At 58.9% G+C, this 56,567-nt stretch carries 55 protein-coding genes (2 of these 55 only partly in view); 25 read left to right on the top strand and 30 right to left on the bottom strand.

The window, feature by feature from the left end; all coding sequences use genetic code 11:
* The 3 genes from pyrB to ACTG1K_RS04065 form a co-directional block, all read left to right on the top strand.
* Positions 1-385, top strand: partial view of an aspartate carbamoyltransferase gene (gene pyrB / locus ACTG1K_RS04075; RefSeq protein ID WP_440004849.1) — the 3' end only. It extends 536 nt beyond the left edge of the window; only the last 385 of its 921 coding nucleotides appear in the window; the start codon falls outside the window, past its left edge; it ends in the stop codon at positions 383-385.
* A 15-nt stretch (positions 386-400) separates the two neighbouring features.
* Positions 401-865 carry an aspartate carbamoyltransferase regulatory subunit gene (gene pyrI / locus ACTG1K_RS04070; protein ID WP_005339730.1) on the top strand — a complete coding sequence of 155 codons (465 nt, stop codon included), beginning with the start codon at positions 401-403 and terminating at the stop codon, positions 863-865.
* A gap of 200 nt (positions 866-1,065) precedes the next feature.
* Positions 1,066-1,557, top strand: a complete 492-nt coding sequence (locus ACTG1K_RS04065) for an arginine repressor (RefSeq protein ID WP_005339728.1) — start codon at positions 1,066-1,068, stop codon at positions 1,555-1,557.
* A 131-nt stretch (positions 1,558-1,688) separates the two neighbouring features.
* Here the strand turns inward: ACTG1K_RS04065 and ACTG1K_RS04060 are convergent, their stop codons facing one another.
* From ACTG1K_RS04060 to arcA, 4 genes are all read right to left on the bottom strand, one after another.
* Positions 1,689-3,095 carry a YfcC family protein gene (locus ACTG1K_RS04060; RefSeq protein ID WP_005339725.1) on the bottom strand — a complete coding sequence of 469 codons (1,407 nt, stop codon included), beginning with the start codon at positions 3,093-3,095 and terminating at the stop codon, positions 1,689-1,691.
* Between the two features lie 123 nt (positions 3,096-3,218).
* Positions 3,219-4,223 carry an ornithine carbamoyltransferase gene (gene argF / locus ACTG1K_RS04055; RefSeq protein ID WP_005339721.1) on the bottom strand — a complete coding sequence of 335 codons (1,005 nt, stop codon included), beginning with the start codon at positions 4,221-4,223 and terminating at the stop codon, positions 3,219-3,221.
* Positions 4,224-4,302: 79 nt separating this feature from the next.
* The gene (arcC, locus tag ACTG1K_RS04050) at positions 4,303-5,229 is read right to left on the bottom strand and encodes a carbamate kinase (RefSeq protein ID WP_005339719.1); all 927 of its coding nucleotides are present in this window, start codon (positions 5,227-5,229) and stop codon (positions 4,303-4,305) included.
* Between the two features lie 62 nt (positions 5,230-5,291).
* Positions 5,292-6,512: an arginine deiminase gene (gene arcA, locus ACTG1K_RS04045; RefSeq protein WP_005339718.1), complete on the bottom strand. Its 1,221-nt coding sequence runs from the start codon at positions 6,510-6,512 to the stop codon at positions 5,292-5,294.
* 747 nt (positions 6,513-7,259) lie between these two features.
* Here arcA and ACTG1K_RS04040 point away from each other — a divergent pair.
* The 3 genes from ACTG1K_RS04040 to ACTG1K_RS04030 all read left to right on the top strand — a co-directional run bounded on the left by ACTG1K_RS04040 (position 7,260) and on the right by ACTG1K_RS04030 (position 8,551).
* Positions 7,260-7,436 (top strand): hypothetical protein, encoded by a 177-nt coding sequence (locus ACTG1K_RS04040; RefSeq protein WP_005339717.1) that lies wholly within the window; start codon positions 7,260-7,262, stop codon positions 7,434-7,436.
* A 97-nt stretch (positions 7,437-7,533) separates the two neighbouring features.
* Entirely contained in the window at positions 7,534-8,181 is a 648-nt protein-coding gene (locus ACTG1K_RS04035; protein ID WP_005339716.1) for an AAA family ATPase, read from the top strand.
* A gap of 1 nt (position 8,182) precedes the next feature.
* A complete protein-coding gene (locus ACTG1K_RS04030) occupies positions 8,183-8,551 on the top strand; it encodes a hypothetical protein (protein ID WP_005339715.1) in 369 nt (122 codons plus the stop codon).
* A gap of 737 nt (positions 8,552-9,288) precedes the next feature.
* Here ACTG1K_RS04030 and hemN read toward each other — a convergent pair.
* From hemN to ACTG1K_RS04010, 4 genes are all read right to left on the bottom strand, one after another.
* A complete protein-coding gene (gene hemN / locus ACTG1K_RS04025; RefSeq protein WP_440004848.1) occupies positions 9,289-10,662 on the bottom strand; it encodes an oxygen-independent coproporphyrinogen III oxidase in 1,374 nt (457 codons plus the stop codon).
* 31 nt (positions 10,663-10,693) lie between these two features.
* The gene (locus tag ACTG1K_RS04020) at positions 10,694-11,134 is read right to left on the bottom strand and encodes a DUF2489 domain-containing protein (RefSeq protein ID WP_193860892.1); all 441 of its coding nucleotides are present in this window, start codon (positions 11,132-11,134) and stop codon (positions 10,694-10,696) included.
* Between the two features lie 11 nt (positions 11,135-11,145).
* A complete protein-coding gene (gene yihI / locus ACTG1K_RS04015; RefSeq protein WP_118854380.1) occupies positions 11,146-11,733 on the bottom strand; it encodes a Der GTPase-activating protein YihI in 588 nt (195 codons plus the stop codon).
* An 835-nt stretch (positions 11,734-12,568) separates the two neighbouring features.
* Positions 12,569-13,186, bottom strand: a complete 618-nt coding sequence (locus ACTG1K_RS04010; protein ID WP_005339710.1) for a c-type cytochrome — start codon at positions 13,184-13,186, stop codon at positions 12,569-12,571.
* Between the two features lie 142 nt (positions 13,187-13,328).
* On the opposite strand from ACTG1K_RS04010, the gene yihA reads away from it, so the two are divergent.
* On the top strand, positions 13,329-13,985 hold the full coding sequence (gene yihA, locus ACTG1K_RS04005) for a ribosome biogenesis GTP-binding protein YihA/YsxC (protein WP_026034975.1): 657 nt from the start codon (positions 13,329-13,331) through the stop codon (positions 13,983-13,985).
* Positions 13,986-14,780: 795 nt separating this feature from the next.
* Here yihA and ACTG1K_RS04000 read toward each other — a convergent pair.
* The 9 genes from ACTG1K_RS04000 to ACTG1K_RS03960 all read right to left on the bottom strand — a co-directional run bounded on the left by ACTG1K_RS04000 (position 14,781) and on the right by ACTG1K_RS03960 (position 21,545).
* Positions 14,781-15,041, bottom strand: a complete 261-nt coding sequence (locus ACTG1K_RS04000) for a DUF1488 domain-containing protein (protein WP_302246803.1) — start codon at positions 15,039-15,041, stop codon at positions 14,781-14,783.
* On the bottom strand, positions 15,038-15,859 hold the full coding sequence (gene aroE, locus ACTG1K_RS03995) for a shikimate dehydrogenase (protein ID WP_440004847.1): 822 nt from the start codon (positions 15,857-15,859) through the stop codon (positions 15,038-15,040). The genes ACTG1K_RS04000 and aroE overlap by 4 nt, the downstream gene beginning before the upstream one ends.
* Positions 15,860-15,962: 103 nt before the next feature.
* The gene (gene hemF / locus ACTG1K_RS03990) at positions 15,963-16,871 is read right to left on the bottom strand and encodes an oxygen-dependent coproporphyrinogen oxidase (protein WP_335862994.1); all 909 of its coding nucleotides are present in this window, start codon (positions 16,869-16,871) and stop codon (positions 15,963-15,965) included.
* Between the two features lie 112 nt (positions 16,872-16,983).
* Complete coding sequence (locus ACTG1K_RS03985; RefSeq protein ID WP_005356244.1) at positions 16,984-17,544, bottom strand: Sua5/YciO/YrdC/YwlC family protein; 561 nt, start codon at positions 17,542-17,544, stop codon at positions 16,984-16,986.
* A gap of 135 nt (positions 17,545-17,679) precedes the next feature.
* Entirely contained in the window at positions 17,680-18,183 is a 504-nt protein-coding gene (gene purE / locus ACTG1K_RS03980; RefSeq protein WP_005339704.1) for a 5-(carboxyamino)imidazole ribonucleotide mutase, read from the bottom strand.
* A gap of 74 nt (positions 18,184-18,257) precedes the next feature.
* Positions 18,258-18,815, bottom strand: a complete 558-nt coding sequence (locus tag ACTG1K_RS03975) for a DNA topoisomerase family protein (RefSeq protein WP_181223191.1) — start codon at positions 18,813-18,815, stop codon at positions 18,258-18,260.
* A 55-nt stretch (positions 18,816-18,870) separates the two neighbouring features.
* Positions 18,871-19,344 (bottom strand): DUF494 family protein, encoded by a 474-nt coding sequence (locus ACTG1K_RS03970; RefSeq protein ID WP_005339699.1) that lies wholly within the window; start codon positions 19,342-19,344, stop codon positions 18,871-18,873.
* Positions 19,337-20,452, bottom strand: a complete 1,116-nt coding sequence (dprA, locus tag ACTG1K_RS03965; RefSeq protein ID WP_440004846.1) for a DNA-processing protein DprA — start codon at positions 20,450-20,452, stop codon at positions 19,337-19,339. Before dprA ends, ACTG1K_RS03970 begins: the two co-directional genes overlap by 8 nt.
* A 1-nt stretch (position 20,453) precedes the next feature.
* The gene (locus ACTG1K_RS03960) at positions 20,454-21,545 is read right to left on the bottom strand and encodes a LysM peptidoglycan-binding domain-containing protein (protein ID WP_005339696.1); all 1,092 of its coding nucleotides are present in this window, start codon (positions 21,543-21,545) and stop codon (positions 20,454-20,456) included.
* Between the two features lie 108 nt (positions 21,546-21,653).
* On the opposite strand from ACTG1K_RS03960, the gene def reads away from it, so the two are divergent.
* The 5 genes from def to ACTG1K_RS03935 all read left to right on the top strand — a co-directional run bounded on the left by def (position 21,654) and on the right by ACTG1K_RS03935 (position 27,479).
* Positions 21,654-22,166: a peptide deformylase gene (gene def, locus ACTG1K_RS03955; RefSeq protein ID WP_005357510.1), complete on the top strand. Its 513-nt coding sequence runs from the start codon at positions 21,654-21,656 to the stop codon at positions 22,164-22,166.
* 12 nt (positions 22,167-22,178) lie between these two features.
* Positions 22,179-23,123 carry a methionyl-tRNA formyltransferase gene (fmt, locus tag ACTG1K_RS03950; protein WP_164537344.1) on the top strand — a complete coding sequence of 315 codons (945 nt, stop codon included), beginning with the start codon at positions 22,179-22,181 and terminating at the stop codon, positions 23,121-23,123.
* Positions 23,124-23,183: 60 nt separating this feature from the next.
* Positions 23,184-24,476: a 16S rRNA (cytosine(967)-C(5))-methyltransferase RsmB gene (gene rsmB / locus ACTG1K_RS03945; RefSeq protein WP_005356215.1), complete on the top strand. Its 1,293-nt coding sequence runs from the start codon at positions 23,184-23,186 to the stop codon at positions 24,474-24,476.
* Between the two features lie 87 nt (positions 24,477-24,563).
* Positions 24,564-25,940: a Trk system potassium transporter TrkA gene (gene trkA, locus ACTG1K_RS03940; protein ID WP_005339689.1), complete on the top strand. Its 1,377-nt coding sequence runs from the start codon at positions 24,564-24,566 to the stop codon at positions 25,938-25,940.
* Positions 25,941-26,036: 96 nt separating this feature from the next.
* Positions 26,037-27,479: a TrkH family potassium uptake protein gene (locus ACTG1K_RS03935; RefSeq protein WP_440004845.1), complete on the top strand. Its 1,443-nt coding sequence runs from the start codon at positions 26,037-26,039 to the stop codon at positions 27,477-27,479.
* 250 nt (positions 27,480-27,729) lie between these two features.
* On the opposite strand, the gene typA is transcribed toward ACTG1K_RS03935, so the two are convergent.
* Positions 27,730-29,541: a translational GTPase TypA gene (gene typA, locus ACTG1K_RS03930; RefSeq protein ID WP_058056236.1), complete on the bottom strand. Its 1,812-nt coding sequence runs from the start codon at positions 29,539-29,541 to the stop codon at positions 27,730-27,732.
* A 351-nt stretch (positions 29,542-29,892) separates the two neighbouring features.
* Here typA and glnA point away from each other — a divergent pair, with 351 nt between their 5' ends.
* The 5 genes from glnA to add all read left to right on the top strand — a co-directional run bounded on the left by glnA (position 29,893) and on the right by add (position 35,709).
* Positions 29,893-31,302, top strand: a complete 1,410-nt coding sequence (gene glnA, locus ACTG1K_RS03925) for a glutamate--ammonia ligase (protein WP_005339672.1) — start codon at positions 29,893-29,895, stop codon at positions 31,300-31,302.
* A gap of 115 nt (positions 31,303-31,417) precedes the next feature.
* The gene (locus tag ACTG1K_RS03920; protein ID WP_005339670.1) at positions 31,418-31,996 is read left to right on the top strand and encodes a DUF4124 domain-containing protein; all 579 of its coding nucleotides are present in this window, start codon (positions 31,418-31,420) and stop codon (positions 31,994-31,996) included.
* Between the two features lie 86 nt (positions 31,997-32,082).
* Positions 32,083-33,138, top strand: a complete 1,056-nt coding sequence (gene glnL, locus ACTG1K_RS03915; protein WP_019445772.1) for a nitrogen regulation protein NR(II) — start codon at positions 32,083-32,085, stop codon at positions 33,136-33,138.
* 9 nt (positions 33,139-33,147) lie between these two features.
* A complete protein-coding gene (gene glnG / locus ACTG1K_RS03910; RefSeq protein WP_005339666.1) occupies positions 33,148-34,566 on the top strand; it encodes a nitrogen regulation protein NR(I) in 1,419 nt (472 codons plus the stop codon).
* Positions 34,567-34,707: 141 nt separating this feature from the next.
* Complete coding sequence (add, locus tag ACTG1K_RS03905) at positions 34,708-35,709, top strand: adenosine deaminase (protein WP_440004844.1); 1,002 nt, start codon at positions 34,708-34,710, stop codon at positions 35,707-35,709.
* A 151-nt stretch (positions 35,710-35,860) separates the two neighbouring features.
* Here add and rmuC read toward each other — a convergent pair whose 3' ends face one another.
* On the bottom strand, positions 35,861-37,201 hold the full coding sequence (gene rmuC, locus ACTG1K_RS03900) for a DNA recombination protein RmuC (RefSeq protein ID WP_421296476.1): 1,341 nt from the start codon (positions 37,199-37,201) through the stop codon (positions 35,861-35,863).
* The gene (locus ACTG1K_RS03895) at positions 37,198-37,413 is read right to left on the bottom strand and encodes a hypothetical protein (RefSeq protein WP_005339659.1); all 216 of its coding nucleotides are present in this window, start codon (positions 37,411-37,413) and stop codon (positions 37,198-37,200) included. The genes rmuC and ACTG1K_RS03895 overlap by 4 nt, the downstream gene beginning before the upstream one ends.
* Before the next feature lie 140 nt (positions 37,414-37,553).
* On the opposite strand from ACTG1K_RS03895, the gene ACTG1K_RS03890 reads away from it, so the two are divergent.
* Entirely contained in the window at positions 37,554-38,075 is a 522-nt protein-coding gene (locus tag ACTG1K_RS03890) for a ferredoxin-type protein NapF (RefSeq protein ID WP_005339657.1), read from the top strand.
* Between the two features lie 71 nt (positions 38,076-38,146).
* Here ACTG1K_RS03890 and ACTG1K_RS03885 read toward each other — a convergent pair whose 3' ends face one another.
* The 6 genes from ACTG1K_RS03885 to ACTG1K_RS03860 all read right to left on the bottom strand — a co-directional run bounded on the left by ACTG1K_RS03885 (position 38,147) and on the right by ACTG1K_RS03860 (position 44,766).
* Positions 38,147-38,599 carry an Rrf2 family transcriptional regulator gene (locus ACTG1K_RS03885; RefSeq protein ID WP_005339654.1) on the bottom strand — a complete coding sequence of 151 codons (453 nt, stop codon included), beginning with the start codon at positions 38,597-38,599 and terminating at the stop codon, positions 38,147-38,149.
* 345 nt (positions 38,600-38,944) lie between these two features.
* Complete coding sequence (locus tag ACTG1K_RS03880; RefSeq protein ID WP_042079777.1) at positions 38,945-39,784, bottom strand: PfkB family carbohydrate kinase; 840 nt, start codon at positions 39,782-39,784, stop codon at positions 38,945-38,947.
* Positions 39,785-39,890: 106 nt separating this feature from the next.
* Positions 39,891-40,862, bottom strand: a complete 972-nt coding sequence (locus tag ACTG1K_RS03875; protein ID WP_033135376.1) for a LysR substrate-binding domain-containing protein — start codon at positions 40,860-40,862, stop codon at positions 39,891-39,893.
* Between the two features lie 183 nt (positions 40,863-41,045).
* A complete protein-coding gene (locus ACTG1K_RS03870; protein WP_069527013.1) occupies positions 41,046-41,774 on the bottom strand; it encodes a glutamine amidotransferase-related protein in 729 nt (242 codons plus the stop codon).
* 83 nt (positions 41,775-41,857) lie between these two features.
* Positions 41,858-43,354, bottom strand: coding sequence for a CoA-acylating methylmalonate-semialdehyde dehydrogenase (locus tag ACTG1K_RS03865; protein WP_257686831.1), 1,497 nt, complete (start codon positions 43,352-43,354; stop codon positions 41,858-41,860).
* An 80-nt stretch (positions 43,355-43,434) separates the two neighbouring features.
* Positions 43,435-44,766: an aspartate aminotransferase family protein gene (locus ACTG1K_RS03860; RefSeq protein ID WP_124242137.1), complete on the bottom strand. Its 1,332-nt coding sequence runs from the start codon at positions 44,764-44,766 to the stop codon at positions 43,435-43,437.
* Positions 44,767-44,952: 186 nt separating this feature from the next.
* On the opposite strand from ACTG1K_RS03860, the gene ACTG1K_RS03855 reads away from it, so the two are divergent.
* The 6 genes from ACTG1K_RS03855 (at position 44,953) to ACTG1K_RS03830 (ending at position 51,467) form a co-directional block, all read left to right on the top strand.
* Positions 44,953-45,495 carry a cupin domain-containing protein gene (locus ACTG1K_RS03855; protein WP_005339643.1) on the top strand — a complete coding sequence of 181 codons (543 nt, stop codon included), beginning with the start codon at positions 44,953-44,955 and terminating at the stop codon, positions 45,493-45,495.
* A 124-nt stretch (positions 45,496-45,619) separates the two neighbouring features.
* Positions 45,620-47,116, top strand: a complete 1,497-nt coding sequence (locus tag ACTG1K_RS03850) for an aldehyde dehydrogenase (RefSeq protein ID WP_069555595.1) — start codon at positions 45,620-45,622, stop codon at positions 47,114-47,116.
* A gap of 126 nt (positions 47,117-47,242) precedes the next feature.
* Positions 47,243-47,413: a hypothetical protein gene (locus tag ACTG1K_RS03845; RefSeq protein ID WP_005341999.1), complete on the top strand. Its 171-nt coding sequence runs from the start codon at positions 47,243-47,245 to the stop codon at positions 47,411-47,413.
* Positions 47,414-47,538: 125 nt separating this feature from the next.
* A complete protein-coding gene (gene rarD, locus ACTG1K_RS03840) occupies positions 47,539-48,435 on the top strand; it encodes an EamA family transporter RarD (RefSeq protein ID WP_042079771.1) in 897 nt (298 codons plus the stop codon).
* Between the two features lie 180 nt (positions 48,436-48,615).
* Positions 48,616-50,235, top strand: coding sequence for a methyl-accepting chemotaxis protein (locus ACTG1K_RS03835; protein ID WP_440004843.1), 1,620 nt, complete (start codon positions 48,616-48,618; stop codon positions 50,233-50,235).
* Positions 50,236-50,357: 122 nt separating this feature from the next.
* Positions 50,358-51,467: a YeeE/YedE thiosulfate transporter family protein gene (locus ACTG1K_RS03830; protein WP_440004842.1), complete on the top strand. Its 1,110-nt coding sequence runs from the start codon at positions 50,358-50,360 to the stop codon at positions 51,465-51,467.
* Positions 51,468-51,546: 79 nt separating this feature from the next.
* Here the strand turns inward: ACTG1K_RS03830 and ompA are convergent, their stop codons facing one another.
* On the bottom strand, positions 51,547-52,653 hold the full coding sequence (gene ompA, locus ACTG1K_RS03825) for a porin OmpA (RefSeq protein ID WP_425855696.1): 1,107 nt from the start codon (positions 52,651-52,653) through the stop codon (positions 51,547-51,549).
* Positions 52,654-52,778: 125 nt separating this feature from the next.
* Positions 52,779-53,345: a TetR/AcrR family transcriptional regulator gene (locus tag ACTG1K_RS03820; protein ID WP_425855694.1), complete on the bottom strand. Its 567-nt coding sequence runs from the start codon at positions 53,343-53,345 to the stop codon at positions 52,779-52,781.
* A 76-nt stretch (positions 53,346-53,421) separates the two neighbouring features.
* On the opposite strand from ACTG1K_RS03820, the gene ACTG1K_RS03815 reads away from it, so the two are divergent.
* On the top strand, positions 53,422-53,874 hold the full coding sequence (locus tag ACTG1K_RS03815) for an HPP family protein (RefSeq protein WP_425855778.1): 453 nt from the start codon (positions 53,422-53,424) through the stop codon (positions 53,872-53,874).
* A 43-nt stretch (positions 53,875-53,917) separates the two neighbouring features.
* Here the strand turns inward: ACTG1K_RS03815 and ilvA are convergent, their stop codons facing one another.
* Both ilvA and ilvD read right to left on the bottom strand, forming a co-directional pair.
* Positions 53,918-55,438: a threonine ammonia-lyase, biosynthetic gene (gene ilvA / locus ACTG1K_RS03810; protein ID WP_440004841.1), complete on the bottom strand. Its 1,521-nt coding sequence runs from the start codon at positions 55,436-55,438 to the stop codon at positions 53,918-53,920.
* A gap of 3 nt (positions 55,439-55,441) precedes the next feature.
* A protein-coding gene (gene ilvD / locus ACTG1K_RS03805) for a dihydroxy-acid dehydratase (RefSeq protein ID WP_440004840.1) crosses the window boundary here: on the bottom strand, positions 55,442-56,567 show its 3' portion. 716 nt of this gene lie beyond the right edge of the window; 1,126 of the gene's 1,842 nt are visible here — the last part of the coding sequence; its start codon lies off the right edge, out of view; it ends in the stop codon at positions 55,442-55,444.

Here is a 56,567-nt window from a genome sequence, read left to right as displayed (position 1 = left end):
CTGCCGCTTCTTCTTCATCTCCCCGGAAGCGCTGGCAATGCCGGACTACATCTGCGAAGAGCTGGAAGAGAAGGGTATCCAGTTCAGCGTCCACCAGACCATGGAAGAGGTGATGCCGGAGCTGGACATTCTCTACATGACCCGCGTCCAGAAAGAGCGCTTCGACGAGACTGAATACAAGCACATGGCTGCCAAGTTCATTCTGGAGCTGGCGACTCTGGAAGGGGCCAAGCCCACCATGAAGATCCTGCATCCCCTGCCCCGCGTCGACGAGATCGATGTAGCGGTCGACAAGACTCCCCACGCTTGCTACTTCCAGCAGGCGGAGAACGGGGTCTATGCACGCCAGGCGCTGCTGGCACTGGTACTGAACGAAACTGTCTGAGCTTAGGGGAATATAATGTCTGACAAGAACCAACTGCAAGTCGAAGCCATCCGTCACGGCTCCGTCATCGATCACATCCCCGCTGGCCAGGGCATCAAGATCCTCAAGCTGTTCCAGCTGGTCGAAACCCAAGAGCGGATCACCGTCGGCTTCAACCTGAAATCCGGCGCGCTGGGCAAGAAGGATCTCATCAAGATTGAGAACACCCGCCTGACCGAGCAACAAGCCAACCAGCTGGCACTGTTCGCCCCGAAAGCGACCGTCAACATCATCGAAGACTTCAATGTGGTGAAGAAGCACCAGCTGGAGCTGCCGGAGTTCATCGCCGGGGTGTTCCACTGCCCCAACTCCAACTGCATCTCCCACAACGAGCCGGTGGACAGCTACTTCCGGGTGCGCGAAGTGAAAGGCGTGGTACGGATGAAGTGCAAATATTGCGAGAAGTCCTTCACTCAGGACATCGTCAGCGAGCGTTACTGATATCTGATTGGGCCCCGCGGGGCCCATTTTTGAACCCTGTCACATCACCGAATTTCCAGTCAGCTATAATTTGCCATCGCAAGATGGTAATGCCCGCTCATTCCCTGCATATAGATGGATTATCAGTGTTTTTGCCTGATAACTGACTGCTATGGCAGATATCGCGCGTTTACCTCCGGTCATCATCAAAGGAATTCGCCGTGGTCAAAACCCTCAGTCGTCCCGTTGCCCAAGAGCCCGATCTGGCCCAGCTGGATGCCTGTCGCCAGATCATCGGTCAGCACTGCTACAGCACCCAGGAAGAGATCCGTCGCGAGCTGTCGGAGCGCGGCTTTGCCGACATCAGCCAGTCCACCATCTCCCGCCTGCTGCGCCGTCTCGGCGTGGCCAAGGCGCAGAATGCCAACGGCAAGAAGGTCTACACCCTGGTCGATGAGCAGCTGGAACCCGCTGGAAGCACCCGCTCGATCCACGACATGGTGCGCGAAGTGGTACACAACCAGCAGATGGTGCTGATCCACACCACTCCGGGGGCCGCCACCGTGGTGGCTCGCCTGCTGGATCGCAACGCCAATCCCGAGATCATGGGCGCCGTCGCAGGCAATGACGTGGTGCTGGTCGCGCCGCGCCATATCAGCCGTACCCGTCAGGCCCATGCCGCCGTGGTGCGCACACTGGCGCAGGCCCGCTAACCCCTTCCATCGAATGCATCGAGGCGACCTGCGGGTCGCCTTTTTGTTGCCTGCTACTTTGTGCCCATCACTTCTTGCGCCCATAAAAAACGGGAGCCCACAGGCTCCCGTTTCATCTTGCTTGTTATCCCTCAGGAAAGCACGGCCCCCAGGCTCAGGCAGACCACGATCAGCACGGTCAGGATACCGAGCAGCGGAGCCACCCACTTCAGCCAGCGCACATAAGGCACCTTGGCGATGGCCAGACCGCCCATGACCACGGCGGAGGTCGGGGTCACCAGGTTCACCAGACCGGAGGCAGACTGGTAAGCAGTCACCACCAGATCGCGGCCCACGTTGGCGAAGTCGGCCAGCGGCGCCATGATCGGCATGGTCAGTACGGCCAGACCGGAGGAGGACGGCACCAAGAAGGAAAGCACCACTTCCAGCACGAACATCACGTTGATAAAGACGATGGTGGAGAGGCCGGTCACGATCCCTTCTGCACTGTGCAAAATGGTGTGAGTGATCATGCCGTTATCCATTACCACCACGATACCGCGGGCGATACCGATGATCAGCGCCACACCCAGCAGGTCGCGAGCACCGTCGATAAAGTTGGAGGTCAACTCCTCCTCGCTCATGCGGGAGATGAGACCAACAATGATGGCGGCAGCCAGGAACACGCCGGAGATCTGCGCCATCCACCAGCCCAGCACGGCCACACCGTAGATCATCACGGCGAAGGCGGCGACGAAGATACCCAGTACGATTTTACGGGTCAGGGTGAACTCCAGCATCTGGTCGCTCTTGTTGCCAAGGAAGTGGGCACGGTTCTCTTCCCACTTGTCAGCCACCAGAGATTTGCTCGGATCGCTGCGCACCATCTTGGCGTAACGCATGACGTAGGCGACGCAGAGCAGCCAACCAGCGACCAGCATGGCGACGCGCAGCCAGATACCGTCGGTGAAGGAGATACCGGCCGCGTTGGCGGCAATCACGGTGGCAAACGGGTTGATGGTGGAACCGAGAGTACCGATACCGGCACCCAGCAATACGGTTGCCGCGGCGACCACAGGGTCGAAGCGGGCGGCCATCATCACCGGCACCAGCAGGGTGTAGAAAGGCAGCGACTCTTCGGCCATCCCGTAGATGGTGCCCCCTGCGGCGAACAGCGCCATCAGGATCGGGATCATCCACTCTTCCCGGCCGCGCAGGCGGTCGGTCACACGTTCAATACCGGCATCGATGGCACCTGTCTTGGTCACAATGCCAAGAAAACCACCGATGATCAGGATAAAGAGGGAGACGTCGATGGCGCCTGCCTCATAGGTGTCGTGGTTGTAGAGGCCATCGATAGGTGCCAGCAGCACGTCGACGATCCCCTGGGGATTCCCCTCCACCAGTTTGTAGGTACCCGCCACCGGCACTTCTTTGCCGAGGGCTTCGTTCATGGTCATCTCATATTTGCCGGCCGGCACTATCCAGCTCAGGGCGGCCACCAGGGCGATCAGCACAAACAGTATCGTGTAGGCTGACGGGAACTTGAATTTGGTCATGGTCCAGCTTCCTTCTGTGGGTGTGGTATCCATGCAGGCTGCGGGTTGTAGGGTTAGAGGTATTATGCCGCTGTCACATGGTCGAAAAGCCGGGGGTCGCCCCCCGGCACCACTACTGCGACCTTAGTCGCCCAGCGTAGCAACCATCACTGCCTTGATGGTGTGCATCCGGTTTTCGGCCTCGTCGAACACGATGCTGTGCTCGGATTCGAACACGTCCTCGGTCACTTCCAGGCCTTTCATGCCATATTTGTCAGCCACTTCCTTGCCCATGGTGGTCTCGTCGTTGTGGAACGCCGGCAGGCAGTGCATGAACTTCACATCCGGGTTCTTGGTGGCATTGATGACATCCATGTTGACCTGATACGGAGTCATCAGTTTGACGCGCTGATCCCAGGCTTCTTTCGCTTCACCCATGGATACCCAGACGTCGGTGTAGAGGAAGTCCGCACCCAGCACGCCCTCTTTCACATCTTCGGTCAGGGTGATGCGTGCGCCGGTCTCTTCGGCGATCAGGCGGCACTTGGCAACCAGCTCCTCTTCCGGCCAGAAGGCTTTCGGTGCGACCAGACGGATGTCCATGCCCATTTTGGCGGCGCCGACCATCAGGGAGTTACCCATGTTGTTGCGGGCATCACCCAGGTAGGCAAACTTGATTTGATCCAGACGCTTGCCCTTGCCGTGCTCCAGCATGGTCATGAAGTCAGCCAGGATCTGGGTCGGGTGAAATTCGTTTGTCAGGCCGTTCCAGACCGGAACACCGGCGTAGGCGCCCAACTCTTCCACGATCTCCTGACCGTAGCCGCGGTATTCGATACCGTCATACATGCGACCCAGTACACGAGCGGTGTCCTTCATGGACTCCTTGTGACCGATTTGGGAACCGCTTGGGCCAAGGTAGGAGACTTGCGCGCCCTGGTCGAAGGCCGCCACTTCAAATGCACAACGGGTACGGGTGGAGGTCTTCTCGAAAATCAGGGCGATGTTTTTACCGACCAGATGCTTGCGCTCGTAGCCACCGTATTTGGCTTTTTTCAGGTCGATGGCCAGGTCGATCATGTATTGGATTTCGCGCGGGGTGAAGTCCAGCAGTTTCAGGAAGTTACGGTTACGCAGATTAAAAGCCATGATGAGTTCTCTCTATATATGTTTCAGACCAGTTCGGGCAGTAGTGTTGACTACGCATTCTCAGTACAGATATCGGTAATTACGCATGTACGGTGCGGGTGGCGACGATATTGGTGCCGGCTTCACCCTTGAGGATGGCAAGACCATCTTCCAGCGAGCCGATGCCAACCATGCCACCGGTCGCTTTGACAAATTCACAGGAGGCTTCGACTTTCGGTCCCATGGAACCTGCGTCGAACTTGACCCCGGCCAGCTCGTCCGGGCTGGTGACTCGCAGCGGACGCTGGGTCGGCTTGCCCCAATCCAGATAGACGGCATCGGCATCGGTCAGGATCAGCAGGGCGTCGGCCTTGATCTGCTTGGCCAGATAGGCGGCAGACATGTCCTTGTCGATGACGGCTTCGATACCGGTCAGGCTCTGGCCATCCCAGGTCACAGGGATACCGCCACCACCGGTACAGATGATGAGGTGGCCCTGGGCAATCAGGGTTTCGATGGCGTCGCCTTCCACGATGCGCTGGGGCAGCGGGGATGGCACTACACGGCGGAAGAACTTGCCGTCAGCCTTGACCACCCAGTGCTTCTCTTCTGCCAGGGTGCGGGCTTCAGCCTCTTCGTAGACGGGGCCGATAAATTTGGTCGGGTTGGCGAATGCCGGATCCTTGGGATCGACCTGCACCTGAGTCAGCAGCGCGGTGACGTTGCGGCTCGGCATCAGGTTCTTCAGTTCCTGGATCAGCATGTAGCCGATCATGCCCTGGGACTCGGCACCCAGCACATCCAGCGGATAGGGGGATACCTTGGTGTAGGCGCTATTCTGCAGGGCCAGCAGGCCGACTTGCGGGCCGTTGCCATGCACCAGCACCACGTTGTACTCCTGAGCGATCAGGGCGATGGTCTTGGCGGCGGTGGCGATGTTCTTGCGCTGGATATCCGCTTCCAGTGGCTCACCACGACGGAGCAGTGCATTGCCACCCAGAGCGACGACGACAGTTGGTTTTTTCATAGTGGTTAATCTCGAGTTTGGTTCTGTGTGGCGCCAGCTTCTGCCGGCGCCACGCCGTCTCATCAGATGCTGTCGCGTTCCATCGGGCAGCTCATGCAGCGGGCGCCGCCGCGGCCACGGCCCAGTTCATCACCCGGGATGGAGAGAACTGTGATACCGGCTTTGTCATACTTCTCGTTGGTGTAGGTATTGCGCTCGTAACCCACCACCACGCCTGGACGTACGGTCAGCACGTTGTTGGCGTCGTTCCACTGCTCGCGTTCTGCTTCGAAGCTGTCACCGCCAGTGGTGATGATCTTCAGCTGATCCACGCCCAGTGCTTTCTCGATAGCGGTGACGAAGTAACCCTCTTCCTTGATGTTCATGCCGGTGGCGCCGCCCGGAGTCAGGCTCCAGCACTGCACATCCTTGCGGATCACTTCCGGATAGACGGAGAAGGTGTCGATATCCATGTGGGTCATCACGGTATCCAGGTGCATGCAGCTGCGGTGTTTCGGCAGCTCCATGGCGATGACCTGTTTAGCCTGACCGTGTTTGAACAGGCTGCGAGCCAGGTGCTCGACACCTTGCGGGGTGGTGCGCTCGGACATGCCGATCAGCACGGCGCCGCGGCCGATCACCAGTACGTCGCCACCCTCGATGGTGGAGTTGTCGTAGTCACGCTCCTCGTCACCGAAGTACTTGATGAAGTCCTGACCGGCAAACATCGGGTGCCAGCGGTAGATGGCCTTCACATGGTTGGTCTCGCGGCGACGAGCCGGCTTGGCCATCGGGTTGATGGAGACGCCACCGTAAACCCAGCAGGAGGTGTCGCGGGTAAAGAGGTGGTTGGGCAGCGGCTCGATGATGAAATCGGTCGGAGCGTGCATGCCCACTACCATGTTGACGCCGCTGTAGGGCATCTCGGAGTAAGTGAGGCCGCCGGAGAGAATGCGGGCCAGTTCGCGGTGCGGCATGTCAGCCAGGAAGCAGCGCACGTCGTTGGCAAAAGAAGAGCCGAGGCGATAGTCGGAGACCTGATGTTGCAGCAGCCAGGTTTTGGCTTCCGGCACATCAAGTGTTTCGGCCAGCAGATTGGTCAGCAGGAAAACTTCGACATTCTGATCGCGCAGTACCTGAGCGAATTTGTCGTGCTCCTGACCGGCGCGTTCAACTGACAGTACGTCATCGAACAGCAGATCCTGGCAGTTGGAAGGAGTCAGACGCTTCAGACTGAGGTTGGGGCGGTGCAACATGACACGGCGCAATTGGCCAACTTCAGAACCTACATAAAATTTGCTCATGATTATATTCCGTCTAGCAGTGGTCCCTGCGAGTGATTGAATAGATTCCTTCTATTCATGCTCGTGGCTAAGGCGGGATATTCTTTATGTAGGGTAATCGGCTTATGTTCTATCCTGCCCTTGCCTTTCGAGACCGAGGTTAGCCCTGCGAATCACGACAAACTTAGACATTGATCACATTCACTCAGAACTGAATATATTCACCATCCAATCTATGACCCCGGTAGCAAATTGCGCATTTTCCACACAAATCGCACCGAATAACCATGCAAAATCACCCTGCTATATTTCAAATTGATTCATTTTTTATTCATGCCAGTTCACTGGGGTGATTAAATGCAAATAACAAAAACCGTTAAAAATCATTACCGTAAATAACTTTACAAATAGAATTTGAATATTACTCCCTAGGTATTGAATACATCGCCGTGACGGGAGGAACGCGGGAGAAATAAATACTCACATCTACCACATTCACTGCATAAATCTTTTCTTGTTCCAGATCATGGCATTGATGCCAACCCCATCAGGCTCGGCCTTATAAGTCATCACCTCTTTGTGCAGTTCAACTTAATATGCACAAAGTCCGCATCAAGGTGGGCAGCCATCCTCGTCGGTCATCACAACGCCTTTTGATACTTTTTTCATTAATTGAATTTATTCGTCTCACCTTGCGCTGGCGCCAACCTCGACTTAACTCAGAAAGTGATCCAGATCACACAGGAATGGCACTACCAAGGAGTTGTTATGAAGATGAAACCCATGCTGTTGCTCGCGACTTTGCTGCTCTCTGCGCTCCCCACCCTCAGTCAGGCTGAAGGAGCCCCTGCCATGCCCATGGTGGTATGCCATGTCGACAAGGCCCCTCAAATGCTGGTGCCTGACTATGTCTGCCGCTGGCAGGGAGGCAGCGTTCATTACTAGTCGAAACAACGAGAGGAGCATCACTCCTCTCGCCTTGTGATGAGACAGGCCCCTCCTATACTGAAATCAGCGGTTTTCTCATGGATAGGGGAACGTCATGATCTTGTTGGTCGGTGGAGAGAAGGGGGGGAGTGGCAAGAGCTGCCTGGCACAAAATCTGGCGGTCTACCTCAGATCCCAATTTCAGGGGGAGGTGTTACTGGTCGACTGCGACCCGCAGCGCACCACCTCTGACTGGATTCAGGAGCGCAATGACAACCCGGAGCTGCCACAAATCAACTGCGTACAGCTCTATGGCAATATTCGCAACGACCTGCTCAGCCTGAAAAACCGCTACGACTACGTCATCGTCGATTGCGGCGGGCAAGACAACCGGGCACTGCGCTCCACCATGGCTGTCGCCACCCATGCCCTGATCCCCTTGCGCCCGAAACGTCGCGACCTCAAGACCCTGCCCCACATGGAAGATCTCATCACCACCTGCAAGATGGTTAATCCGACGCTCAATGCAGCCGTAGTGCTGACCCAGTGCCCCGCCCTGCCCAATCAGGTAAAACGCATCCTGGAAGCGAAAGAGGTTTGCTCCTCGTTCGGTGTCGACGTCCTGAACGCCATCACCTACGGCCGCAATGTCTATGACGACAGCGAAGAGAAGGGACTGTCGGTGATGGAGATCGAGCCGGATGGCAAATCCGCCGAAGAGATCCGGGCCATCGCCAAAGAGTTCCTGCAAGTGGGGGTGTGAGATGGGTCTGGCCGATCTGAAGAAAAAGCACCAGCTGCATCACCAGAAGAAGTTCACCGTCGACGAATTTATCGAAGATGCGGAGTTCTACGCCAAGGGCAAACCCAAGGTGGTCAGCCTTGAACTGGGCCTGCATCGTGACGAGGCGTTGTCGGCGCTGGCCTTTATCGAGAGTGGTGAGCACCTGAAGCCCAGCTACAAAAAAGCCACCTTCTCCATGAGCACGGTGGCCATCGACGAGCTGGGTAATCTGACCCAGCAAGACGGCATGAACAAGTCCCTGTTGCTGCGCCTCTTTACCCACTACTTCTCTTCGCTGACTCCTGAAGAGCGCCAGACCATCTATGAGCGGCTCAACCAGCGCTCATAATTTCTCCATTCAACCGCTCTTTGTCTGCCTCACCAACTCACCCCGAATGAGCATCATCAGACAACAAAATCTGTTTCTGAAGCAACCAAAACGCACTGTAAGAGATCTGCTATTCCATATGTAAGCCAAAAGCCGAAAAGATCCCCGAGATAATCGGAAGATAAGATCTTAAAACATGAAGACGAGAAACTTAACTAGCTGTTTAAAAATGAATAAATCGAAACCCACCACTTTCGAAACAGCTAATGACAAAAACGTTTTCCAATCTGGCGTTGTAGCCGGTTAGAAAATCCTTATAGTTACTCATGCACGGACGCAATGAAGTCGGTCAGGAAGACTGGCTGCCAGGGTTGGGCAAATGGACTCACCACAGGATGTGGTAAAGGACACCTCCCAGGACGGAGAAAGTGCGACGGGACAGGATGACTCGTCAGGCCAAGATGGCTAAAGGACACCCCAAAGGATTGGGAAGGGGAAACCTAAAGGAAGAGGTAAACAGTCAGGGATTGCAGGGAGCAACCTCGTTCAAGGATATGAGCGATACGACTACCGGGGGCGACGCAAGTCGCCCCCATCTTTTTATCTGCATTTCACCGTCCCCTTGCTTGGCTCTCAATTGCTTGCCTCAGCGCAGAGACTTCTTACCAGAACCTTCCCGACCCGCTGCTTAAGCAAAAATACATATGAAAGGGGCGCCATGATGGCGCCCCTTTCTGTTTTCTGATCGGCAAACAAGCTTATATCACGCGAGAAAACTGCTGCTGGCGCGCCTTGTTGCGCAAGTACACGTCGAAACACATGCAGATATTGCGGATCAGCAGCTGCCCCGTGGAGGAGACCTCCAGACCATCCTCCGTCATACGCACCAATCCATCGTTGATGAAGGTCTGCAGCAGCTTGAGATCGTCGGCAAAATACTCTCTGAAATTGAGACCGTGTGCCTGCTCGACAGACGCAAAGTTCAGACGGAAATCACAGATAAGCCGCTTGATCACCTCACGTCGGATCAGGTCATCCTGATTGAGCGAGCAGCCTTTCCACTGGGCATGACCCAGCTCTGCAACCTGTGCGTAATAGGTCTTGAGCTCTTTCTGGTTCTGGGAGTAAGCATCACCGATCATGCTGATGGAGGAGACCCCCAGCCCCAGCAGATCGCAATCACCTTGAGTGGTATAGCCCTGGAAGTTGCGGTGCAGCTTGCCCTCGCGCTGCGCGACCGCCAGCTCGTCATCGGGTTTGGCAAAATGATCCATGCCGATAAACTGGTAACCCTGACCGGTGAGGAAGGCGATGGTGTCCTGCAGCATGGCCAGTTTCTCCTGCGGCGCAGGCATATCCACCTCTTTCAACTTGCGCTGGGCGGCAAAGCGACTCGGCAGATGGGCATAGTTGAAGATGGAGAGGCACGCCGGATCCGTCTTGAGCACCTCTTCCAGCGTATGGTGGAAACTGGCACGATCCTGATACGGCAGGCCATAGATAAGGTCGAGGTTGGTCGAGCGGAAGCCAAGTTCACGGGCCCGTTCCAGCATGGCTTTAATAAAGTCGTTGTCCTGCTCGCGGTTGACCGCAACCTGCACATCCTTGTTGAAGTCCTGCACCCCAAGGCTGATGCGGTTGAAGCCGACGTCTCGCAGCACATCCAGCATGGTAATGGCAATCTCGCGCGGATCGACCTCGATGCTGAACTCCCCCTCTTCGGCGAAATGGAAGTGCTCACGCAGCATGGCCATCAGACGGCGCGTTTGCGCTTCATCCAGATAGGTGGGTGTACCGCCCCCCCAGTGCAGCTGGGTAACCAGACGATGCTTGAAGAGCGGGGCTTGTGCCTTGATCTCCTGCTCCAGGTAGTCGAGATACTCGTCAGCCTTGTGCTGATGACGGGTAATGACCTTGTTGCAGCCGCAGTAGTAGCAGAGCTTGTGACAGAAAGGGATGTGCACGTAGAGCGACAGATTGCGCTCGGGATACTGGCCGGCAGCGCGGACAAAATCCGGATAGCCGAAGCTCTCGTTGAACTCCAGCGCAGTGGGATAAGAGGTGTATCGCGGGCCACTGTAGTTATATTTTTCGATCAGGGCCTGATCCCACACAATCTGTTCTGCTTGCACGCTCGCTTCCTCTCTTGTTGTTATTGTTGGCTCACCGACCTAACTGAAAATTCTTCAGCTGGGCCACATCCTTGAGGATCTGAGCCTCCAGCTCGGCCTCGTAGCCGCTGCGTTCGAGATCCATCTTCATCACTTCATTGCGCTTGAGGGCGCGTCTGGCCTCATGAGTCGGCATATCTTTCACCTTCTCATACAGCCCGTACAGACCCGGGAACTCGGCAACGAATGCTCGCCCCCCCTTGATCTGCAACGCATCCAGCAGATTGGTCAGCCGAATGGCGCCTTCGGAGTAATCGCACTGCCCCTCCTGCACCGCATGAGCAATGACCCGCACGCTCTCCAGAATTCGTTCATTGCGAGCTGTAATAGCCTGCAACTGCATCGCTTGCTGTCGTCTCAGTCTGGCCAGCAGCATGCCTGCATAGATGGCCAACCCTGACAAAATCAGGCCGCCCAACAGGGCGGCCAGCATCCATCCACTCATCACTTTTTCTTCGGCTCAGGCTTGGGTTCCGGCTTGAAATCGACCTGGTTGAAACGGTCCCACAACTCCTCTTCGGAGGCCGGTTTCTGCTCGTCGAACTCGGCGTCATCGCCATCATCAAACGGCAGCTCATCATCTTCATCATCGTCGTTGTCGATGATGCCCAGCTCATCCATCAGCTCCTGATAACGGTCGACACGCTGATCAACCCAGGCCTGCTCGGCCGCTTCCAGGGTTTCACCGGCATCAAGACGATCCAGCAGATCATTCAAGCGGTCATCGTTTTCGATGGAAGCCAGCTCCTGCTCGGGCGTCATAACCAGCTTCTTCTCTTTCACCGCCTTGGGGGCTGTCGGCTTCTTCTGTTTGTCATCCACCACCAGAACTACCGGCTTGCGGGAACCGATACGCGGATCTTTGGACTGGCTGTTGCCAGACTTGTTCTTCGGCTGTTCAACTTGCTGACGAGAACCCGCCTTCAGGCCCTTTCGCTTGGCAGCCCGTTTACGCTCACGGCCTTCCTGAGCACTGACATCAGATTCTTTGCGCTTGCCAGTAGGCTTGCGAGTGGGTTGTTTGGCAGACATGAATGGCAACTCCGAAAATAACTGGTTTGACCCGTACCCGGGATGATTTCACCCGGTGGGATACGATGCGAGGAACAGTAAGGCTGGAACAAAAGCAGGATTCCGCACCAATCCGGCCCAATCAGGCCACTGAACACCGCAGGATCGGTATCCTCTGGGCATGTTGCTGGTATTTTGACACAGAATGGCTAATCGGGTTAATGACCCAAAAGAAAAAAGGCAGCCGAAGCTGCCTTGATATGTTCATGCGTGCGCCATCCTGAATGGCAAAACAATCTGTTTCGTCCTCTCCGTGACAACTTGTCGCCGCATCATATCGTTGTGTGGTCATCCTGACCTTATATTGGTCGTTCCTGAATGTGCGTGTGCCTGTTTGACCCGTCTCGACCGCATCCTGCCATCGTGCCGGGGAGTCTGCATCCCGCAACCCCATCCCGCTCCGGAGATGGTCACCATCCTGATCCTTCAATCCTTTGCCAGCTCATCCGAGCCCATGGCATCCCGCCACGCCAGCCATCCTCTGCTCACAACACCCTGTCGTGAAACCGCCACCCAATCCGTGGGTGAATCCATTAAGCCTACTGTACCAACTCTATAAAGCGGCTCAATCCACTCAAAACATTCTCAACATGTCGAAAAATATCAATACTTATATAATCTGTTGATAAATAATGATTATTTAATATTTTATGCAATTTTATGAGCCTTGGCCTGCCTTGAGAATGGGAGATCTCTTACAGAACGGGGGGATTAAACCGAGAATTATCTGAAAGCCATAAAAACAACGGGGAGCCCAGGCTCCCCGTTTCAACTTAAATCGACCGTATCGACTATATCAGTGCAGACCCGCCACATATTTGGAGAGGGCTTCGATATCCTGATCAGTCAGTTTCTTGGCAACGTCCCGCATCATGCCATTCGGATCGTTGTCACGCGTCCCGGCACGGAATGCGGTGAGCTGAGCCTTGATATAGGCAGGATGCTGGCCGGACAGGTTTGGATACTTCGCCTGTTCGACACCCGAGCCACGGGGACCATGGCAAGCCGTACAAGCTGCCAGACCGCGACTCATGTCACCACCCATATAGAGTGCCTTGCCCGCTTCGACCACGTCGTCAGGGACAGCGATAGGGGTAACCTTCAGGCTGGAGAAATAAGCCGCCAGGTCATCCATGTCCTGTTCCGACAAAGGTAACGCCATCGGCCCCATCACTGGCGCAACCCGGCCAATTTGACCAGAAGCGGCAGCCTTCAGTTCAACTAACTGCTTTTTGATATATGATGCGTGCTGACCAGCAATTTTGGGGTACATATCAACCAGGCTGTTTCCGTCCGGTCCATGACAAGCCGCACAAACGGCAGCCTTGGTCTGTCCCGCAGCGGCATCGCCCTTGGCTTGTGCCATCCCCGTTACGCCAACCATCAGAGCAAGAGTAATGACTAGGTTCTTCATGGCGTTCCAACTTTTCGTTATTAGGCTTCCAGATCCCATGCCGCTGAAGGCATGTTAAAATAAACGCGTTTAAGCGACGCTATTTTACACCATTTTACAAAAAAGTAACTCTATAACCCTCTATCTCCATGGGGAATTTACGTTGGATACACAAACTCTGAATTTCAATAAGGTGCATTTTGTGACCAGCGCACCCGACATCCGTCACCTGCCAAATGATGGGGGTGTCGAGATCGCGTTTGCCGGCCGTTCCAACGCCGGTAAGTCATCTGCATTGAACACCTTAACCAAACACAAGAACCTGGCGCGCACCAGTAAGACTCCCGGTCGTACCCAGCTGATCAACCTGTTTGAGCTGGAACCGGGCAAGCGTCTGGTCGACTTGCCGGGTTATGGTTATGCGCAAGTTCCGCTGGAAATGAAGCTCAAGTGGCAAAAGTCACTGGCAGAGTATCTGCAGCGCCGTGAGTCATTGAAAGGTCTGGTGATCCTGATGGACATCCGCCACCCGCTCAAAGATACCGACATGAACATGCTGGAGTGGAGCTCACACCGTCAGTTGCCCGTCATGCTGCTGCTTACCAAGGCTGACAAACTGAGCCCCGGCCCGCGCAACAACCAGGTAATCAAGGTGCGCCAGGCCGTTGCCAACCTCGGTTCCCAGATCCAGGTCGAAGCATTCTCCTCTCTCACCAATATCGGTGTGGAGAAGCTGGCGCAAACCCTGACCGAATGGTACGTCAGTGGTGACGATACCGACCTGCTGGACGCTGACGAACAGCAACCTGCCGAGGAGTAATCTACTCCTCGCTCTCCTTGCAATTGGCGGAGCACTCCTCCGCTGATTGAAAGGGTTTCAGATTGCCGCTTTCACCTGCCTCACGACCAATACCCCGCATTCGCCTCCCCTGCTATATCCAATACTGCTTAAAGTTCATATAGATAGGCAGTTAATTCACAAAAATAATTAACTTAAATAGGCGTTGACAGCGTTTTCAAATTCGTTCTTTCAAAACGAACAAGAATTATAAAAAGAGACAAAAATGAAATTTAATTACAAGTTCTAACCGAAAGGGATAAAAATGAGGCCGGACGACAGTGATGCCATCCAGCCTGAAATAATAAGTTCAAAAAATTGGGAAGAAGCTGAATCTTGAGTACCAGACGACAGGTATTCCTCAAGAAGCAGCCTCATTCTATCAAATGCATCGCCAATTTAAAGCATTTACTCTAAATGGCACACATAAAAAAACACCCCGACGAGAACCTCATCGGGGCAGCTATTCAGCCACATTCAATTACGTGAAATAAAAGGTCTGAAAGATAGAACATCTTACCTCTGTACCCTACGCAGACAACTGTACAGCAAAGCAGCAGAAAGTGAAAGTAATTTATGTAATTTATGTAATTTATGTAATTTAGTTTCATAACTTGCAGATTAAGAAAAAATCTTTTATTTTCATGCAGATAAAAAAAATCCCCAGTACGAATACCGGGGAGTTATAAAGGTGACTAGCTAGCACTTCCTCAACTATCTAGTTAGTCAGCGCCATTTCAAAGTAGTTCCGCTACAAAACAAAAAAACTTTGAAAAATCAGAGATAGATAGCACCATCTTCAGCAAACTCTTGTTCTTCAATGAGTTTTTCAGCCATGTCTTCAATATCAAAACGTACACTTTCGAAGGCTCTGATGATGTCATCCTCCCTCGTCAGCGCCAGACCTGTCATTCTCTCCAGCCGCCGCTGACTGATGTAACAATCTATCAGCGCCCCCATCTGCTGGGCAGGAAAACGCACCTGCTGTTCGTCAGCCTGCCACTCCATCAGGTCGGGAAACAGAATACCCTGGTTCATATCACCCCCAAGTTACGCTTCAACTCTCTCAATACCTGTTTAGTCCCGGGACGGATGCCGCGCCACACGGTAAAGGCTTCGGCAGCCTGCTCCACCAGCATGCCGAGTCCATCCATGGTTTGACGGGCCCCATGTCGCTTGGCCCAACTGATAAACGCCGTATCCGATGCGCCATACATCATGTCGTAGATGGCAATATCGGCGTGGATCAGGTCGGGTGCTAGCGGCGGCAGCTCCCCTTGCAGGCTGGCAGAAGTAGAGTTGATGATGAGATCGAACGGCCCTGCCAGCTGCTCATAAGTCTGGGCGGTCACAGGCCCCAGATCGTGAAACTCGGCAGCCAGCTGCTGTGCTTTTGCGTGAGTGCGGTTGGCAATCACCAGCTCGCTCGGCTGCTCGGCCAGCAGCGGTGCCAATGCACCGCGAGCCGCTCCGCCGGCGCCCAGCAGCAGGATCCGGCTATCTGCCAGCGTCACGCCATGGGACTTGAGATCGGCGACCAATCCGGCGCCATCGGTATTATCCCCCAGCAACACGCCATCATCGGTCAGTTTGATGGTGTTGACCGCGCCCGCCCGCTTGGCCCTCGGGCTCAAGCGATCGACCAGAGTGAATGCCTGCTCCTTGAAGGGAACGGTGACATTGCATCCCTTGCCCCCTTGGGCAAAGAAGACCTGCAGGGCGTTGGCAAACTCGTCGATGGCGGGTTCAGCCAGCCCATACTCCAGCTCTTGCTGGGTTTGTCTGGCAAACAGGGTGTGGATGAAGGGGGACTTGCTGTGGCGCACCGGGTGGCCAAAAACCAGATAACGATCCATCAAAGAGTTCCATCAGAGGGCAATATTCCGATTTAACGGGTTTTCGCACTCGGGAACAAGCCGAATATCGGCCAGTAAAAAGGGGCCATCATGGCCCCTCGGGTCACAGCCACTCTCGCGGCGTGAGGTAATCGGTGTAGAGCAAGGCTTCAGGAGTGCCCGCTTCCGGCTGCCAGTCATACTCCCAACGTGCCAGCGGTGGCATCGACATCAGGATCGACTCGGTACGTCCGCCGGTCTGCAGCCCGAACAGGGTGCCACGGTCATACACCAGATTGAACTCCACATAGCGACCACGACGATAGAGCTGGAACTCCCGCTCCCGCTCGCCATAGGGCAGTGCCTTGCGTCGCTCGATGATCGGCAGGTAGGCCTCGAGATAGCCCCGACCTACCGCCTGCATAAAGGCAAAGCAGTCGGCAAAGGGCCAGCGATTCAGATCGTCGAAGAAGAGACCGCCCACCCCTCGCGTCTCGTTGCGGTGTTTGAGGAAGAAGTAGCGATCACACCAGGATTTGAACTCGGGGTAGATCTCATCACCAAAGGGCTGGCAGAGATCACGGGAGACCTGATGCCAGTGCTGCACATCCTCGGCAAACGGGTAGAAGGGCGTCAAATCGAAGCCACCGCCAAACCACCAAATGGGATCTTCGCCTTCCTTCTCGGCAATGAAGAAACGGACATTGGCGTGGCTGGTCGGCACATAGGGGTTGTGCGGATGGATCACCAGCGACACGCCCATCGCCTCGAACTTGCGACCGGCCAACTCGGGCCGATGGGCTGTAGCAGAGGCAGGCATGGCATCGCCATAGACATGGGAGAAATTGACGCCCCCCTGCTCGATCACTTCGCCGTGGCGCAGCACACGGGTGCGGCCACCGCCACCGCCTTCACGGCTCCAGGCATCTTCCACAAAGAGTCCACTGCCGTCGGCCTGCTCCAGACCACGGCAGATCTCGTCCTGCAACTGCAACAGGAAGGCCTTGACCTGGGCCACATCCGGTTTGCTCATCTTGTCTCCAGTCAGGCAGGATCGTGAACGCCCTGTCCATTTTTATAGTTAAATCAATCCACTGAGCTCACCGTTCAGCGGATTGATAGCAAATCATGACGTATCCGCCTGCTCAGGAGGGGCGAATAATGGCGCCGGTTCGGGCGTCCTTGATCTCGGAGGGGTTGGCTTGACCACCCACTTCACCGGGCAGGATATAGGCCAACTTGCTTGCCAGCCGCTCACCAATATCGGCCACCCGACGGGCAGGCTCCTCACCGGTCAGGTTGGCGCTGGTAGAAACCAGCGGCTTGCCAAAGGCACGACACAACGCCTGCACCTGAGGATGAGCCGTCACGCGTACCGCGAGGGTCTCGAACTGCCCGGTCAGCCAGGCCGGCGTCGTTGCACGGGCAGGCATGATCCAGGTAAAGGGGCCGGGCCAGCTGGCTTCAACCCGAGCCAGTTGTTCACCACTAAGTTGGCTCAGATCGATGTAATCCTGCAATTGCTCTACGTCGGCAGCAATCAGGATCAACCCCTTCTCAACCGGACGCTGCTTGATGGCCAGCAGTCGCTGCACCGCAACTTCGGAGTCGGGATCACATCCCAGACCAAACACGGCCTCGGTCGCATAAGCAATCACCCCTTCCTGCTGGAGGGCGGCAACCGCCTGTTCAAATTCATTTGGCATAGGAAAAATGCGGCAGCCTGGCTGCCGCCTCGTCACTTAGTAGCAAGTTGAATCCGTATGGCGGCGACCATGGCAAAGTGACGTGTTGCTGTTGCACAGGAAAAATACGACACATCCGGATCGCCACCCGTTCACTTACTTGAGTTGAGCCTGCAGGGCGGCATCCTTGGCCATCACCTCTTCGGCATTCTTCTGGCGTTCGGCCCGAACCTTGGCCGCCAGTTCATCATCGGCTACTGCCAGCATCTGGGCTGCCAGATAACCTGCGTTCTTGGCACCGGCTTTGCCGATCGCCACGGTCGCCACCGGTACACCACCCGGCATCTGCACGGTGGAGAGCAGCGCATCCAGCCCCTTGAGCGGGCCACCATCGATGGGTACCCCGATCACAGGACGAGTCGTGATGCCGGCTACGGCACCCGCCAGATGCGCCGCCAGACCGGCAGCACAGATAAAGACCTTGCAGCCACGGGCCTCGGCATCGGTCACATACTGATGAGTCGCAGCCGGCGTGCGGTGCGCGGAGGTGACTTTGACTTCCACTGCGATATCAAATGACTTGAGCACCTCGAGGGTGGTCTGCATCACGGGGAAATCAGAATCAGAGCCCATCAATACGGCAACAAAGGGTTTATTCATGGTGGGAATTTCCTTACTCCAAGTGGGGGGTTGAAGTTCACCGAAAACGTTTCAATCCGGTTGCGGCGGCGGGATTATACCTGCTCACTTTGGTGGCCGCATTTCTTTTGCGGACAGACCCAACGCAGAGTTCCCCTCACTTTTTTCTCGATCATGATGCCCCAGCCACACGCGGGACAAGGCATGGGGATCGGCTTGTCGTTCACCACATATTTGCAATGGGGATAGCCATCACAGGAGTAAAACTGCTTGCCGTAGCGGGAGGTGCGGCTCACCAGATGACCCTTGCCGCACTCGGGGCAGAGGATCTGGGTATCATCGCTCTCCTGCAGGGATTCGATGTGCTGACAGGCCGGATACTGGGTACAACCGACAAACAGACCGTAACGCCCCTTCTTGATCGCCAGCGGCTCTCCGCAATCGGGACAGGCAGAGCCTTCGAGCACCTTTTCGATGTCGCGGCCGGATGGCGTCAGGGAGCGTATGTAATCACAGGCAGGATAGGCAGAACAGCCAAGAAAGGGGCCATGTTTGCCCTGGCGGATCACCAGCTCGGCCCCGCACTGCGGGCACGGCTCGCGCTCGAAGGCATGTTCGTGGGCTGAAAAGAGGTGATGATCGATTTTTGACATGGGCCGCGCCTTGAAATCCAGATGGCCTGAATTCTACCAGCGCGGCACCGGACTGTCAGTGAATGACGCCGTCTGACTCATCAAACACCAGCTCTTCCATCTGCTGGTAGGCATTTTCACTGCCCGGTACGTTGAACAGCACCATCATGACGACCCACTTCAGGTCATCCAGCTCGATATCCGGCTTGTCCAGTTCGAGCAGACGCTCGATACAGATCTCGCGGGTTTCGGCATTCAGCACCTGGGCCTGTTCCAGAAAGAGCAGGAAGCCGCGGCACTCGGTGCTGAGGCGTGCCAGCTCTTGCGGAGCATAGATACGCATCGAGCCTTGCGCGCTGGCGGTGACATAGACCTCCCGCTCGCTATCGTGCAGATTGGCCAGTCGCTCCAGCCAGTCGAGTGCCTTGTCGATCTCTTCTTTATCGAAACCGGCCCGGCTCAACTCGTCGGTGAGCTCATCCTGCTCGACCATCACATCTGCATCGCTGTGGATGTAGGTCTCGAAAAGGTACATCAATACATCAAACATGATTCGCCCTCCTCGCTCTGACGTATCCACCGGCTACCGCCATCACTGCACCGGCCAGCTCCAGCTCTACCAACCTGCCCAATACCACTTCGACAGGAAGCTGGGCCCGCTCGGCAACGGTATCCACGCTCGTGGTCTCATAATCTACGTTATCCAACAAATCGGCATAAGGCAATTCGCTATTATGCGGTTGCTCAGATGGTATGACCGACGAATGTGGCCGTGCGACCCACTCTGGCAACTCTTCCACTATATCGGCCGCACTCAGCACAAGTTTGGCCCCCTGCTGAATTAATCTGTTGCACCCTATCGCCTGGGCATTTTGCGGGGCGCCGGGTACCGCAAACACTTCGCGCCCCTGTTCAAGCGCATAGCGAGCGGTGATCAGCGAACCGCTCTGCTCGGTCGCCTCCACCACCAGAGTTCCCAGCGACAGACCACTGATAATACGGTTGCGACGAGGAAAATGTTCAGCCAGCGGCCCTTTATCCGGCGCCAGCTCGGAGATAAGCAAACCACCGCTCTCCAGAATCTGGCCTGCCAGCCCCTGGTGGCGTTTGGGGTAGAGGCAATCCAGCCCGGAACCCAACACGGCAAGGGTGATACCGCCACCAGCCAGCGCTTGCTGATGGCAGACACCATCGATACCGAGCGCAAGGCCCGAGGTGATGGCCAGCCCGCATCCAACCAGCTCGCTACAAAGGCGGGAGGCATTATCTTTGCCTGCATAGGTAGGATGGCGTGTCCCCACCATTGCCAGCTGGGGTAGCGACAGCGCAGCAAGATCGCCACGACAGTAGAGCAACAGGGGTGCCGCGGGAATTTCCCGCAACAAGGGTGGATAAATCGGGTGATCTTGCGGAATAAGGAGATTGTCAGGCAAAGCGGCCCAAGCCAGGCTCTGCTCAACCACCGGCGAGGGCCAGCGCAGTTGTTTGATCTGCTCTGACGACAACCCCATACCATGCAGCTGCGCTTCATCGCTCTGGAACAGGGTCTCAATACTTCCCCCGGCCCGCTCCAACAGACGTGCAGCGGTCACCGGACCGATACCGGTGACCGCATCGAGAGTTAGCCAGAGCGCCAGACGTGCGTCGGGGTAGTTCACGTCAGAAGTGAGTGACCTGATAGCCCGCACTCACCATGTCGTTACTCTGCATGATGAGACCGTAACTCAGCTTGTCATACACCTTGAACAACATGACACGGGCAATCGCTTCAGAGGGCAGTGGTGCCTTCTTGTTGCTGCTGTAAAACACCCGGTTAAAAACCGACGAGAGCTCCTTGTACTGTACATCGCCATTCTTGGTGACCAGAGCAGCACCGGGCCGTCTGACATCCAGTACATCCCCGGCGACTAGCTGATCGCGGCCGCCCCGGTTGATCAGTACCACATCAAACTTGCCACCGCCCCGGGTCTTGTTCGGCAAATCGATGATATAGCCCGGTGTGATGGCAGGGGCCGCTTTCGGTGTGAAGACGGCGGGCATGTTCTCCTGAGCCGGCAGCGGCATCACCTTGTCGCCCTGCAGCACTTCGCGCTGGTTATGAGTCAGAGTCACCTCGGTCCGATCGCCATCAAGACGCGCCACGGCCCGCACCACACCGGCAAAGATCGCCTCCTGGCCCAGCAGTTCACCGGTTTCGCGATCCTTGTAGACCACTCCGGGGTGATAAATGCCATAAACCTGCCCCGGCGTCAGGGAGCCCTGCACATAGAGGGTGTCCCCCTCCAGCATGCCGATATGTTTCTGATCCGACCCCAGCAGATAGGGCAGGGTTTTCTGCTGCTGGCTGTCAGCCAGAATATGGTCGGTTTGCAGGAAGGGGCCGATCTCGCTGATAGGCAGGGTCGGAATGGGGTTGGCTTTGTTCTCGTAACGGGTTTTCGGGCCGAGACGGATAACTTGCTTGCCACCCTGCATCGCCTTGCCGAGCCGGGGTTCACCATTGACCCAGCTCAGATGCAGTACATCACCGGGGTAGATCCAGTGAGGATTGGCAATCTGCGGATTGATGTTCCAGAGACGGGGCCAGAGCCAGGGTTCGGAAAGATACTTGCCGGAGATATCCCACAGGGTGTCGCCTTTTTGCACTACATAGCTTTCGGGGTAACCCGCTTTCAGCCTCAGCTGATCGGCCAGTGCTGCCTGACTCACGGTCACCAGCAGGCAGGCGAGGATGGTTTGCTTCAGATACATAACACTCCCTGTTACTTCTGTACGCAAAGTGTTGCTGTTTTTTGTCGGCGTAAATGACTAGAATTACGCCAATATTGACTGCATTTATACGAAACTAAAGAAAAAACTATGGCCATTCTAGATGTATTGCGTTTTCCCGATGAGCGCCTGCGCACCGTTGCAGCCCCTGTCGAGACCTTTACACCCGAGTTACAACAGATTGTAGATGATATGTTCGAAACCATGTACGCGGAGGAAGGCATTGGCCTGGCCGCGACTCAGGTCGACATTCACCAGCGCATCATAGTGATCGATGTCTCTGAAAACCGTGAAGATCCTCTGGTATTGATCAATCCGGAGGTCATCGAACAGTGCGGCAGCACCGGCATTGAAGAGGGTTGCCTCTCCGTGCCCGGCAGCCGTGCTCTGGTGCCTCGCGCTGAACAGATCAAAATCCGCGCCCTGGATCGCAACGGCAAGCCATTCGAGCTGGAAGCCGATGATCTGCTCGCCATCTGCATCCAGCATGAGATGGATCATCTGGTCGGCAAGCTGTTTGTGGATTACTTGTCCCCGCTCAAGCGCCAGCGCATTCGCCAGAAGCTGGAAAAGATGGCCCGTGAAGATCGCAAAGTCCTCTGAGGATCTGCCCCATTGAATAAGCTGAAACTGATTTTTGCCGGTACTCCCGACTTCGCCGCCCGTCACCTGGCGGCGTTGTTGTCTTCCGACCACGAGGTCGTTGCCGTTTATACCCAGCCCGACAAGCCTGCTGGCCGTGGTCAGAAGCTCACCGCCAGCCCGGTCAAAGAGCTGGCACTGGCCCACAACCTGCCGGTTTACCAACCTGCCTCTCTGCGCAAGGAAGAGGCGCAAGCCGAGCTTGCTGCACTGGGTGCAGACCTGATGGTGGTGGTGGCCTATGGTCTGATCCTGCCCAAGGTGGTACTCGATACCCCGCGGCTGGGCTGCATCAACGTCCATGGCTCCCTGCTGCCCCGCTGGCGCGGTGCCGCACCAATCCAGCGCTCTATCTGGGCGGGCGATGCCGAAACTGGCGTCACCATCATGCAGATGGATGTGGGGCTGGATACCGGCGCCATGATCCGCAAAGTGACCTGCCCCATCGCCGCCGACGAGACTTCCGCCAGCCTCTATGACAAGCTGGCCGAGCTGGGCCCGCAGGCACTGGTCGACACCATCAATGCCATGGCCGCCGGTGAAACCGCTGCCGAGGCACAAGATGATGCGCTGGCCAACTACGCCGAGAAGCTCTCCAAGGAAGAGGCCCGCATCGACTGGTCGATGGAGGCGGTTGCCATCGAACGCTGCATCCGCTCGTTCAACCCCTGGCCCATCAGCTGGTTTGAAGTGGCTGACCAGACCGTCAAGGTATGGCAAGCCGCCGTCATTGACAGCGACCACGGCCAACCCGCCGGCACCCTGCTCAAGGCCGACAAGCAGGGGATCGACATCGCCACCGGCAAAGGGGTACTGCGCCTGCTGACCCTGCAACCGCCCGGCAAGAAGGCGATGTCCGTTGCGGATCTGCTCAACTCTCGCCGCGACTGGTTTGAACCCGGCACGCAATTGAATTGAACTGGATTGAATTGACACAAGCGGGGCCCAGGCCCCGACTTGCGCATCTAAGGTAACTCTATGAAAACACGTGCACAGGCCGCTCTCGTTATTCAACAGGTGCTGGATCAGGGTCAATCCCTCTCCGCTGTTCTGCCTGCTGCCCAGGAGAAGGTTGCGCCCCGTGATCGCGCTCTCCTGCAAGAACTCTGCTACGGTACCCTGCGCTGGCTGCCCCGCCTCGATGCGGCAGTCAACGAGATGATGGACAAGCCGCTCAAGAACAAGAGCCGCATTTTCCACTACCTCATCCTGGTCGGTCTCTATCAGCTCATCTACACCCGCATTCCGGCTCACGCCGCGGTGGCCGAGACCGTCAACGCCGTCAAACTGCTCAAGGGCACCTCCCTGCGTGGCCTCATCAACGGCGTGCTGCGCAACTTCCAGCGCAGCGCCGAAGTCATTCTGCTGCGTATCGACCGCGTTCCCAGCATTCGCCTCGGTCATCCGGAGTGGCTCACCAAGCGCCTGCGTCAGGCCTATCACGATGAGTGGGAATTCATCATGGAGGCGAACAACCAGCGTCCCCCCATGTGGATCCGCAACAACAGCCAGCGCCAGAGCCGCGATGCCATGCTGGCTCGCATGGCCGAAGCCGGCATCAATGCCGTGGCCGGTGAAGAGGGCGAGGATTGCATCCTGCTGGAGCGTCCTTGCGATGTGACCAAGCTGCCCGGCTTTGAAGTGGGTGACTGCTCGGTACAGGATGGTGCCGCACAACAGGCTGCCGCCCTGCTCGACCCGCAACCGGGTGAGTGGGTACTGGATGCCTGCGCGGCACCCGGTGGCAAGACTGCCCACCTGCTGGAGCGTCAGCCCAAGCTGGCTGGCGTGGTTGCCGTCGATGCCGACGAGAACCGCCTCAAGCGGGTGCAGGAGAACCTGGATCGCATCGGCCTGACCGCCAAAGTGATCCACGGCGATGCCGCGGCACCGGAACAGTGGTGGCCGGAGGGCCAGTTCGACCGCATCCTGCTGGATGCCCCCTGCTCAGCCACCGGCGTCATCCGTCGCCACCCCGACATCAAGTGGCTGCGCCGTGATCAGGACATTCGCGAGCTGGCCGAGCTGCAGCGCCGCATTCTCAATGCCCTCTGGGGCAAGCTGAAAAGCGGCGGCACCCTGCTCTACGCTACCTGCTCCGTCCTGCCGGAAGAGAACCGCGAACAGATCCGCGCCTTCCTTGCCGCGACCAAAGATGCCAAATTGGTACCGTTGCACGAACAGGACACCCCGGACTGCCCGGGTCGCCAGTTCCTGCCGGGTGAAGCCGAGATGGATGGCTTCTACTACGCCAAACTGGTCAAGCTCTGAGCCGGGCATGACAAACCTAATTCGGGAGAGCCGCCAGCTCCGTTCTGGCGCTCCCCTTTACAGCCTCAACGTGAGTAGACGTTCCCTATGAAAATCATCATTTTGGGAGCCGGCCAGGTCGGCGGCACCCTGGCCGAGAACCTGGCCGGGGAGAACAACGACATCACCATCGTCGATACCGACAGCGAACGCCTGCGCGAACTGCAGGACAAGTTTGACCTGCGGGTGGTCAACGGGCACGGCGCCCACCCAAAGGTGCTGCGTGAAGCGGGTGCTCAGGATGCCGACATGCTGGTCGCCGTCACCAACAGTGACGAGACCAACATGATCGCCTGTCAGGTGGCCTACTCCCTGTTCAACACCCCGAACAAGGTGGCGCGGATCCGCTCGCCAGCCTATCTGACCGAACGGGATCGCCTGTTCCTGCCGGAATCGGTACCGGTGGATCACCTGATCGCGCCGGAGCAGTTGGTGACCGACTATGTGCGTCGCCTAATCGAATATCCGGGCGCCCTGCAAGTGGTTGATTTTGCAGGTGGCCGCGTCGGTCTGGTGGCGGTCAAGGCCTACTACGGTGGCCCGCTGGTGGGTAATGCCCTCTCCACCCTGCGCGAGCACATGCCCAACATCGAAACTCGGGTAGCGGCCATCTTCCGTCAGGGCCGCCCGATCCGTCCGCAAGGCACCACCATCATCGAAGCGGATGACGAGGTCTTCTTCGTCGCCGCCGCGGGCCATATCCGTGCCGTGATGTCAGAGCTGCAGCGCCTAGAGAGCCCCTACCGGCGCATCATGATCGTCGGTGGCGGCAACATCGGCGCTGGTCTCGCCCGCCAGCTGGAGAAGCGCTACAGCGTCAAGCTCATCGAGCGCAATCAGAAGCGGGCGGAGCAGCTCTCCGAACTGCTGGAGAACACCATCGTCTTCTGCGGCGATGCGGCGGATCAGGAGCTGCTGGCCGAGGAGCACATCGACCAGATCGACGTCTTCATCGCAGTGACCAACGAGGATGAGGCCAACATCATGTCGGCGCTGCTCGCCAAGAAGATGGGCGCCAAGAAGACCATGGTGCTGATCCAGCGCGGCGCCTACGTCGATCTGGTGCAGGGTGGCTCTATCGATATCGCCATCTCGCCCCAGCAGGCCACCATCTCGGCCCTGCTGACACACGTGCGTCGGGCCGATATCGCCAACGTCTACAGCCTGCGCCGCGGCGCGGCCGAGGCGATCGAGGCGATTGCCCACGGTGACGAGAACACCTCCAAGGTGGTCGGCAAGACGGTGGGCGAGCTCAAGCTGCCGCCGGGCACCACCATAGGTGCCGTAGTACGCGGAGATGAGGTGCTGATCGCCCACGATCGCACCAAGATCCAGCAGGATGACCACGTGGTCATGTTCCTGGTGGACAAGAAGTACATCCCGGAAGTGGAGCGGCTGTTCCAGCCAAGCCCCTTCTTCCTGTAACGTCTTCATGCGCACAGGCTGTCAAACCAGACCCGGCTCAACTCCCCCAAGGGGATGGTCCGGGTCTTTTGTTAATCAACGACCAGGTTATCGAACATGATCAAGCTGCGTCCCATTATCTTCACCCTCGGGCTGGTGCTCTCCAAGCTGGCGCTCTTCATGTGGCTGCCCACCTTGCTGGCACTGCTCACCGGGTCAGAGGGATTTGTCGAGTTTCTCAAGTCCGTGCTGATCACCCACGGCGCCGCCCTGCTCTGCCTCCACTATGGTCGCAAGGCGGAGTTTCATCTGGGGGTGCGGGAGATGTTCCTGCTCACCACCTCGGTCTGGGTGGTGGCCTGCATCTTCGGCGCCCTGCCCTTTGTCTTCATCACCCACATCAACTTTACCGACGCCTACTTCGAGACCATGTCGGGGGTGACCACCACGGGCTCTACCGTGCTCTCCGGCCTCGACAACATGGCCCACAGCATCCTGTTGTGGCGATCCATCCTGCAGTGGCTGGGCGGGGTCGGCTTTATCGTGATGGCGGTTGCCGTACTCCCCTATCTCAACGTCGGCGGCATGAAGCTGTTCCAGACCGAGAGCTCGGACTGGTCGGATAAAAGTGCGCCACGGGCCAAGACGGTCGCCAACAACATTGTCGTGGTCTATCTGGTGCTCTCCATGCTCTGCTTCATGGCCTACTGGGCCAGCGGCATGAATATGTTCGAGGCGATCAACCACGCCATGACCACCCTCAGTACCGGCGGCTACTCCACCTCCGATCAATCCATGTCCCACTTCTCCAACTCGGCACACTGGATTGGTACCCTGTTCATGTTCCTTGGCGGCCTGCCCTTCCTGCTCTATGTGCAGAGCCTCAACCACAGGGACTACAGCCTGCTCAAGGATGCCCAGGTGCGCGGCTTCTTCTGGCTGGTGGTGTGGGTCACCGTCATCATGACCTTCTATCTGTGGGAGAGAGATCTGTTCGGCTTCTGGGATGCCCTGCGCATCAGCTGTTTCAACATCGTCTCGGTACTCACCACCACCGGCTATGGCCTTGGTGACTTCGGCACCTGGGGGCCGCTCGCCAGCATCGTCTTCATCGTGCTGCTGGCTCTTGGGGCCTGCTCTGGCTCCACTGCGGGCGGCCTCAAGATCTTCCGGGTACAGGTAGCCTTTGCCCTGTTCAAGAAGCAGATGCGCCAACTGATGCACCCTTCCGGCGTATTTCCCCAGAAGTACAACGGCCGGACGGTCAATGACGCCATCATCCGCTCGATGATCTCCTTCGTATTGGCCTACTTCGCCATCATTCTGGTGATAGCCGCACTGCTGGGCGCCATCGGGCTTGACCCCCTGACGGCCATATCCAGCTCCATCACCGCCGTTGCCAACGTTGGCCCGGGCATGGGCCCTGTGGTCGGCCCCAGCACCAACTTTGCCAGCCTGCCGGAATCGGCCAAATGGCTGCTGTCATTCGGCATGCTGCTGGGACGACTGGAGATCCTGACGGTCGCCGTGCTCTTCTTCCCCTCCTTCTGGCGCCAGTAATCCCTTACTGCAAGCCAGCAAAAGCCGCAGCGTTCACCCGCTGCGGCTTTTTTATCTCACCCATCCCCACGACCTTCGCTCAACGCTCATCAGTCCACTCATCATCCATTGCTGATGGCCTGAACGAGCTCATCAGGATGGCCAGAGCGGATCACAGGCATAAAAAAACGGACCCAAACCAGAGGTTTGGGTCCGTTTATCAGTGAACCGTCAGCGGCCACGAAGGCTGCCGAGACTCAGCACATGGGCATTAACCACGGCCAGAGCGCTTGCGATCCAGCTCGGTCAGCAATTTCTTGCGGATACGGATGTTCTTCGGAGTCACTTCTACCAGTTCGTCGTTGTCGATGAACTCGAGAGCCTGTTCCAGAGTCATGCGGATCGGCGGAGTCAGCACTTGAGCTTCGTCAGTACCGGAGGCACGCATGTTGGTCAGCTGTTTGCCTTTCAGGCAGTTAACAGTCAGGTCGTTGGAACGGGAGTGAATACCGATCACCTGGCCTTCGTACACTTCGGTCGCGTGACCGATGAACAGACGACCACGGTCTTGCAGACCGAACAGGGCGTAGGTCAGAGCCTTACCGGTTGCGTTGGAGATCAGCACGCCGTTCTGACGCTCGCCGATGCTGCCACCCTTGTGCGGACCGTAGTGGTCGAAGGTGTGGTACAGCAGACCGGTACCTGAGGTCATGGTCATGAACTCGGTCTGGAAGCCGATCAGGCCACGGCTCGGGATCATGAAGTCCAGACGGACACGACCCTTGCCATCCGGGGTCATGTTGGTCATTTCGCCTTTACGCAGACCCAGTTGCTCCATCACGGAACCCTGGTGCGCTTCTTCAACGTCCACAGTTACGGTTTCGAACGGTTCTTGCAGTTCGCCGTCAACGGTACGCAGGATTACTTCCGGACGGGACACCGCCAGTTCGTAACCTTCGCGACGCATGTTTTCGATCAGGATGGAGAGGTGCAGCTCACCACGGCCGGATACACGGAACTTGTCCGGATCATCAGTCTCTTCCACGCGCAGGGCCACGTTGTGGACCAGCTCCTGGTTCAGACGCTCCAGAATGTTACGGGAGGTCACGAACTTGCCCTCTTTACCAGCAAACGGTGAGGTGTTGACCTGGAAGGTCATGTTCACGGTCGGCTCGTCAACGGAGAGCGGCGGCAGGGCTTCAACGGCACCGTTATCACAGATGGTGTCGGAGATTTTCAGCTCGCCCAGACCGGTGATAGCGATGATGTCACCCGCTTGCGCGTCGGTAACTTCAGTACGGGACAGACCCAGGTAACCCAGCACCTGACCGACTTTACCGTTACGGGTCTTGCCGTCAGCACCAACGATGGTGACTTGCTGGTTGGTCTTGACGCGACCACGAGTGATACGGCCGATACCGATAACGCCCACGTAGGAGTTGTAGTCCAGCTGGGAGATCTGCATCTGGAAACCACCTTCGGCATCAGCCTTCGGCGCTTCAACGTTGTCAACGATGGCCTGGAACAGCGGCTCCATGTTCTCGGACTCGACGTCCTGATCCATGGTGGCCCAACCGTTCAGAGCAGAGGCGTAAACAACTTTGAAATCCAGCTGTTCGTCAGTTGCGCCCAGGTTGTCGAACAGGTCGAATACCTGATCCATTACCCAGTCAGGACGAGCACCCGGACGGTCAACCTTGTTGATGACCACGATCGGCTTCAGACCCTGAGCGAACGCTTTCTGAGTCACGAAACGGGTTTGCGGCATCGGGCCGTCTACGGCGTCAACCAGCAGCAGCACGGAGTCAACCATGGACAGTACGCGCTCTACTTCACCACCGAAGTCGGCGTGACCCGGGGTATCAACGATGTTGATGCGGTAGTCATTCCAGCGGATCGCAGTGTTCTTGGCGAGAATGGTGATGCCACGTTCCCGTTCCAGATCATTGGAGTCCATGATCCGTTCCTGGCCTTCCGTGGAGCGGTCCAGGGTGCCGGACTGCTGCAGCAGCTTATCAACCAGAGTCGTTTTGCCGTGGTCAACGTGCGCAATAATCGCAATATTGCGTAAATTCTCTAACATTCTCGCCTCAATCACCGGGTAAAATTGGGCGCTAATTGTACTCTTGCCTTTGTGATCTGCCTAGCAGAATTGCAGTACATTCGCGCATAACAACAGATCTGGATCATAGACCTCTCTGACAAACCCTGCTTAGATGGGCGGTGACCGTATTTCGCGCACCATTACAGTGCACCAAAACGATCCACCATCGCACTAAATTGATGCAACGCGAGTCGAGATCGCCTGATTTTGGGGAGCCTCTTCAGCGAGATTGCCCTGAAATCAAGCTGTCACAAACTTGGCACGATACTGGCTTATGTGAATACGACGACGCATTCACCCAGAGAGTTTTAACACCGGAGGTTACTTAGCATGTCAGCCCAGAACGTTTTGGCCCTGATCCAGGAACACGAAGTCAAGTTTGTTGATCTGCGCTTTACCGACACCAAGGGTAAAGAGCAGCATGTATCCATCCCTGCTCACCAGGTTGATGAAGATTTCTTCGAAGACGGCAAGATGTTCGATGGTTCCTCCATCGGCGGCTGGAAGGGCATCAACGAATCCGACATGGTACTGATGCCGGACGCAGCCTCCGCCAAGCTGGACCCGTTCACCGAAGAGACCACCCTGAACATCGTTTGTGACGTGCTGGAGCCTGCCACCATGCAGGGCTATGACCGCGATCCGCGCTCCATCGCCAAACGTGCAGAAGATTTCCTGAAGTCCAGCGGCATTGCTGACACCGTGCTGTTCGGGCCGGAGCCGGAATTCTTCATGTTCGACAACATTACTTTCTCCAACACCATGGGCCACAGCTTCGTGAAAATCGAATCTGAAGAAGCCGCATGGAACTCCGGCACTGCCTATGAGCATGGCAACAAGGGTCACCGTCCGTTCGTGAAAGGCGGTTACTTCCCGGTTGCACCGGTCGACTCCTCCCAGGATATCCGCGCCGCCATGTGTCTGGTGCTGGAAGAGATGGGCCAGGTCGTTGAAGCTCACCACCACGAAGTGGCTACTGCCGGTCAGAACGAAATCGCTACCCGCTTCAACACTCTTACGCTGAAAGCTGACGAAGTGCAGGTACTGAAGTACGTGATCCACAACGTGGCCCACGCTTACAACAAGACCGTGACCTTCATGCCGAAACCCATGTTCGGTGACAACGGCTCCGGCATGCACTGCCACCAGTCTCTGGCCAAGAACGGCGTCAACCTGTTCGCTGGTGACCTGTACGGCGGTCTGTCCGAGATGGCTCTGCACTACATCGGCGGTATCATCAAGCACGCCAAGGCCATCAACGCCTTCGCCAACCCGACCACCAACTCTTACAAGCGTCTGGTTCCGGGTTATGAAGCACCGGTCATGCTGGCCTACTCTGCCCGCAACCGCTCTGCCTCCATCCGTATCCCGGTGGTACCGAGCCCGAAAGCCCGCCGTATCGAAGTGCGCTTCCCGGATCCGGCTGCCAACCCGTACCTGGCCTTCGCAGCCCAGCTGATGGCCGGTCTGGACGGTATCATCAACAAGATCCATCCGGGCGATGCCATGGACAAGAACTTGTACGACCTGCCGCCGGAAGAAGCCGCAGAAGTGCCGACCGTTGCCGGTTCTCTGGACGAAGCCCTGGCCGCTCTGGATGCTGACCGCGAGTTCCTGACCCGTGGCGGCGTGTTCAGCGATGACTTCATCAACTCCTATCTGGAACTGAAACAGCAGGATGTTGACCGTGTGCGCATGACCCCGCACCCGCTGGAGTTCGAACTGTACTACTCCGTCTAAGTCTCAGCAGACTGGCCGTTTAAATCAGGTCAGCTTGCTTAATCGTGACAAAACCCGCCATCTGGCGGGTTTTTTCTCTGATAGGATTAAGCAAAATACCGTCAAGGAGAGATGGATGAACAACAAGCATGGCATAGGGGTGCTCAGCCTCCTGTTGCTGACCTCGTTCGGTACGGATGCGGCCAAGGTCTACTCCTGGGTCGATGGCAATGGCATCACCCACTACTCGGATGCGCCACCACCCGGCAAAAACGCCAAAGAGGTCGATCTGCGGGTCGCCCCGCTGCTGGGCAGCAGCGCGCCCAGATCGGTGCAGGTGGATAACTTCAACAGCCTGACCGGCGCCGATGCCAAGAAAGAGAAAGAGGCGGCCAAGCTGACCATCGAACTGCTCTCCCCGGAACAGGGCAGCACCCTGCGCGACAACACAGGCAACATCGTCTTTCAGGGCACCATCAGCCCCAAACCTCCGACCCAGTATGATGTGCGCCTGACCCTGGATGGCAAAGCCGCCCCCATCGTCAGCAACAGCCTCTCTGTCCGGGTCGAAAACGTCGATCGCGGCGCCCACGAGGCTCAGCTCGAGCTGCTCGCTAAAGACGGTACGATCCTTGCTAAATCCAGTGCAGTCACCTTTTACCTGCATAGAGCGAGCGTGACGCCGGCTCCCAAACCCACCCCCAAAGCCGACTAGGGGTGATATAGCGCACCGATGCGGGTAAACTCTATGCACCATATCGGTGCATAACAGGTGTGTAGCACCGTTTTAGGGAGAAACCTGTGCCAACCCGCTCGGACAACGCCAAAACACTCTTGGATAATTTGCTGACCGCCGTGATCCTGATGGATGAGCGGCTCTGCATCCAGTTCGTCAACCCGGCGGCTGAACAGCTGCTCTCCCTCAGTGAACGCAGGCTGATCGGCATCGAACTGCCCCATCTGCTGGAACATATCTCCCTCGATTTGCAGCGGCTCAAGCAGTGCCTCGTGTCAGGGCAAGGCTTTACCGATAGCGAAGTGACTCTGGTGGTAGAGGGAGAACCGCGACTGGTGGAGCTGAGCGCCACCCCGATGGCCGACCACGAACAGCGTCTGCTGGTGGTGGAGCTGCGCAAGATCGACCAGCAGAAGAAGATCAGTCAGGAGCAGCAGCAACATGCCCAACAGCTGGCGGCCAAGGAGCTGGTGCGCGGGCTGGCCCACGAAATCAAGAATCCCCTCGGCGGCCTGCGCGGCGCGGCGCAGCTGCTGCAAAAAGAGCTGCCGGATCCGGCGCTGCGCGAATATACCGGCATCATCATCGAACAGGCCGACCGGCTGCGGGTACTGGTCGATCGGCTGCTCGGCCCCCAGCGCCCCGGCCGTCACCAGATGCACAATGTCCATTCGGTGCTGGAGCAGGTACGCCGACTGGTGGAGCTCGAACTCCCTCCCTCTGTTCACATCGAGCGGGATTACGACCCCAGCATCCCCGAATTCGAGATGGAGCCGGATCAGCTGCAGCAGGCGTTTCTCAACATAGTGCGCAATGCCGCCGAAGCACTGGGCGATCAGACCGGGCTTATCCGCATCAAGACCCGCACCGCGTTCCAGATCACCATCCACGGCCAGCGTTACCGGCTGGCAGCGGAGATCAAGATCATCGACAACGGCCCCGGCATTCCCGATGCCATTCGCGACACCCTGTTCTACCCCATGATCACCGGCAAGGAGGGGGGCACCGGGCTCGGCCTCTCCATCGCCCAGAACCTGATCGACCAGCACAAGGGGCGGATCGACTGCATCAGCTGGCCGGGTCACACCGAATTCACCATTTTTCTACCGCTTCGCAAGTAAGGGAACCCCATGACCGCCAAAGTGTGGATCGTCGATGACGACAGTTCTATCCGCTGGGTGCTGGAGCGCACTCTCGGCAGCGAAGGCTTCAACTGCGAGAGCTTTGCCGATGGCGAAGCCCTGCTGCACGCCCTTGAGCTGCGCTCGCCCGATGTGATCCTCTCCGATATCCGGATGCCGGGCATCGACGGCCTGAGCCTGCTGGAGCAGATCCACCGCCGTCAGGCCGATCTGCCCATCATCATCATGACCGCCCACTCGGATCTCGACAGCGCGGTCAACGCCTACCAGCGTGGCGCCTTCGAGTACCTGCCCAAACCGTTCGACATCGACGAAGCAGTGACCCTAGTGCGACGCGCCGAGAATCACCTCAAGGAGCAGCGCACCAAGCGCAAGTCTCGCCAGCAAGAGGCGACAGCCACCCCGGAGATCATCGGTGAGGCACCGGCGATGCAGGAGGTGTTTCGCGCCATCGGCCGCCTGTCGCGCTCCAGCATCTCGGTGCTGATCAACGGCCAGAGCGGTACCGGCAAGGAGCTGGTCGCCCATGCGCTGCACAAGCACAGCCCGCGTGCTCACAAGAACTTTATCGCCCTCAACATGGCGGCTATCCCCAAAGATCTCATCGAATCTGAGCTGTTCGGTCACGAGAAAGGGGCCTTCACCGGCGCCAACAACATCCGCCATGGCCGCTTCGAGCAGGCCGACGGCGGCACCCTGTTTCTCGACGAGATCGGCGACATGCCGCTGGATGTTCAGACCCGGCTGCTGCGGGTCTTGGCCGATGGCCAGTTCTACCGGGTCGGCGGCCACCAGCCGGTGCAGGTGGATGTACGGATCATCGCCGCCACCCACCAGAATCTGGAGAAACGGGTCGCCGATGGCGAGTTTCGCGAGGATCTGTTCCACCGCCTCAACGTCATCCGCATCCACATCCCCGCTCTCAAGGAGCGCCGTGAGGATATTCCCCAGCTGGCCCGTCACTTCCTGTTGCGCGCCGCCAAAGAGCTGAATGTGGAGGCCAAGAGCCTGCACCCCGATACCCAGGCCTATATCAGCCGCCTGCCCTGGCCGGGCAACGTGCGCCAGCTGGAGAACGTCTGCCGCTGGCTTACCGTGATGGCTTCGGGGCAAGAAGTGCTGGTCGGCGACCTGCCTGCCGAGCTGCTCACCCCCATCACCCACAACGCCGAACCGGGTCAACCGGCGTTGCCCGGTTGCTGGCAACAACAGTTGCAAGAGTGGGTGGCCAGCAAGTTGGCGCTGGGAGAGACAGACATCCTGGCCGATGCCATGCCCCAGTTCGAGCGGATCATGCTGGAGACGGCGCTGGAACACACCCATGGACACAAGCAGGAGGCCGCCCGCCTGCTCGGTTGGGGTCGCAACACCCTCACCCGCAAGCTGAAGGAACTCGATCTCTCCTGAGTCCCGGGGAAAAACGATTCCCATCACGCCCTGACAAATCACCGCCCGCCAGAACCCCGTTTAACCATAAACGGGGTATCTTTTTTGAAAGCCCCGCCTAGAATGGCAGGCTTTCAAACCTGACTCGACGAGGGCGCCCCCATGATTGACAGATCTCTCCCCCTGACCGACCTGCACCGCCATCTGGACGGCAACATCCGCCCGCAAACCATCCTCGAGCTGGGTCGCCAACACAATATCCAGCTACCCGCCTTTGAGCTGGAAGCGCTGCGCCCCCACGTACAGATCGTCGAAAACGAGCCGAGTCTGGTTGCCTTCCTGAAGAAGCTGGACTGGGGCGTGGCCGTGCTGGCTGACTATGACGCCTGCCGCCGGGTTGCCTACGAGAACGTGGAAGATCTGCTGCGCGCCGGTATCGACTATGCAGAACTGCGTTTCAGTCCGGCCTATATGGCGATGGCCCACAAGCTGCACCCGCAGGGCGTGGTGGAAGCCATCATCGACGGCGTGGCCGCGGGCAGCCGTGACTTCGGCATCAAGACCAACCTGATCGGCATCATGAGCCGCACCTTCGGCACCGAGCAGTGCAATCAGGAGCTGGCCGCCTGCTTGGCTCACCGCGACAAGCTGGTCGCCATCGATCTGGCCGGTGACGAACTGGGTTTCCCGGGCGAACTCTTTGTCGACCACTTCCGCAAGGTGCGCGATGCAGGCATGCGCGTCACCGTACACGCCGGTGAAGCCGCTGGCCCCGAGAGCATGTGGCAGGCCATTCGCGAGCTGGGCGCCGAGCGTATCGGCCACGGCGTCAAAGCGATTCAGGATCCGGCCCTGATGGCCTATCTGGCCGAACACCGCATCGGCATCGAATCCTGCCTCACCTCCAACGTTCAGACCACCACGGTAGCGAGCCTGACCGAGCACCCGATCCGCCAGTTCCTGGCCGCTGGAGTGCTGGCCTGCCTCAACACCGACGATCCGGCGGTGGAAGGGATCGACCTACCCCACGAATATGAAGTGGCCGCCCCAGCCGCCGGCATGACCGCGAGCGAAATCCGCACCGCCCAGCGGAACGGCCTGACCCTGGCCTTCCTGAGCGATAGCGAGAAAGCCGAACTGAGCGCCCGCGCAGCCAGCCGCTGATCCACACCGGCACTGCAAATAGAAACGGCCCACTTCGGTGGGCCGTTTGCTTTGCGGATTTCTGAAGATGTGTAAGCACTGGGCCAGCAGGCAGATAGCAAAAGGCCCAAACCGGGTTTGGGCCTTTTGCTGATGGCTGTAAGGGGAAAAACTACTCCCGCTCCTTGTCACGCTCCAGCGCCCGCTCCACCAGCGGCTCGGGCAGGCTCTTGGTCACCTCCACCCCCAACTCGCGGAAACGCTCGACCTGCGCGATCAGGTTGCCACGGCCGTTGACCAGCCGTCCCATTGCCTTGTCGTAGCTCTCCTGCGCCTTGTGCAGGCTGCCGCCCATCTGCTGCATCTCCTCGACAAACAGTCGCAGCTTCTCGTAGAGGCGACCGGCCCGCTCGGCAATCTGGCGGGCATTCTGGTTCTGCCGCTCGTAGCGCCACAGGTTCTCGATGGTGCGCAGCGCCACCATCAGGTTGGTGGGGCTCACCAGCAGGATGTTGTTGTCGAGACCGTAACGCACCAGCGAGGCATCGGCCTCCATCGCGGTAAGGAAGGCGGGCTCTACCGCCACGAACATCAGCACATAGTCGAGGGTGCGCACCCCGGGCAACTGCTGGTAATCCTTGCGGCCCAGCTCGCGGATATGGTTGCGCACCGAGGCGACGTGCTCCTTGAGCGCCACCGCCTTCTCCAGCTCGTCATCGGCGTTGTACCAGCGTTCGTAGGCGGTCAGCGACACCTTGGCGTCGATGATGATGTCCTTCTCCTGCGGCAGGTGGACAATCACGTCGGGCTGGTAGCGCTTGCCCTTCTCCACCTCGATATTGACCTGGGTGTGGTACTCGTGACCCTCGCGCAGGCCGCATTCGCTGAGGATCCGCGCCAGCACCACCTCGCCCCAGTTACCCTGCTGCTTGCTGTCACCCTTGAGGGCGCGGGTCAGCGCCGCCGCCTCTTCGGTCATGCGGGCGTTGAGCTCGGCGAGGCGCTCCAGCTCGAACTTGAGACTGTGGCGCTGGGCCGTCTCCTGGGCGTGGGTCTCCCCCACCTGACGGCGAAAACCCTCGAGCTGCTCCTTGAGCGGTGTGAGCAGCAGATCGAGGCTGTTCTGGTTCAATTCGCGGAAGTTACCGGAGTTTTGCTCGAAGATCCGGTTGGCGAGATTCTCGAACTGCTGGCTGAGGCGCTGCTCCGCCTCCTGTTGCAGTTGCAGCTTCTCGGCGGCGGCCAACCGTTCGCTGCGCAGGGTCGCTTCCGCATCCTTGAGGCGGGCGGTGAGCTTGATCAGCAGGGTCTGCTGCTGATCCAGCTTCTGCTGGCCCTGCATCCGCTCATCCTGCAACTCGTCGAAGCGATCCTGCAACGCTTGATGCCGCTCCTGCGCCAGCATCAGCTCCTGAGCCTGCGCCGTGGCGGTACGCCGCCCGATCAGCCAGCCAAGCCCGAGGGCCAGCACGGCGGCGGGCAACAAGATCCCCCAGAGTCCGGAGTCAATCATTTGCGGCTCCGCTGACGCAGGAAGAGTTCGAGATAGCGGTTAACCAGGATCCAGAGCACCACGTAGATGAGGTAGGCGGCGAGCACCACCCACTTGTGGGTGTTGACGCCGGTATCGAGCTCGGCGAACTCGATATCCTTGATGCGGCAGTAGGCCCACATCAGCAGGGGAAAGACATAGAGCAGGGACGCACGCCAGAGAAATAGCCACATATGATTTCATTCAACCACGTAAAAAGACCCGCCTAGCTTACACAAGGGCAACTGCGCTTGCGATCCTGACGGCCGCTATTCTCTGGCCTGCTTCCCGAAACTTCGATAAAATTAACCCCTAATAGGTATCAGGGGCGAGCATGACTCACTATTTCCTCCGTTGGCTGACACAAGGTTGGCAAGCTTCCCGCAAGCCCGCCGTGGTTTGCCATGAAGCGCGCCCGCCATGGGCCATCGAGGAGTCCCAGTACCTCTCCCTCTGCACCCGTTGTGGCGAGTGTTTCAAGGCCTGCCCGCGCGGTCTGCTCAAACCGGCCACCCAGGAGGAGTACGAGGGGAGCCCCATCGCTGGCACGCCGGTGCTCGATCTCGCCTGCGGCCAGTGCAGCTACTGCGGCAGCTGCGCCAGAGCCTGTCCCACCGGTGCCCTCGACCTTCAACTGGGCCGTCAGGTGCAGACCCGGGTGCAGATTGAAGAGAGCTGTCAGGCACGGCAGGGCTTCTACTGCCTGCTCTGTGAAGATGCCTGCCCACAACAGGCGATCAAGGCCACCGCCGACGGCATCAACGTCAATATGGATGCCTGCAATGGCTGCGGTGCCTGTGGCCTCGCCTGCCTGCACGGCGCCATTACCCTGATCCGCCAGCCAGGCAGTCGTTAAAAACCACCTGCGTACAAAAGCAAAAGGGGCCATCAGGCCCCTTTCACATCTTGTTCGATATCCACGCCCCGTCAGGCCATGGTCACAATAGTCTCTTGCTCGATACCCAGCAGGTGGCAGAGACGGTTCGGATCGCGCACCGCATCAGCCAGAGTGTACTCACCCAGCACTTCGAGGAAGGCGTTCATGGCGCGGCGCAGAATGCCCTGAATGCGGCAACCACCGGAGAGACGGCAGTTCTCGCGCTTGCAATCGACCGGACAGAGCACATGCTCCATGTCCATCACCACATCCCGCAGGTTAATGGAGACCGCTGAGCGACCGAGGCGGATGCCACCGTGCTTGCCGCGTACCGTCTCGATATACCCCTTGATGCCAAGCTGGTGCACAATTTTGACCACGTGGTTGCGAGAGATGCCGAAGGTATCGGCCACTTCGGTGATGGTCGACAGACGATCCCCCGGCTGAACCGCCAGGAAGGTCAGGGTACGCAGGGCGTAGTCGGTAAATCGTGTCAGTTGCATGGTCGCACTTGCCTCTTACTACAAGCCAGGAATCAGGACGACAACATTGAGCTAAGAGGCAGGAGACAACCGGTTGGCCTCTGTTTGCCCATTGGTTTGCCAGAGGGGGGCCTGTCTCTTAATCTGAGTTGCGGAGTGACAGGTTAAGAGCAGCACAACCGGGTGTCGATGAAGATGCACATAAATCGACACTTTCTTTGATTGATCGCAAACTTGCCGGGTTAGCCCGGCGTTTGCCCGCTTTATGGCGGGTAAATCTACCGAATAGTCCCCCTCGCCAAGCCCCTTCGACCAGCGGCCATATGGCCCGCAAACCGCCCCTCAATCGACCGTCAAAGAGGTGGTTCAGTGGGGCTGTTTCAGCCAGTTTTTCAGCGCAACCGAGGGGATGGAGCTCTCGGAGGCGACGGCAAACGCCCCCCAGTCCACCGCACACTGCAACGCATCCTTGATGGCCATGCCCCGCGCCAATCCGTGTATCAATCCGCCAGCGAAAGCATCCCCAGCCCCCGTAGTATCGACCACAGATACTGGCCGGGCGGCAACCCGGATCTGCTCATCGCCGTGGATGGCCACTGCGCCCGCCTTTCCTTCGGTCAGCACCAGCCATTCGAGCTGCTCTCCCGCCAGCTGGCGGGCATGTTGCCAAGGGTCGCTCACCTCGCCGAGATCGGAGCGGGAGGCCACCAGCACATGACAGGGACGGCGCGCTTGGCCGCCCTTGGGATACTGGGCCACCACGAAGCTCTTGCCGAGCATCTGGCGCATGTAGCTGATGATGGCGGTGCCGGGATAGTTCACATAGAGGCAGTCGATCCCCTCCAGCGGCAGATCGCCGGGCAGATCGGGGCGCCGTGGGCGGCGCAGTATGGTGCGCTCGCCAGTGGAGTCCACCAGGATCAGCAGCTCGCCGGTCTCGCCGCCAAAGCGCTCCACATGGCTGCAATCCAGCCCGTAACCGGCCGCCTGCTCCAGCAGCCAGTCGCCGGTCTCGTCCAGCCCGATACGGGAAGCAATGGTCACCTCGTGGCCCGCCCACACCAGCCCTATGCCGGTATTGGCGGCGCCACCGCCGAGCCTGCGCCCCTGATCCACATATTGCAGCCGTGCCCCCGCCACCAGCGGTTCGGAGAGGGAGAGCACATGATCACAGTTGAGATTGGCAAGCAGCAGAATGCGGGACATAGAGACCTCGGACGATGGAGATAGCCCAAAAGAGACAGGCTGAACCCCGAGTAGAGCCCAGCCTGACAGAAGAGACAACCGGCAGCGATCGGGAATCCGATCGGGATCAATAGATGGGCAGCTCTACCCCGGCCAGCAGCTCGTCGATGCGAGCCTGAGTCGGCTGCTGCATCACGCTCTGGATCACCTCCTTGGTGAGGTGAGGTGAGAATGAGCTGATGAAGTCATACATGTAGTTCTGCAGCAGGATGCTCTTGCTGAAGCAGATCTGCGCCGGGCAGGGCTTGAACAGGTGCTCCAGATTGATGGAGACCAGCCCCGGTGCATCTGTGTCATTGGCGACCAGCGAGGAGATGATGCCGATGCCAAAACCCAGCTCCACGTAGCGCTTGATCACCCCGGCGTCCATTACCGTCATGTAGTAGCTCGGGGTGAGACCGGCGGCATGGAACACCTCGTCCTGCACCTGACGGCCGGTTGCGCCACTCTCGTAGCTGAGGATCGGGTAGTGGCAGAGCTGCTCCAGGGTCGGCTTCTTCACCTTGGCCAGCGGGTGATCCTGCGGCACCACCAGAGAGAGAGTCCAGAGGTAGGCGGGCAGCGCGATCAGCTCCTTGTCGAAGCCAATCTCGTGGGCAACGATGGAGAAATCGGAGTAACCCTTGCTGATCTGCTCCTTGCTCGCCGACATCACCGGATGGAGGTGGAACGAGATCTTGGGATACTTCTTGGTGAAGTAGGTGACCGACTTGGGCAGCAGATAGCGGGCGATGGTGTGGGTGGTGTGAATATTAAGGGTGCCCACGGTCGGGTCCAGATATTCGCGGGAGATCGCCTTGATCTTGCTCTCGATGTTGAGCATCGCCTCGGCACACTTGATGATCTCCTCCCCCACAGGGGTGATGCGGTGCAAATGCTTGCCACGGCGCTCGAAGATCCGCACTCCCAGCTCGCTCTCCAGCAGGCCAATCTGTTTGCTGACCCCCGGCTGACTGGTGAAGAGCGCATCAGAAGCCACGGACACATTGAGGTTGTGGTCCCGGATCGCGATCAAATACTTCAATTGCTGTAGTTTCAAGGCGTCACACTCTCACACTGGTTTGGCTCAGACAGGTTTGGCTCAGGCCGGGACGGCAATCAAGCCAGACAAACAGGCCGCCACATGGGCGGCCAGTGTACCATCCGATCCCGACATCTCAGCGCTTGATCCTTCATTTTGCTACAAAATCTAGCATCCGAAGGGGTGGCTGACAAACCGGGCTCAGGCCGCGCCAGCCCGCAGCGGCAAGATCCCCAGAAACTGCAGCAGCCACTGCATCATGGTCGCCGAATCCACCTCCCCCTCCAGCGAGGAGAGGCTGCTCTGGTAGCGCTCGTCGGGCAACAGGCCGCGGCGTCGCTCGATCAGCGCCCGGTTGTACTCCACCGAAAATTCCGGATGTCCCTGAATGGCCACTATGTTGTTCCCCTGCAGGAACATGAAGTTGGGACAAAAATCGTTGCCCGCCAGTCGGGTCGCCCCCGGCGGCAGCAGGGCCACCTGATCCTGATGGCTGGCCAGAATGCGGATCTGATCCCGCGCTGGCGCCATCCAGGGCTCATCTGCCAGCATGGGATGCACCGACACTCCCAGCCCCCATCCCTTGGTGGACTTCACCACCTCTCCGCCCAGCGCTTGGGCGATCACCTGATGACCGAAGCAGACACCGGCCAGCTTGACGTCGGCATCGTGCGCCTGACGGATCCACGCCCGCAGCGCCTGGATCCAGGGGATATCGCTGTAAGCATCGTGGCGCGAGCCTGTGATGAGCCAGGCATCGCACTCGTGCAGATCCTCCGGCAGCTCCCCATCGAGAGCCGACCAGACCCGAAATTCCAGTTCGGGGGCCAGGGCCGCAAAGCCCCTGATAAACATCTCGGAGTAAACGGGGCCAAAACGATCCGCCAGATCGGGATCGAGCCGGTCACAATCGAGAATTCCCAATCGCATCTGTTGTTCCTTTACAGAGTTCGCCCCCGCCAATCATTGACCGGCGGGGGCAAGAGGTTAGGCCATGAACACGCGCCAGCGCGTCACTTCATGGTCGGCATGGAGAACTCGGCACCACTGCGCAGGCTCTGGGGCCAGCGCGCCGTCACCGTCTTCATCCGGGTATAAAAGCGAACCCCGTCCGGCCCGTGCATGTTGAGCGGCCCGAAGATGGAGCGCTTCCAGCCGCCAAAGCTGTGAAACGCCATCGGCACCGGAATGGGAACGTTCACCCCTACCATACCGACCTGCACCCGCGCCGTGAAGTCCCGCGCGGTGTCGCCGTCACAGGTAAAGATGGCGGTGCCGTTGCCGTACTCGTGCTCGTTGATGAGGCGCAGCGCCGTCTCGTAGTCCGGCACCCGCACGATGGAGAGCACAGGGCCGAAGATCTCCTCGCGATAGATACGCATCTCGGGGGTTACCTCATCAAACAGGCAGCCACCGATGAAGTAACCCTCATCGTGGCTCAGCGTGCGACCATCGACCCGCAGCGTGGCCCCTTCGGTCACCCCCTGCTCCACGTAGCCACGCACCTTGGCCAGATGCTCCTTGCTGATGAGCGGCCCCATCTCGTTCTCCGGGCTCTGGCCCAGCCCCGGGCCCACCCGCAGTTTTTCCACCAGCGGTGTCAGCTTGGCCACCAGCGCATCGGCGGTCTCGTCACCCACCACCACCGCCACCGAAATGGCCATGCAGCGCTCACCCGCTGCCCCATAAGCAGCCCCCATCAGGGCAGAGACCGCCTGATCGAGATCCGCATCCGGCATCACCACCATGTGGTTCTTGGCACCGCCCAGCGCCTGCACTCGCTTGCCGTGGGCCGAGGCGGTGGCATAGATGTACTGGGCGATGGGGGTGGAGCCGACAAACGACACAGCTCCGACCCGCGGGTCGGTCAGCAGCACATCCACCACCTCCTTGTCACCGTTCACCACGTTGAGCACGCCGTCAGGCAGACCGGCCTCCTTGAGCAGCTCGGCCATCCGCAACGAGAGGGAGGGATCCTTCTCGGAGGGCTTGAGAATGAAGGTGTTGCCGCAGGCGATGGCTACCGGGAACATCCAGAGCGGCACCATGGCCGGGAAGTTGAACGGGGTGATACCGGCGCAGACCCCCACCGGCTGCATCATGGAGTAGCTGTCTACCCCGCGACCGACGTTGAGGGAGTGCTCCCCCTTGAGCAGATGGGGAATGCCGCAGGCAAACTCCACCACCTCCAGCCCGCGGGTCAACTCGCCCTGCGCATCGGAGAAGACCTTGCCGTGCTCGCGACTGATAAGCTGGGCCAGCTCGTCCCTGTGCTGCTCCATCAACTCCTTGAAGCGGAAAAAGACCCGGGCCCGCACCAGCGGCGGGGTTTGCGACCAGTCGGCAAAGGCGCGCTCGGCGATGGCGATCGCCTCCTGACACTCGGCGGCGCTGGAAAGCCCGACACTCCCCTGCTGCTTGCCGCAGGCGGGATTGAAGATGGCCCCCTGGCGCTCGCTGCGACTCTCCTGCGGCTGGCCGTTGATGAAGTTGCTGACCCTGTATGTCATGTATCCTCCGTGATAATTGATGTGGTAAATGCGCTGAGCAAACCAACGCAAGGCCCCGCAGTGCGGGGCCATCAAATGGATTAAAGTTGTGCCTGCAGGGCATCCTGCAGCAGGGTGAAGAGATCGTCGATCTGGCTGCGCTCGATAATGAGAGGTGGCGACAGAGCGATGATGTCGCCGGTCACCCGGATCAGAGCCCCCTTCTCGAAGCAGCGAACAAACACCTCGTAGGCGCGCTTGCCCGGTGCATCCGGCATGGACTCAAGTTCGATACCGGCCACCAGCCCGTAGTTGCGTACATCCTTCACATGCTTGCAGCCCTTCAGCGAATGGGCCGCCTCCTCCCAGTAGCCCGCCAGATCGGCGGCGCGGCTGAGCAGGTTCTCGTTGCGATAGATCTCGAGGGTCGCGAGCCCTGCAGCTGCAGCCACCGGATGGCCGGAGTAGGTGTAGCCGTGGAACAGCTCGATGGCCCCCTTTCCTGCCGCCATCATGTCGTCATAAATGTGCTTCTGCACCAGTACCGCCCCCATGGGGATGGCACCGTTGGTGAGCCCCTTGGCGCAGGTGATCATGTCGGGGATGACATCGAACTCCTGTGCGGCGAAGGGGGAACCGAGGCGACCGAAACCGGTGATCACCTCGTCAAAAATCAGCAGGATGCCGTGCTTGGTGCAGATCTCCCGCAGCCGCTTGAGGTAGCCTTTGGGGGGCATCAGCACGCCAGTACTGCCAGCGATGGGCTCGACGATCACCGCCGCGATATTGCTGGCATCGTGCAGAAAGACGATCTTCTCCAGCTCGTCGGCCAGCGCCACATCCTCCTCGGGCAGCCCCTTGGTGAAGGCATTTTTGGCGATGTTGAGGGTATGGGGCAGATGATCCACCCCGGTCAGCAGGGAGCCGAACCACTTGCGATTGCCGGGAATCCCCCCCACCGAGATACCGCCAAAACCGACCCCGTGATAGCCACGCTCACGGCCAATCAGCCGGGTACGGGTGCCCTGACCGCGAGCCCGCTGCCAGGCCAGCGCGATTTTGAGCGCGGTATCGACCGACTCTGAGCCCGAGTTGGTGTAGAAGACGTGACCAAAGCCCTTGGGGGCGATCTCCACCAGCTTGTTGGCCAGCTCGAACGGCAGGGGGTGGCCCATCTGGAAAGTGGGGGCAAAATCGAGGTGGGAAATCTGCTGGGAGACCGCCTCGGCAATCTCGCGCCGACCATGGCCCGCGTTGCAACACCAGAGTCCGGCTGTGCCATCCAGTATCTTGCGGCCATCCTCTGAGTGATAATACATCCCCTCTGCCGACTTCAGGATGCGCGGCGCCGCCTTGAACTGCTGGTTGGCGGTGAACGGCATCCAGAAGGCGGACATGTCGGAGGGCGTATTGATGTCGCTGATCGGTTTCATGGTCACCTCATCCTTAAGGTGTTTAGCAACTGTCGGCCAATGCCTATTAAATTAAACACCTAAATCCATAAAAAAGGGCCCGTTATCGCCCTGTCTGGTGCCACCCCTAGCTAGACGCATCAGCAGGGTGGTATAAGATATTTAACACAATTTTAATAATAGTAAACAGTCAAGGAGTGTCTATAGATGGATATCGGTCACCGCCTCAAGGCGGTTCGCACCAAGGCGGCCCTCTCCCAGCGCGAGCTGGCCAAGCGCTCCGGTGTGACCAACGGATTTATCTCCCAGATCGAGAAAAATCAGGTGAGCCCCTCTGTCGCCTCCCTGCGCAAGGTGCTGGAAGGCATCCCCATGTCGCTGGCCAGCTTCTTCACCGAAGAGACTGAAATGGGCACCGAAGTGATCTTCCGCGCCGCCGATATGCCGGATCTCGGCACGCATCCCATCAGCTACCGGCTGGTCGGGCACAGCCGAGCCAACCGCGCCATCGGCATGTTGCAGGAGGTGCTGCCACCGGGCGCCGACACCGGCGACGACATGCTGAGCCACGAGGGTGAAGAGTGCGGCATCGTCATCAAGGGCGAAGTTGAAGTGACCGTGGGCGAGCAGATCTACCTGCTGGGCGCCGGGGATGGCTACTACTTCGACAGCCGCACCCCCCACCGTTTTCGCAATAGCGGCGAGCAGGAGTGCGTGCTGATTTCGGCCAACACCCCCGCCAGTTTCTGACATTCAGACGCGCATCGGCAGGGGGGCAATGTTTAATGAATTGTTACAAGGTGGATTTACAAGCGGCAGGATGTTTAGCATATTGATACGCGGAAACTGACTTTTGCCGGTTCAAGGAGTGAACATGAGTGACCTGACCCTGGCCCAGTGGCAACACAAGGCCTCCCATCTGACCCTGCCCTCGCAAGCCTTTATCAACGGCAGCTATCGGGATGCCGTCAATGGCGCCACCTTCGATTGCATCAACCCGGCCAACGGCAAGCTGCTGACCAAGGTGGCAGCCTGCGATGCCGCCGATGCCGAGTTGGCGGTACAGGCCGCTCGTGATGCCTTCAACGACAAGCGTTGGAGCGGCCTGCCGCCGAAACAGCGCAAACAGATCATGCAGCGCTTCGCCGAGCTGATGCGCCTCAACAAGGTGGAGCTGGCGCTGCTGGAGTCGCTGGATATGGGTAAACCCATCGGCGATGCCATGGGCTATGACGCCCCCGCCGCCGCCAACTGCATCGCCTGGAACGCCGAAGCCATCGACAAGATTTACGATCAGGTCGCCCCGGTGGAGGAGTCAGCACTGGCGCTGGTGACCCGCGAAGCGCTCGGGGTGGTTGCCGCCATAGTACCGTGGAACTTCCCGCTGGTGATGGCCTGCTGGAAGCTGGGCCCGGCGCTCGCTACCGGCAACTCGGTCATTCTCAAGCCTTCCGAGAAATCCCCCCTGACCGCCCTGCGTATCGCAGGTTTGGCCAAGGAGGCGGGCATTCCGGACGGTGTGTTCAACGTGCTGCCGGGCTTTGGCCACACCGTGGGCGAGGCGCTGGCCATGCATATGGATGTGGACTGCATCACCTTCACCGGCTCCACCAAGATCGGCAAACATCTGGTGGAGTGCTCCGGCAAGTCCAACCTCAAGCGAGCCTTTATGGAGTGCGGCGGCAAGAGCCCCAACATCATACTGGCGGATGCGCCGGATCTGGACGCCGCGGCCAAGAGCGCCGCTGGCGCCATCTTCTACAACCAGGGCGAGGTGTGCACCGCCGCCTCCCGCCTGCTGGTACAAAACAGCATCAAACCGCAATTTATGGAGCGACTGCTGGCCCATGCCCGCGAGTGGATCTCGGCCAACCCGCTCGACCCTGCGACCCGCATCGGCGCCATGGTGGATCACATCCAGATGGAGCAGGTGCTGCGCTATATCGAGATTGGCAAGCAGGAGGGGGCCAAACTGCTGCTGGGTGGCAACCGCACCAATATGGAGAGTGGCGGCTTCTATATCGAACCCACCATCTTTGACGACGTGACCCCGCAGATGCGCATCTTCCGCGAGGAGATCTTCGGCCCTGTGCTGGCGGTGACCGGCTTCGATACCCTGGAAGAGGCCATTGCGCTGGGCAACGACACCGACTATGGGCTGGCGGCGGCGATCTGGACGGCGGATCTCAACAAGGCGGTGAAAGGTTCCCGCGCTCTGCGCGCCGGTACCGTGTTCGTCAACAACTGGGACGGTGGCGACATGACCATGCCGTTTGGCGGCTTCAAACAGTCCGGCAACGGCCGCGACAAGTCACTTCATGCGCTGGAGAAGTACACCGAGTTGAAAAGCACCTGGATTCAGCTGGAATAACACGACAAAGCAGCACTATCGGATCAAAAAGGGGGAGAAATCCCCCTTTTGCATTTTTGGCCTTCCATCACCGGGCTCAATCCTTATAATGATAAAAAAGCCAACATGTTAAATATAAAGACAAAAATGCTATTTTTTCTGGGAAGCGTACTTTTTCTGGTGATCGGTTTGCCCCTGCTGTTCTTCGTGCTGGGGCACGGCGAGGCCTACGTGACCTGGGGCCCCTGGATCTCCGCCATCGCCCTGATGTTGTGGCTGTTGATGGACGTCGACAAGATCCGCCGTGGTAAAGGCTGACCTGCCAGCCACACTCCTCCTATCCCTCAAACTTCGTTTATTCGCTTCTTTCCCCGCAAAAGGATCGCTACACTGATTTTTTGCGATGTTTTCCCGCATCCAACGCTTCAGTAAAGGTCATCCGCATGCCGCAACAGATCCAGCGTCAGGGCGTCATCTACGCCCTGTGCGCCTATACCCTTTGGGGCATAGCCCCCATCTATTTCAAGACCATCTCTGCCGTCCCGGCCGCCGAAATCCTGACCCACCGGATGATCTGGTCCTGCGTGCTGCTGATGGTACTCACCCTGGCAGGGCGCCAGTGGCACAAGGTGCAGGCGGTGCTGCGCCAGCCAAAAGTGCTGCTTACCCTGGCGTTTACCTCGGTCACCGTCGGCGGCAACTGGCTGCTGTTCATCTGGGCCATCAACAACGGCCATATGCTGGATGCCAGCCTCGGCTACTACATCAACCCACTGTTCAACGTACTGTTGGGAATGGTGTTTCTGAGCGAGAAGCTGCGCCGCCTGCAGTGGTGGGCGGTGGCGCTGGCCTTTGCCGGCGTGGCCATCCAGCTTATCGCCTTTGGCTCCTTGCCCTGGATTGCGCTGGTGCTGGCGTCGAGCTTTGCCATCTATGGGCTGGTGCGCAAAAAACTGGCCCTCGATGCCCTCACCGGTCTGCTGATCGAAACCATGATCATGCTGCCACCAGCGGCCATCTATCTGTGGGGCTTTGCCGACAGCCCTACCAGCCATCTCACCCAGAACGACTGGCACCTCAACCTGCTGCTGATCGCCGCAGGCGCCGTCACCACGGCCCCCCTGCTCTGCTTCACCGCCGCCGCGACCCGGCTCAAGCTCTCCACCCTGGGCTTCTTCCAGTACATAGGCCCCAGCCTGATGTTTATCCTCGCAGTCACCCTCTATGGGGAAGCGCTGGCGATGGACAAACTGCTCACCTTCGCCTGCATCTGGAGCGCGCTGGTACTGTTCAGTCTGGATGGGCTGCGCAGCGGCAAAGCCACGCCAAGCCGGACCTGACACCGCCTCACCACCAGCGACCCCGGCTCATCAGCCGGGGTTCTTTTTCGTGCCACCGGAGGTTTTCAGACTGCGACTTCCCCCTCTCCAGAGCCGACTGACCATCAACAGACCACACCCGAGTCTCACTATCCCGCCAGAGAGCTATGCTATCCATGAACGGAGCCGAATGGAGGCAACATGCTCAAGCACATTCACGACAGATCCCTGCTTTTTGGTCAGGTTCTGGGGATCATGGTCATTATCACACTGATCTCCATCAGCTTTTTCGGGCTTTACTCGGTCCGGAGCGCAGCCGATCAGATGGGACAGGGGAAGGATGTGGTAGCCGATATTCTGCCGCCGCCTCTCTACCTCATCGAATCCCAGTTGCAGGTCTACACTCTGCTCCATGCCAAACCGGAGGAGCGGGAGCACCTGCTGCAAACCCTCACCCGGCTTCAGCAAGAGTTCGAGAGCCGTAACCGCTTCTGGCAAGAGAGCAGCCTGAACGAGCCCCTCAGGGAGCTGCTGCTGGGGGAGCAAAAAATGCAGGGGGAACTGTTCTGGCAGTTGCTCAACGACAAGTTTGTCCCCGCCATCAAGGCGGGGGATCTGGCGCAGGCGGGCGCGATTGCGGCACGCCTGCACACCCTCTATAACGCCCACCGGCTAGGGGTGGACGCCACCGTCATCCACGGCAACCAGTATGCCGCCGAGCAGATGGCCCATCTCGCCAACACCACCCGACTCTGCTACAGCCTGCTGTTGTGCGCTGCAATGCTGGGGGCCGGGCTCATCTTCTGGCTGGGACGCCCCACCCAACAGCGGCTGCTGGCCGCAGGCAAGGCGACCGCCGCCATCGCCGAAGGGGAGTTGAACCGCCCCATGCCGGAGCCAGGGCTTGATGCCATCGGCGAGCTGATCCACCAGATCGGGGCCATGCGTGACCAGCTGGCAACCCTGGTGGAATCGCTGCAACGCAGCGCCAGTACGCTGGATGATCGCGCCACCAGCCTGACCGCCATGGCACAACGGCACACCGATGACAGTCAGGCTCAGGTCGGGGCGGCCCACCATATCGAACAGGCCATCGAACAGCTCACCCACTCCATTGAACAGGCGGGTAGCCAGCTACACCAAGTGGGGGAGCAAACCCTGCAGTCAGCAGAGCGGGCACAAGAGGCGACGATCGCCATCCACACCGTGGAACAGGTGATCGGGGAGCAAGTCACGGGAGTGAAGCAGGTCTCCCATACCATTTCGGATCTGGCTGGCCTCTCGCAGCAGATTGCCGGGCTGGCGGGCGCCATTCACGATATTGCGGAGCAGACCAATCTGCTGGCGCTGAACGCGGCCATTGAAGCGGCGCGGGCAGGTGAACAGGGACGCGGTTTTGCCGTGGTGGCGGATGAAGTACGCTCGCTGGCGACCCGCACCGGCAGCGCCACCACCGAGATCAACACCATCATCGGCAAGATCCAGGATGTCAGCCTGCGCGCCGCCAGCGAGATGGATACCGAGCTGGCCCGGGTCGAACAGGCGGTCACTCACACGATGACAGCGCGCCAGAGCGTCGCCCGGATCGCGCAGAGCTGCGAGGAGATCAACCAGCGCATCGCTCAGGTCGATCAGTTGATGAGCGATGAGACCCGGCTGATACAAGGGATCCACCATCAGGTCGGCGAGATGTCGCGGTTGGCGGCCGAAGTCAATCAGAGCGCCAGCCACGCCGCCGAAGGGGCGACCATGGTCGCCCAGCACGCCCGCATCCTGACCAGGCAGACTCACCACTTCCATCTCGACACCACCCGCCATTGATCCCCGGCGCTGACGGGAGTCAGCGCTCCCCTTTTTCTCTGCACTGGTTAAATGGGTAGCATTAGACTCCATGAGGGAATAGGATCCGCCCCTCTGAAAACCAACTGCAAGGATCAACTGACATGACTCGAAAATGGTCGCTCCCCATCGTGATAATCGCGGGGGGAGCGTTACTCTGGCTTGGCAACACCTTTGGTATGAAATGGGCTCTGATGGCCCTGATCGGATTCGGCTTCGGCTTCACCCTCTCCTTCAGCCGCTTCGGCATCGTCTTCGGTTGGCGCGAAATGCTGACCAAGCGCAACAGTTACTATGTGCGGGTTCACCTGCTCACCATCGCCATCGAAATTCTGCTGTTCACCACCTTCCTCTCTTTTAGCCACGCCCTGTTTGGCGATGCCATGGTGGGTAACGTGATGGCTATCGGCATTCCCTTCATCGTCGGTGCCTTCCTGTTCGGCATCGGCATGCAGCTGGCAGGCGTCTGTGCCACCGGCACTCTTTATTGCTGCGGCGAGGGACAACCCCGCTTCTGGCTGGTACTGATCTGCTACGGCATCGGCACCCTTATCAGCAACCAGTTCCGCCCCGAACTGGAGGCCACCTTCTCCAGCCATGTGGTGCTGGCCAAGGATTTGACCGGCAATATCTGGAGCGGCATGCTGCTCAACCTGGCGCTGGTCGCCGCGCTGTTCCTGCTGTTTCGCAACAGCGAACTCAAGCGTACCGGCGAGCTCAAGCCCCTCTTCAGCGGCGGCAATCTGTTCTGGCGCGATGGCCGCTTCACCGTGCTGACCGGCGGCATCATCATCGCCATACTCAACTCCACTGTCGTCGCTCTGCACGGCTCGGCCTGGACCATCACCGGCGCCGTCTATGACATGGCGCTGCGCGGCGCCTCTCTGTTCGGCCTGTTCGAGGGGAACCCGAAACTGGCCCAGCCGCTCTTTATCAACCCCATGGTAGGCATGTTCTGGCTCGGTATTCTGGGGGCCATGCTGGCGCGCTGCCTGAGCGGTGGCGGCAACTTCGCCCCGATGCGGATCGGCAACAGTCTGGCCTCCATCCTCGGCGGCCTGTTGATGGGGATGGGCGCCATGTACGCCGCCTGCAACCTCGGCGGCTTCTTCGATGGCACCGCCTCTGGCAGCCTGCACGGCTGGGTCTGGATGTTGATGGCCCTCGCTGGCAGCTTGATCGGCATTCGCCTGCGGCCGCTGTTCGGGCTCTGAGGCTCAACATCGTAAACACCCCATAAGAAACGGGAGGCCAAGCCTCCCGTTTTTACATTTATTGCTCCCGTCGCTCTGCTTATTGGACAGGCTGGGAAACCCCTTCCAGATGGATTTCCACCCGGCGATCCGGTGCCAGACAGGCGATCAGCTCCTGCTTGGAGCGACTGGCACAGCTGCTGCCAGTGACCGGATTGGCCTTGCCACGTCCCTCGACCCGTACCTTGTCGGCATACAAGCCTTTGGATACCAGATAGCTGGCCACGCTCTGGGCCCGCTTCTCGGAGAGGGCCAGGTTGTAGTTGTCGGAACCGATGCGGTCGGTATAACCGATGACAGTTGCGACACCATCTTTCGGATTGGCCGCCACAATCTGGCTGAACAGGGCATCGAGCGCCTGATTGGCAGCCGGTTTCAGGGTCGCCTTGTTGAACTCGAACAGCACATCGGAACTCAGACTGAAGGTCTTGGGCTCAACCACGGCTACAGGTGCCGGTTCGGCGGCCGGAGCGGGCGCCGGTGCAACGACCTCGCCACCTTGCTGACCGAAGCGATAGAGCATCCCGAACGAGATCAGGCCGTTATCCATCTCGATACCGGAGCGATCGAGAGACGCATCACCCAGCGGCGTGGTGTACTGGTACTCCAGACGGGCGGCCCAGTCACGATCGATGGCATATTCGGCACCCAGCGCACCAACGAAGGCGGCGCCATGCTTGTTACCACTTTCCTTGATGAAATCGGTAGCAGTGCGGGCTGATAGCTCACTATTGGTCCAGGCATAGCCACCACCAATCCGGCCATACAGATCGAACACATCGTTAACCGGGAAGCTGATCTTCATGGTGGCCTGAATCATCTGGCTCTTAGCTTCGCCTTCGATCTTGACCCCACTCATCTCACCGGATGAGGTGTACTTGCCAAACCAGTCATAACCCAGCTCAAACGCCAGATTAGGGTTAACCTGGTACCCGGCAAACGCCCCCAATCCAAGAGCATCTTGGCTAGTACCTGTGTTGCCGAGCACTCCCAAGGTGCTGGAAACCACCTGCTTCTGATCGACGTCAAAATACTTTGACCAACCAGCCTTGCCACCGACATACCAGGTATTGTCCTGAGCGGCGGCCTGTACGGCTCCGGCCGCCAGCAAACCACTGACCAATACGGCAAGCATGGATTTATTCATATTTTCGCCTCTGCAATAAGTCGTTATGGGCGCCTGAGTGCGCACTTTCCCTGTGTGAAGCCGTCAGGCGGCCTCTCCGCTATTCAGGGTATCCCATCCGAACGCAGCCTCAAATGACCAGCAGCTCAGGAGTGTGAAGCGGCCTGCATTATCGCGGTATCGTCGGCCAAAATGGTCTTTGCCAGCATTCTGGCCTGCTCCAGCGCCAGTGGCTGCTGATAGCTGTGAGCCATCACGATCGCCCCCTCCAGCAACAGGCAAAGCTCGGTGGCCTGTGCCAGAGAGCAGTTGAGCTGGTTTATCACCCAGCCCAGTAACGCCTGCTTGTGGGCCATCACCAGCTTGCGCACCGGATGACGCGGGTCGGCAAATTCGGCGCTGGCGTTGATAAAGTTGCAGCCATAGAAATCAGTGCGGCCAAACCACTCTGCGAAACCATCAAACAACGCCTGCAGGCGATCTTCACGTCCGCTCACTCCGGCCAGCCGTTGGTCAAGCAGGGCGAAGAACTCCCGGTCACGAGCGAGCAGCACCTCCTCTATCAAGGCATCCTTGGTCGGGAAGTGGCGATAGAGGGTGCGCTTGGTACTCCCCGCCTCGGCCCAGATGCGATCTATGCCGGTGGCATGAAAGCCATGACGGTTGAACAGACGGTAGGCCGTCGCTACCAGTTGTTGACGCTTCTCGCTCATCATTTTCCTCTTGAAGTACACCGATCTGTCTACCTAATGTGCCTAAGCAGTTCTGACAAACCAAGAGGAAAACATGATGACAAAATGGTATGGCCCGCTATGGGCAGGTGTGGGCGCCGCACTCACCATCGGCATATTGGGATGGCTCAATCTTAGCTGGCATGTCGCGCTAGTCATGGCACCTTTCGGGGCCAGCTGTGTGTTGTTGTTTTCCCTGCCCGATAGCCCGCTGGCGCGCCCCAAAAATGTGCTGGGTGGTCACCTGCTGACGGCCTGCGTCGGACTGGTGATCGGCATGCTTCCCCTCCCCGCAGAAGTGCAGATGACTCTGGCAACCGGGCTGGCCATCGCCCTGATGCAGGGACTAAATATCCTCCACCCTCCAGCGGGCGCCAATCCCTTGCTGATCCTGATGACAGGACAAGAGCCAGCCTTCCTGTGGCAAACGGTACTGCCCGGCACCCTGCTACTGATGGCGCTGGCTTATGGATTTCAATGGCTCAGACAGAAGTGGCCAATTACAGCCTAAAAACAGAGGGAGGCCAACACCTCCCTCTCTCCTCATCGCAGCATCAACTGGCCAGAAACAGCCGGTAGGCGGGATCGTTGCTTACCTCTTTCCAGCCGTAGCCAATCTCGCGCAGGTAGTCGTGGAAAGCGGCCACGTCCTCGTCCGGCAGCTCGAAGGCGCAGAGCACCCGGCCGTAGTCGGCTCCGTGGTTGCGATAGTGGAACAGGCTGATGTTCCAACGACAGCCCAGGGTCTCGAGAAAGCGCATCAGGGCGCCAGGCTGCTCCGGAAACTTGAAGCTGTAGAGGCGTTCACCGAGGGGCCTGGCCGGGCGGCCGCCAATCATGTAACGCACGTGGTTCTTGGCCAGCTCGCTCTCGGTCATGTTGACCACCGGATAACCGTTGCCGCCGAGCTGATCGATGATCTGGCCCAGCTCCTCGTCACCGCCGGTGAGGCGCACCGAGACGAACAGCGACGCCTGCTCGGCATCCGCATAGCGATAGTTGAACTCGGTCACCATGCGGGGCCCGAGCTGACGGCAGAAGTCGAGGAAGGCCCCCTTGCGCTCGGGAATGGTCACCGCCAGCATGCCCTCGCGCTTCTCGCCAATCTCGCAGCGCTCCGACACGTAACGCAGGCTGTGGAAGTTGACGTTGGCACCGGACAAAATGGCCGCCATCCGCCCCCCTTTCACCTGCTCCCGCTCGCTGTAAGCCTTGAGGCCGGCCAGCGACAGGGCGCCCGAGGGTTCGGCAATGGCGCGGCAGTCATCGAAGATGTCTTTCAGTGCGGCGCAGATTTGATCGTTGGAGACGGTCACCACCTCATCCAGATACTGATTGCACAGGCGGAAGGTCTCCTCACCGATGCGCCTGACCGCCACCCCGTCGGCAAACAGCGAGACCCGCTCCAGATTGACCGGCTCGCCCGCTGCCATGGCCGCCTTGAGGCAGGCTGAGCCCTCCGCCTCCACCCCGATCACCTTCACATCCGGCAGCAGCTGCTTGATATAGACCGCCACCCCGGCGGCCAACCCGCCACCGCCCACCGGCACGAACACGTGAGTGAGGTGGGTATCCTGCTCCAGCAGCTCCTTGCCGATGGTACCCTGCCCGGCGATCACCTCGACGTCGTCAAACGGCGGGATCAGGGTGTAACCCTCAAGCGTGGCGAGGCGGCGACTCTCGGCATAGGCCTCGTCGAAGCTGTTGCCAAACAGCATGACGTTGCCGCCCTGACGGCGTACCGCGTCGATCTTGATGTCCGGCGTGGTCTTGGGCATCACGATGATCGCCTTGATACCGAGCTTGGCGGCCGACAGGGCGACCCCTTGGGCGTGGTTGCCAGCAGAGGCGGCGATAACGCCGCGCGCCTTCTGCTCCTCGGTGAGGGTGGCGATCTTGTGGTAGGCACCGCGCAACTTGAAAGAGTGGACCGGTTGCAGATCCTCCCGCTTCAGGCTGACATGGTTGCCGAGTCGCTCGGAGAGTTTCTTCAGGGTTTGCAAGGGGGTGACCCGCGCCGCCTCATAGACAGGAGAGAGCAGCACCTTGCGTAGATAATCAGCCGCAGAGACCATGACTTACTCCCCCAGCATCGAGCGATCACGCACCGCGCCCTTGTCGGCGCTGGTGGCGAACATGGCGTAGGCGCGCAGGGCAAAGGAGACCTGACGCTGACGATCGAGCGGCTTCCAGCCACGGGCTTCCACGGCGACACGGCGGGCAGCCAGCACGCTGTCGGCCACCTCCAGCACCATGCTGCGGGCCGGGATGTTGATGCTGATGATGTCGCCATCCTCCACCAGACCTATGGTGCCGCCAGAGGCTGCTTCCGGCGAGACGTGGCCGATGGAGAGGCCCGAGGTACCGCCAGAGAAGCGGCCATCGGTGATCAGGGCGCACGCCTTGCCGAGCCCCATGGACTTGAGATAAGTGGTGGGGTAGAGCATCTCCTGCATGCCGGGGCCCCCTTTCGGCCCTTCATAGCGGATCACAACCACCTCGCCCGCTTTCACGGTACCGTCGAGGATGCCGTTCACCGCGCTCTCCTGACTCTCGAATACCCGGGCCGGGCCACGGAAGGTGAGGTTCTCCTCATCCACCCCGGCAGTCTTGACGATGGCGCCGTTGACCGCGAGGTTACCTGAGAGCACCGCCAGGCCGCCCTCCTGGCTGTAGGCATTTTCCAGCGAGCGGATGCAGCCTTCGGCGCGGTCCAGATCCAGCTCCGGCCAGCGGCAATCCTGACTGAACGCCTTGGTGGTGCGGATGCCGGCCGGGCCAGCGCGGTAGAAGTCCACCACCTCCTGACTCGGCTGGCGGCTGACGTCATATTCATCGAGCTGTTCGACGAGGGAGCAACCCAGCACGGTACGGGTATCGCCATGCACCAGACCCGCTTTTTCCAGCTGGCCCAGAATGGCGACCACGCCACCGGCGCGGTGCACATCTTCCATATGGTATTTCTGAGTGGAGGGCGCCACCTTGCAGAGCTGTGGCACCTTGCGGGACATGCGGTCGATGTCAGCCATGGTGAAGTCGACACCCGCCTCCTGTGCTGCCGCCAGCAGGTGCAGCACGGTATTGGTGGATCCGCCCATGGCGATATCGAGCGCCATGGCGTTCTCGAACGCCGCCTTGGTGGCGATATTACGCGGCAGGGCGGTCTCGTCATCCTGCTCATACCAGCGCTTGGCCAAAGTCACG

The organism is Aeromonas sp. 102P (genome assembly GCF_051920345.1).
GTDB classification, from domain to species: domain Bacteria; phylum Pseudomonadota; class Gammaproteobacteria; order Enterobacterales; family Aeromonadaceae; genus Aeromonas; species Aeromonas veronii.
This window is presented reverse-complemented; position numbering and strand designations above follow the sequence as displayed.

Excerpts from the sequence above, each read along its gene's own strand:
- ilvA (WP_440004841.1), bottom strand. The coding sequence starts at position 55,438 with ATGGTCTCTGCGGCTGATTATCTACGCAAGGTGCTGCTCTCTCCTGTC.
- ACTG1K_RS03935 (WP_440004845.1), top strand. The coding sequence starts at position 26,037 with ATGATCAAGCTGCGTCCCATTATCTTCACCCTCGGGCTGGTGCTCTCC.
- typA (WP_058056236.1), bottom strand. The coding sequence starts at position 29,541 with ATGTTAGAGAATTTACGCAATATTGCGATTATTGCGCACGTTGACCAC.
- rsmB (WP_005356215.1), top strand. The coding sequence starts at position 23,184 with ATGAAAACACGTGCACAGGCCGCTCTCGTTATTCAACAGGTGCTGGAT.
- ACTG1K_RS03855 (WP_005339643.1), top strand. The coding sequence starts at position 44,953 with ATGGATATCGGTCACCGCCTCAAGGCGGTTCGCACCAAGGCGGCCCTC.
- arcA (WP_005339718.1), bottom strand. The coding sequence starts at position 6,512 with ATGAGCAAATTTTATGTAGGTTCTGAAGTTGGCCAATTGCGCCGTGTC.
- hemF (WP_335862994.1), bottom strand. The coding sequence starts at position 16,871 with ATGAGCAAACCGGATGTGGCCCAGGTCAAGGCCTTCCTGTTGCAGTTG.
- ACTG1K_RS03975 (WP_181223191.1), bottom strand. The coding sequence starts at position 18,815 with ATGTCAAAAATCGATCATCACCTCTTTTCAGCCCACGAACATGCCTTC.
- ACTG1K_RS03985 (WP_005356244.1), bottom strand. The coding sequence starts at position 17,544 with ATGCCAAATGAATTTGAACAGGCGGTTGCCGCCCTCCAGCAGGAAGGG.
- ACTG1K_RS03890 (WP_005339657.1), top strand. The coding sequence starts at position 37,554 with ATGACTCACTATTTCCTCCGTTGGCTGACACAAGGTTGGCAAGCTTCC.
- ACTG1K_RS04060 (WP_005339725.1), bottom strand. The coding sequence starts at position 3,095 with ATGACCAAATTCAAGTTCCCGTCAGCCTACACGATACTGTTTGTGCTG.
- ACTG1K_RS04030 (WP_005339715.1), top strand. The coding sequence starts at position 8,183 with ATGGGTCTGGCCGATCTGAAGAAAAAGCACCAGCTGCATCACCAGAAG.
- yihI (WP_118854380.1), bottom strand. The coding sequence starts at position 11,733 with ATGTCTGCCAAACAACCCACTCGCAAGCCTACTGGCAAGCGCAAAGAA.
- argF (WP_005339721.1), bottom strand. The coding sequence starts at position 4,223 with ATGGCTTTTAATCTGCGTAACCGTAACTTCCTGAAACTGCTGGACTTC.
- ACTG1K_RS03860 (WP_124242137.1), bottom strand. The coding sequence starts at position 44,766 with ATGAAACCGATCAGCGACATCAATACGCCCTCCGACATGTCCGCCTTC.
- glnA (WP_005339672.1), top strand. The coding sequence starts at position 29,893 with ATGTCAGCCCAGAACGTTTTGGCCCTGATCCAGGAACACGAAGTCAAG.
- ACTG1K_RS03865 (WP_257686831.1), bottom strand. The coding sequence starts at position 43,354 with ATGACATACAGGGTCAGCAACTTCATCAACGGCCAGCCGCAGGAGAGT.
- ACTG1K_RS03970 (WP_005339699.1), bottom strand. The coding sequence starts at position 19,344 with ATGTTTGATGTATTGATGTACCTTTTCGAGACCTACATCCACAGCGAT.
- def (WP_005357510.1), top strand. The coding sequence starts at position 21,654 with ATGGCCATTCTAGATGTATTGCGTTTTCCCGATGAGCGCCTGCGCACC.
- ACTG1K_RS03845 (WP_005341999.1), top strand. The coding sequence starts at position 47,243 with ATGCTATTTTTTCTGGGAAGCGTACTTTTTCTGGTGATCGGTTTGCCC.
- ompA (WP_425855696.1), bottom strand. The coding sequence starts at position 52,653 with ATGAATAAATCCATGCTTGCCGTATTGGTCAGTGGTTTGCTGGCGGCC.
- ACTG1K_RS03815 (WP_425855778.1), top strand. The coding sequence starts at position 53,422 with ATGACAAAATGGTATGGCCCGCTATGGGCAGGTGTGGGCGCCGCACTC.
- ACTG1K_RS04035 (WP_005339716.1), top strand. The coding sequence starts at position 7,534 with ATGATCTTGTTGGTCGGTGGAGAGAAGGGGGGGAGTGGCAAGAGCTGC.
- ACTG1K_RS04000 (WP_302246803.1), bottom strand. The coding sequence starts at position 15,041 with ATGAACCAGGGTATTCTGTTTCCCGACCTGATGGAGTGGCAGGCTGAC.
- ACTG1K_RS04020 (WP_193860892.1), bottom strand. The coding sequence starts at position 11,134 with ATGCTGGCCGCCCTGTTGGGCGGCCTGATTTTGTCAGGGTTGGCCATC.
- ACTG1K_RS03960 (WP_005339696.1), bottom strand. The coding sequence starts at position 21,545 with ATGTATCTGAAGCAAACCATCCTCGCCTGCCTGCTGGTGACCGTGAGT.
- ACTG1K_RS04010 (WP_005339710.1), bottom strand. The coding sequence starts at position 13,186 with ATGAAGAACCTAGTCATTACTCTTGCTCTGATGGTTGGCGTAACGGGG.
- ACTG1K_RS03850 (WP_069555595.1), top strand. The coding sequence starts at position 45,620 with ATGAGTGACCTGACCCTGGCCCAGTGGCAACACAAGGCCTCCCATCTG.
- ACTG1K_RS03835 (WP_440004843.1), top strand. The coding sequence starts at position 48,616 with ATGCTCAAGCACATTCACGACAGATCCCTGCTTTTTGGTCAGGTTCTG.
- trkA (WP_005339689.1), top strand. The coding sequence starts at position 24,564 with ATGAAAATCATCATTTTGGGAGCCGGCCAGGTCGGCGGCACCCTGGCC.
- pyrI (WP_005339730.1), top strand. The coding sequence starts at position 401 with ATGTCTGACAAGAACCAACTGCAAGTCGAAGCCATCCGTCACGGCTCC.
- add (WP_440004844.1), top strand. The coding sequence starts at position 34,708 with ATGATTGACAGATCTCTCCCCCTGACCGACCTGCACCGCCATCTGGAC.
- purE (WP_005339704.1), bottom strand. The coding sequence starts at position 18,183 with ATGAATAAACCCTTTGTTGCCGTATTGATGGGCTCTGATTCTGATTTC.
- rarD (WP_042079771.1), top strand. The coding sequence starts at position 47,539 with ATGCCGCAACAGATCCAGCGTCAGGGCGTCATCTACGCCCTGTGCGCC.
- ACTG1K_RS03830 (WP_440004842.1), top strand. The coding sequence starts at position 50,358 with ATGACTCGAAAATGGTCGCTCCCCATCGTGATAATCGCGGGGGGAGCG.
- ACTG1K_RS03920 (WP_005339670.1), top strand. The coding sequence starts at position 31,418 with ATGAACAACAAGCATGGCATAGGGGTGCTCAGCCTCCTGTTGCTGACC.
- ACTG1K_RS03885 (WP_005339654.1), bottom strand. The coding sequence starts at position 38,599 with ATGCAACTGACACGATTTACCGACTACGCCCTGCGTACCCTGACCTTC.
- ACTG1K_RS03880 (WP_042079777.1), bottom strand. The coding sequence starts at position 39,784 with ATGTCCCGCATTCTGCTGCTTGCCAATCTCAACTGTGATCATGTGCTC.
- ACTG1K_RS03870 (WP_069527013.1), bottom strand. The coding sequence starts at position 41,774 with ATGCGATTGGGAATTCTCGATTGTGACCGGCTCGATCCCGATCTGGCG.
- aroE (WP_440004847.1), bottom strand. The coding sequence starts at position 15,859 with ATGGATCGTTATCTGGTTTTTGGCCACCCGGTGCGCCACAGCAAGTCC.
- ACTG1K_RS04040 (WP_005339717.1), top strand. The coding sequence starts at position 7,260 with ATGAAGATGAAACCCATGCTGTTGCTCGCGACTTTGCTGCTCTCTGCG.
- glnG (WP_005339666.1), top strand. The coding sequence starts at position 33,148 with ATGACCGCCAAAGTGTGGATCGTCGATGACGACAGTTCTATCCGCTGG.
- ACTG1K_RS03895 (WP_005339659.1), bottom strand. The coding sequence starts at position 37,413 with ATGTGGCTATTTCTCTGGCGTGCGTCCCTGCTCTATGTCTTTCCCCTG.
- ACTG1K_RS03820 (WP_425855694.1), bottom strand. The coding sequence starts at position 53,345 with ATGAGCGAGAAGCGTCAACAACTGGTAGCGACGGCCTACCGTCTGTTC.
- rmuC (WP_421296476.1), bottom strand. The coding sequence starts at position 37,201 with ATGATTGACTCCGGACTCTGGGGGATCTTGTTGCCCGCCGCCGTGCTG.
- arcC (WP_005339719.1), bottom strand. The coding sequence starts at position 5,229 with ATGAAAAAACCAACTGTCGTCGTCGCTCTGGGTGGCAATGCACTGCTC.